At 43.6% G+C, this 57671-nt stretch carries 46 protein-coding genes and 2 tRNA genes (2 of these 48 cut by a window edge); 21 read left to right on the forward strand and 27 right to left on the reverse strand.

Translation table 11 applies throughout. The annotated features are described in order from the left end of the window. Positions 1-389 carry the 3' end of an L-serine ammonia-lyase gene (locus tag AACS00_RS15715; RefSeq protein ID WP_110167947.1) on the forward strand. 979 nt of this gene lie to the left of the window's left edge, so 389 of the gene's 1368 nt are visible here — the last part of the coding sequence; its start codon lies beyond the left edge, outside the window; its stop codon occupies positions 387-389. Positions 390-475: 86 nt separating this feature from the next. Here AACS00_RS15715 and AACS00_RS15720 read toward each other — a convergent pair whose 3' ends face one another. Then, positions 476-1243 carry a sugar transporter gene (locus AACS00_RS15720; protein ID WP_110167948.1) on the reverse strand — a complete coding sequence of 256 codons (768 nt, stop codon included), beginning with the start codon at positions 1241-1243 and terminating at the stop codon, positions 476-478. 269 nt (positions 1244-1512) lie between these two features. On the opposite strand from AACS00_RS15720, the gene AACS00_RS15725 reads away from it, so the two are divergent. From AACS00_RS15725 to AACS00_RS15735, 3 genes are all read left to right on the forward strand, one after another. Then, positions 1513-3045: a bifunctional GNAT family N-acetyltransferase/carbon-nitrogen hydrolase family protein gene (locus AACS00_RS15725; protein WP_110167949.1), complete on the forward strand. Its 1533-nt coding sequence runs from the start codon at positions 1513-1515 to the stop codon at positions 3043-3045. A 176-nt stretch (positions 3046-3221) separates the two neighbouring features. Beyond that, positions 3222-3653 (forward strand): acyl-CoA thioesterase, encoded by a 432-nt coding sequence (locus AACS00_RS15730; RefSeq protein WP_072668584.1) that lies wholly within the window; start codon positions 3222-3224, stop codon positions 3651-3653. Positions 3654-4064: 411 nt separating this feature from the next. Continuing rightward, entirely contained in the window at positions 4065-5330 is a 1266-nt protein-coding gene (locus AACS00_RS15735) for an SLC13 family permease (RefSeq protein ID WP_110167950.1), read from the forward strand. 110 nt (positions 5331-5440) lie between these two features. On the opposite strand, the gene AACS00_RS15740 is transcribed toward AACS00_RS15735, so the two are convergent. After that, positions 5441-6220, reverse strand: coding sequence for an EAL domain-containing protein (locus tag AACS00_RS15740; RefSeq protein WP_110167951.1), 780 nt, complete (start codon positions 6218-6220; stop codon positions 5441-5443). A 222-nt stretch (positions 6221-6442) separates the two neighbouring features. Here AACS00_RS15740 and AACS00_RS15745 point away from each other — a divergent pair, with 222 nt between their 5' ends. Then, positions 6443-7999: a methyl-accepting chemotaxis protein gene (locus AACS00_RS15745; protein WP_072668587.1), complete on the forward strand. Its 1557-nt coding sequence runs from the start codon at positions 6443-6445 to the stop codon at positions 7997-7999. A 43-nt stretch (positions 8000-8042) separates the two neighbouring features. Here AACS00_RS15745 and AACS00_RS15750 read toward each other — a convergent pair. After that, positions 8043-8119 (reverse strand) — tRNA-Arg (locus tag AACS00_RS15750). A gap of 333 nt (positions 8120-8452) precedes the next feature. Between AACS00_RS15750 and folD the strand changes: the two genes are divergently transcribed. Continuing rightward, positions 8453-9325, forward strand: coding sequence for a bifunctional methylenetetrahydrofolate dehydrogenase/methenyltetrahydrofolate cyclohydrolase FolD (folD, locus tag AACS00_RS15755; RefSeq protein ID WP_004395657.1), 873 nt, complete (start codon positions 8453-8455; stop codon positions 9323-9325). A gap of 91 nt (positions 9326-9416) precedes the next feature. Here the strand turns inward: folD and AACS00_RS15760 are convergent, their stop codons facing one another. The 5 genes from AACS00_RS15760 to uvrB all read right to left on the reverse strand — a co-directional run bounded on the left by AACS00_RS15760 (position 9417) and on the right by uvrB (position 15816). Beyond that, positions 9417-10619: a NupC/NupG family nucleoside CNT transporter gene (locus AACS00_RS15760; protein ID WP_110167952.1), complete on the reverse strand. Its 1203-nt coding sequence runs from the start codon at positions 10617-10619 to the stop codon at positions 9417-9419. 301 nt (positions 10620-10920) lie between these two features. After that, a complete protein-coding gene (locus AACS00_RS15765) occupies positions 10921-11874 on the reverse strand; it encodes a LysR family transcriptional regulator (RefSeq protein ID WP_110167953.1) in 954 nt (317 codons plus the stop codon). A gap of 51 nt (positions 11875-11925) precedes the next feature. Further along, positions 11926-12273 carry a quorum-sensing phosphorelay protein LuxU gene (luxU, locus tag AACS00_RS15770; RefSeq protein ID WP_110167954.1) on the reverse strand — a complete coding sequence of 116 codons (348 nt, stop codon included), beginning with the start codon at positions 12271-12273 and terminating at the stop codon, positions 11926-11928. 7 nt (positions 12274-12280) lie between these two features. After that, complete coding sequence (gene luxO / locus AACS00_RS15775; RefSeq protein WP_110167983.1) at positions 12281-13642, reverse strand: quorum-sensing sigma-54 dependent transcriptional regulator LuxO; 1362 nt, start codon at positions 13640-13642, stop codon at positions 12281-12283. Between the two features lie 143 nt (positions 13643-13785). Beyond that, positions 13786-15816 (reverse strand): excinuclease ABC subunit UvrB, encoded by a 2031-nt coding sequence (gene uvrB, locus AACS00_RS15780; RefSeq protein ID WP_110167955.1) that lies wholly within the window; start codon positions 15814-15816, stop codon positions 13786-13788. A 481-nt stretch (positions 15817-16297) separates the two neighbouring features. Between uvrB and AACS00_RS15785 the strand changes: the two genes are divergently transcribed. Then, positions 16298-16373 (forward strand) — tRNA-Asn (locus AACS00_RS15785). Between the two features lie 101 nt (positions 16374-16474). On the opposite strand, the gene AACS00_RS15790 is transcribed toward AACS00_RS15785, so the two are convergent. The 5 genes from AACS00_RS15790 to AACS00_RS15810 all read right to left on the reverse strand — a co-directional run bounded on the left by AACS00_RS15790 (position 16475) and on the right by AACS00_RS15810 (position 21864). Then, a complete protein-coding gene (locus tag AACS00_RS15790) occupies positions 16475-17713 on the reverse strand; it encodes a dicarboxylate/amino acid:cation symporter (RefSeq protein WP_110167956.1) in 1239 nt (412 codons plus the stop codon). Positions 17714-17966: 253 nt separating this feature from the next. Further along, positions 17967-18683, reverse strand: a complete 717-nt coding sequence (locus AACS00_RS15795) for a DsbA family protein (RefSeq protein WP_110167957.1) — start codon at positions 18681-18683, stop codon at positions 17967-17969. Between the two features lie 130 nt (positions 18684-18813). Next, entirely contained in the window at positions 18814-19332 is a 519-nt protein-coding gene (locus tag AACS00_RS15800; protein WP_110167958.1) for a protein disulfide oxidoreductase, read from the reverse strand. Then, positions 19329-21440 carry a protein-disulfide reductase DsbD family protein gene (locus AACS00_RS15805; RefSeq protein ID WP_110167959.1) on the reverse strand — a complete coding sequence of 704 codons (2112 nt, stop codon included), beginning with the start codon at positions 21438-21440 and terminating at the stop codon, positions 19329-19331. The genes AACS00_RS15800 and AACS00_RS15805 overlap by 4 nt, the downstream gene beginning before the upstream one ends. 61 nt (positions 21441-21501) lie before the next feature. Further along, positions 21502-21864: a hypothetical protein gene (locus AACS00_RS15810; RefSeq protein WP_110167960.1), complete on the reverse strand. Its 363-nt coding sequence runs from the start codon at positions 21862-21864 to the stop codon at positions 21502-21504. Positions 21865-22126: 262 nt separating this feature from the next. Between AACS00_RS15810 and rsxA the strand changes: the two genes are divergently transcribed. Genes rsxA through nth form a run of 7 tightly spaced genes read left to right on the forward strand, consistent with a single transcriptional unit; the run spans position 22127 to position 28809 of the window. Beyond that, the gene (gene rsxA / locus AACS00_RS15815; RefSeq protein WP_004395667.1) at positions 22127-22705 is read left to right on the forward strand and encodes an electron transport complex subunit RsxA; all 579 of its coding nucleotides are present in this window, start codon (positions 22127-22129) and stop codon (positions 22703-22705) included. After that, entirely contained in the window at positions 22705-23292 is a 588-nt protein-coding gene (rsxB, locus tag AACS00_RS15820; protein ID WP_110167961.1) for an electron transport complex subunit RsxB, read from the forward strand. The genes rsxA and rsxB overlap by 1 nt, the downstream gene beginning before the upstream one ends. Positions 23293-23300: 8 nt before the next feature. Then, positions 23301-25775, forward strand: a complete 2475-nt coding sequence (rsxC, locus tag AACS00_RS15825; RefSeq protein ID WP_110167962.1) for an electron transport complex subunit RsxC — start codon at positions 23301-23303, stop codon at positions 25773-25775. Then, positions 25775-26821, forward strand: coding sequence for an electron transport complex subunit RsxD (rsxD, locus tag AACS00_RS15830; RefSeq protein ID WP_072668598.1), 1047 nt, complete (start codon positions 25775-25777; stop codon positions 26819-26821). The genes rsxC and rsxD overlap by 1 nt, the downstream gene beginning before the upstream one ends. An 8-nt stretch (positions 26822-26829) precedes the next feature. Beyond that, on the forward strand, positions 26830-27459 hold the full coding sequence (gene rsxG / locus AACS00_RS15835; protein WP_072668599.1) for an electron transport complex subunit RsxG: 630 nt from the start codon (positions 26830-26832) through the stop codon (positions 27457-27459). Continuing rightward, positions 27460-28152: an electron transport complex subunit E gene (locus AACS00_RS15840; protein WP_072668600.1), complete on the forward strand. Its 693-nt coding sequence runs from the start codon at positions 27460-27462 to the stop codon at positions 28150-28152. It begins immediately after the preceding gene. Between the two features lie 24 nt (positions 28153-28176). Continuing rightward, complete coding sequence (nth, locus tag AACS00_RS15845) at positions 28177-28809, forward strand: endonuclease III (protein ID WP_110167963.1); 633 nt, start codon at positions 28177-28179, stop codon at positions 28807-28809. A gap of 248 nt (positions 28810-29057) precedes the next feature. Here the strand turns inward: nth and AACS00_RS15850 are convergent, their stop codons facing one another. Continuing rightward, positions 29058-30962 carry a putative bifunctional diguanylate cyclase/phosphodiesterase gene (locus tag AACS00_RS15850; protein ID WP_110167964.1) on the reverse strand — a complete coding sequence of 635 codons (1905 nt, stop codon included), beginning with the start codon at positions 30960-30962 and terminating at the stop codon, positions 29058-29060. A gap of 13 nt (positions 30963-30975) precedes the next feature. Continuing rightward, positions 30976-31455, reverse strand: coding sequence for an oxidoreductase (locus tag AACS00_RS15855; protein WP_110167965.1), 480 nt, complete (start codon positions 31453-31455; stop codon positions 30976-30978). 310 nt (positions 31456-31765) lie between these two features. Between AACS00_RS15855 and gloA the strand changes: the two genes are divergently transcribed. Continuing rightward, on the forward strand, positions 31766-32182 hold the full coding sequence (gloA, locus tag AACS00_RS15860; RefSeq protein WP_110167966.1) for a lactoylglutathione lyase: 417 nt from the start codon (positions 31766-31768) through the stop codon (positions 32180-32182). Between the two features lie 106 nt (positions 32183-32288). Here the strand turns inward: gloA and motY are convergent, their stop codons facing one another. After that, entirely contained in the window at positions 32289-33173 is an 885-nt protein-coding gene (gene motY / locus AACS00_RS15865; protein ID WP_072668602.1) for a flagellar protein MotY, read from the reverse strand. Positions 33174-33369: 196 nt separating this feature from the next. Between motY and rnt the strand changes: the two genes are divergently transcribed. Then, complete coding sequence (gene rnt, locus AACS00_RS15870; protein WP_072668603.1) at positions 33370-34026, forward strand: ribonuclease T; 657 nt, start codon at positions 33370-33372, stop codon at positions 34024-34026. An 11-nt stretch (positions 34027-34037) separates the two neighbouring features. Beyond that, positions 34038-35366, forward strand: coding sequence for a Na+/H+ antiporter family protein (locus AACS00_RS15875; RefSeq protein ID WP_072668604.1), 1329 nt, complete (start codon positions 34038-34040; stop codon positions 35364-35366). Between the two features lie 90 nt (positions 35367-35456). Here the strand turns inward: AACS00_RS15875 and purF are convergent, their stop codons facing one another. From purF to nagE, 9 genes are all read right to left on the reverse strand, one after another. Next, positions 35457-36971, reverse strand: coding sequence for an amidophosphoribosyltransferase (gene purF, locus AACS00_RS15880; RefSeq protein ID WP_072668605.1), 1515 nt, complete (start codon positions 36969-36971; stop codon positions 35457-35459). A gap of 34 nt (positions 36972-37005) precedes the next feature. Beyond that, entirely contained in the window at positions 37006-37497 is a 492-nt protein-coding gene (locus AACS00_RS15885; RefSeq protein WP_110167967.1) for a CvpA family protein, read from the reverse strand. 62 nt (positions 37498-37559) lie between these two features. Then, on the reverse strand, positions 37560-38105 hold the full coding sequence (locus AACS00_RS15890; protein WP_110167968.1) for an SPOR domain-containing protein: 546 nt from the start codon (positions 38103-38105) through the stop codon (positions 37560-37562). Continuing rightward, complete coding sequence (gene folC / locus AACS00_RS15895) at positions 38106-39371, reverse strand: bifunctional tetrahydrofolate synthase/dihydrofolate synthase (RefSeq protein ID WP_110167969.1); 1266 nt, start codon at positions 39369-39371, stop codon at positions 38106-38108. It lies immediately after the preceding gene. Between the two features lie 44 nt (positions 39372-39415). Beyond that, complete coding sequence (accD, locus tag AACS00_RS15900; RefSeq protein WP_072668609.1) at positions 39416-40342, reverse strand: acetyl-CoA carboxylase, carboxyltransferase subunit beta; 927 nt, start codon at positions 40340-40342, stop codon at positions 39416-39418. Between the two features lie 169 nt (positions 40343-40511). Continuing rightward, positions 40512-41306, reverse strand: coding sequence for a tRNA pseudouridine(38-40) synthase TruA (gene truA / locus AACS00_RS15905; RefSeq protein WP_072668610.1), 795 nt, complete (start codon positions 41304-41306; stop codon positions 40512-40514). An 88-nt stretch (positions 41307-41394) separates the two neighbouring features. After that, the gene (locus AACS00_RS15910) at positions 41395-45831 is read right to left on the reverse strand and encodes a FimV/HubP family polar landmark protein (RefSeq protein WP_110167970.1); all 4437 of its coding nucleotides are present in this window, start codon (positions 45829-45831) and stop codon (positions 41395-41397) included. 426 nt (positions 45832-46257) lie between these two features. Next, positions 46258-47928 (reverse strand): glutamine--tRNA ligase, encoded by a 1671-nt coding sequence (gene glnS, locus AACS00_RS15915; RefSeq protein WP_110167971.1) that lies wholly within the window; start codon positions 47926-47928, stop codon positions 46258-46260. Between the two features lie 321 nt (positions 47929-48249). Beyond that, positions 48250-49722 carry an N-acetylglucosamine-specific PTS transporter subunit IIBC gene (gene nagE / locus AACS00_RS15920; protein WP_072668613.1) on the reverse strand — a complete coding sequence of 491 codons (1473 nt, stop codon included), beginning with the start codon at positions 49720-49722 and terminating at the stop codon, positions 48250-48252. Positions 49723-50261: 539 nt separating this feature from the next. On the opposite strand from nagE, the gene nagA reads away from it, so the two are divergent. The 3 genes from nagA to asnB all read left to right on the forward strand — a co-directional run bounded on the left by nagA (position 50262) and on the right by asnB (position 54584). After that, entirely contained in the window at positions 50262-51398 is a 1137-nt protein-coding gene (nagA, locus tag AACS00_RS15925) for an N-acetylglucosamine-6-phosphate deacetylase (protein ID WP_110167972.1), read from the forward strand. A 2-nt stretch (positions 51399-51400) separates the two neighbouring features. Beyond that, positions 51401-52615 (forward strand): DNA-binding transcriptional regulator NagC, encoded by a 1215-nt coding sequence (gene nagC, locus AACS00_RS15930; RefSeq protein ID WP_072668615.1) that lies wholly within the window; start codon positions 51401-51403, stop codon positions 52613-52615. A gap of 304 nt (positions 52616-52919) precedes the next feature. Then, positions 52920-54584, forward strand: a complete 1665-nt coding sequence (gene asnB, locus AACS00_RS15935) for an asparagine synthase B (RefSeq protein ID WP_072668616.1) — start codon at positions 52920-52922, stop codon at positions 54582-54584. Between the two features lie 112 nt (positions 54585-54696). Here asnB and rfaH read toward each other — a convergent pair whose 3' ends face one another. Next, on the reverse strand, positions 54697-55188 hold the full coding sequence (rfaH, locus tag AACS00_RS15940; RefSeq protein ID WP_072668617.1) for a transcription/translation regulatory transformer protein RfaH: 492 nt from the start codon (positions 55186-55188) through the stop codon (positions 54697-54699). Positions 55189-55788: 600 nt separating this feature from the next. Between rfaH and dtpA the strand changes: the two genes are divergently transcribed. Next, positions 55789-57279 (forward strand): dipeptide/tripeptide permease DtpA, encoded by a 1491-nt coding sequence (dtpA, locus tag AACS00_RS15945; RefSeq protein WP_110167973.1) that lies wholly within the window; start codon positions 55789-55791, stop codon positions 57277-57279. A 168-nt stretch (positions 57280-57447) separates the two neighbouring features. Here dtpA and hemH read toward each other — a convergent pair whose 3' ends face one another. Next, positions 57448-57671 carry the end of a ferrochelatase gene (gene hemH, locus AACS00_RS15950; protein WP_110167984.1) on the reverse strand. Its footprint extends 739 nt past the window's final position, so the window shows 224 of its 963 coding nt (coding positions 740-963); its start codon lies beyond the right edge, outside the window — the gene reads right to left on this strand; it ends in the stop codon at positions 57448-57450.

Genomic DNA, 57671 nt, shown 5'->3' on the forward strand with positions numbered 1-57671 from the left:
ATGCCTCAATTTCAGGAGCCGAAGTCGGTTGCCAAGGAGAAATAGGCGTATCCTCTTCCATGGCAGCTGCAGGATTAACATCATTACGTGGCGGCAGTAATGAACAAATTTGTATGGCCGCAGAAATTGCTATGGAGCATTCTCTGGGCATGACATGCGACCCAATTGGTGGCTTAGTGCAAGTTCCTTGTATTGAACGTAATGCGATGGGGGCCGTTAAAGCAATTAATGCCTCTCGCATGGCACTGAAACGTACAAGTAAGTGCCTAATCTCTTTAGATAAAGTGATTGAGACCATGTTCCAGACAGGGAAAGACATGAATAAAAAATATCGTGAAACGGCGCTAGGAGGCTTAGCGTTAATTCACTTAGCTCCCCCTTGCGAATAATACTTACCTTGACACGCTAGATGTAGATGAGAACCAAGGAGGGCTCTTATCTATATGACGCTTCTAACCCATACCAACATTATTCTTTAATCCGTGAAGACGGGGTTATTTGACGAGGTATCAAGCATACTATCGATCTGTTTACGCTGTTTAATCCATCGATAACTGAGCGACAATAGACATAGCTCATAGATCCAAAATGCATAACCCAAAAGATTAACCAACAATGACAAACTGACACTTTGATGCCATTGGGCAAATTGATAAACCACTAGCCCACTCCCTAGAGGTAGCACACCGACGAGCAAAAACAGGGATATCTGATAAGGCTGAGACAAACGCCATGCGGTACTGAGCCCACGTGGTTCATCATCGATCGATGCCGCTGGAATAACTAACAGACAGCGAGAAAATAACCAAATAACCGGTACAGCCAACAGCAAAAACAGCAACGCTAAACCAAAGAAAGAGAGTTCAAATAAAGCCATGACTGAAAAAATCAATAGAAAAATAAGGACCAATAATCCCGAAAATAGTAGTAACCAATAACCGATGACTCTCAATTCTCTTAGCCCAGAAACGGGTTGTTGATGATTCATCTCGAATGGATGGTCGAGTAAAATCGCTCTATGCATTCTCACTGTAACCCAAGCCGTCACAACAATCATCACTACCCCTGTTAGGAACACCAGAGGCATTTGCTCAGAGAAAAACGAATTGGAAAGAAGCCATCCCCCTAACTGAGTGATCATTAGGTGTGGCCAAGAAAGCCATAAAAATTTCCGCCATTGACGTTTAATCAACAGTGCCGCGCTCACTAAAGTATATAAAAGCGGTAATGGGCAGGATTTCATGGACATGGCCTCATCGAATGGTTAACCAATAGATGCCATCTATTATCAGTTGGCTAAAATAGGCTAGTACTATGGACCATGGCGGCTATTTTTTCATCGGCAATCGCGTGATAAGCATTCAGATTGTGCAATAAGTTACTGACACTTCTGTTATAAAATTAATCATATCCATACCATCTAATACGATAACGAATCGTTAGCTCACCATCTTTCAACTTGAATCACGCCAATAAATTCGCCAGTATGGTTAAAAAAGGAGTTAATAAAGTATGAGTAATATCGCGCCACGCTTAACTCTGCGTGTGATTGAAAAGAACGATTATCCTGAGTTGGCAGCATTAATGGATCTCGTTTTCCATGATGTGGGAGGAGCTTGGCCACGAATGACGATCATGGATCTCATTCATCAATTTCCCGACGGGCAGATTTGTATCGAAGACGATGGTAAGATCATCGGTGCCGCTCTCACCATTAAAGTAGATTACAACCGATTCTCTCTACCGCATGTCTATACTGACATTATCAGTGAGCATAATGTTATTCAGCATAAAACCAGCGGTGATGCTCTCTATGGCTTAGATGTGTTTGTTCATCCTGATTATCGTGGTTTACGTTTAGGACGACGATTGTACGCGGCGAGGAAAGAGTTATGCCGCAGTAATAACCTTAAGGCAATTTTAGCGGGTGGACGTATACCAGGCTATGCTCAATACGCCGATCAAATGCCCGTTGCTAACTATATTGAGAAAGTAAAACGCCGTGAGTTGCACGATCCGATCCTCTCTTTTCAATTAGCGAACGATTTTGATGTTAAGCGTATCATGCGTCATTATCTCCCAGAAGACGATCAATCAAAAGGCTACGCAACATTATTAGAATGGGATAATTTTTTCTATGAAGAAGATATTCAATCGGTACACGACGTTGAAAAAACGCTAGTTCGTATTGGTATCATCCAGTGGCAAATGCGCGCCGTTGATGGCGTAGAGGATTTGCTCGATCAAGCTGAGTTTTTCATTGATTCATTAGCCAAATATCAAGCCGATTTTGCCCTGTTCCCAGAGTTTTTTAATGCACCACTGATGGGATTAAAACGTGAACAAAACAGCGTCGAAGCGATTCGTTTTCTTGCTTCTTTTAGTGAACAAATCAAACATCACTTATCAAAGTTAGCCGTCACTTATAACATCAATATTATTGCTGGCAGCATGCCAGTGTTAGAAGATGGTCAATTGTATAACGTAGCGTATTTGCTGCATCGTGATGGTTCTATCGACGAACAATATAAAATACACATTACTCCCCATGAAAAACGTGATTGGGTGATTGATGGAGGCAATCAAGTCCGCGTATTTGAAACCGATGCCGGACGAGTGGGGATTTTAATTTGTTATGATAGTGAATTTCCAGAACTAGGAAGGATGCTAGCAGAGCAAGATGTGCAAATTATTTTTGTACCATTTTGGACAGATACCAAAAATGGCTATCAACGTGTGCGGCTTTGCTCGCAAGCCAGAGCGATTGAAAATGAGTGTTATGTAGCTATCGGGGGAAGCGTCGGTAACCTACCACGGGTTGATAATGTCGATATTCAATATGCGCAATCGGCTGTATTTTCACCGTCCGATGTTTTTTTTCCACATGATGCAACAATCGCTGAAGCAAGCCCTAACACCGAAATGATCATTTTTGCCGATGTGGATCTCGATAAACTGAAGCAGCTCAATACTGAAGGCTCGGTGACTAATTTACGCCACCGTCGTATGGATCTGTACGGTGGATTTACTCACCCTAAACATTAACCGCCCCTTAATATATCCAAAGGCAACCCACTGTTAAAAATGAAATTATTCACCGTAGGTTGTCTTTAACTTTGCTACTCACCACTCAAAACGTTAATTTAATGTTAAAAATACAACCATCATCCATGTCGTTCACGCTAGAATAACCAGTCACACGAATACAGGAACTGACTTTTATGGAACATTTACTCGCTGATTTTCCGGTTATTACCGAAATTCCCGTAGCTTGGGGAGAAATGGATGCGCTACAGCATGTGAACAATGTTGTTTACTTTCGTTACTTTGAAACCGCGCGTATCGACTATTTCAAACAAGTCGCCCTAATGGAAGAAACGCAAAGTACAGGTATCGGACCAGTGCTAAGTGAAACCCAATGCCGTTACAAAATCCCGGTCACCTTTCCTGATACCTTACTGATTGGTTCACGCGTAGTTGATATTCAAAGCGATCGTTTTACTATGGAGTATCAAGCGGTCAGTAAAAAGATCGGCAAAGTGACCACGACCGGCTCGGCGACCGTAGTCATGTTTAACTTCACAAACGGACAAAAAGCTCACCTATCCGACAAACTGATCCACGCCATTAATACGATTGAAGCAACATCGTGATACCAACCACCTTCTACCTGATATCGCTTGAAGATGATTTTGAGAGCTATTAGACAAAACGGCCTTTCTTCGAGAAAGGCCGTCTCTTTTCGGCAACAACCATGATCATTGTCATCATTACCCCCCTTTAATTCGGTATAGTTTCCTCATCTTACAGACTGAAACACTAGGTAATTACTTTTTATAACACTTTATACTCATTATCTAACTCTGAAGTGGTGATATTCTCTGCTCAAAATGGTTCATCATCAACATCGTCGATGCCCAGACAACATGAGATAGCGAGTCGGTGGTCAGTAAATCCGTGGCCTTAAGATTGGTAACATTATGATTAAGTGTCATTGATACATTCAATACCTCGGCAACGGCAAGTGAGAAGGGATCGTCAATTACTAAATTAAGAGAGGTACTATGTTACTTATTGCACAACTAGTTATCGGGCTTACCCTGATATTAATGATCAGTGGTCGAACGCCACTGTATATGACCGCGATTATCGGCTCGACATTGGCCGCTTTACTGGCCGGTTTCCCCGTCACCGGCGGTGCGGATATTACTATTTTGAAGATGGTCAACGGCAGTTTACACCCCGTGATTGCTGATATGGCGGGTGTATTACTTTTTATTGGTGTGATGGAAAAAACTGGTTTCCTCAATGTGATTATTCAACGCATCATTTTGTTGGGTAGCCGCTTTGGGGGAGGCCCTGGCATTGCCAGTGCAGGTACCGTTGCTGCTGGCGTGATTGGCGGTCTGACTGGCTTTACTCAACCCGCAATTACTGCGGTAATTACGGGTCCAGCCGCGATTAAACTCGGTGTTAATCCAGATAAAGTCGCTGGGTTACAAGCCCATGCTGGTCATTTAGGTAACTTCGGTGGATTCACCCACCCAACCCTACTTGCTGTCATTGCGACTGCTGGTATTGGCTTTGGTATGATCAACGTCATTGGCGCAGTAACCGCTTTATCAATCATTGCGATCAGCTTTTGGCGTCTACGCGTTGAGCAAAAACGTAGTGGTATTACTTATACCCAAGAGCAAATCAACGCCATTTTGCAAGACATTAAAGATAAATATGAAGACAAAAGCTTTTTAATCGCCATTTTACCTTTCATTGCCTTGGTGATTGGTTTTACTATCGGTTATCCAGTGTTTTTAGTTGGTGTGTTCTCTGCTTTGTTAGTCGCCATTTTAGCCAAAACACCACTGGGACAAGCTGAGTCAATGATGCTTGAAGGCGTACAACGAGTTGCTATCCCGCTCATTGCGACTATCGGCTTCTTATTTATGTCAACTGTCATTCGTAATGTTGGTGTCGTAGACATAGTCGCCAACTGGTTTGATCCTGCGCTTAACTACGCACCGATCGTGGTGATGCTGTTAGTGTCAGCGATTGCTGGTTTGATCACTCAATCAAACGCAGCATCAGCAGCCATTGTATTACCATTTCTGACGATTGTACTGAAATACGATGTTTCTCCACTTGCTGCCGCCGCGGCCGCGGCTGGTGGTTGTGCGGTCATGCAATACTTCTTAACGGGGGGACCTGTTGCAGCTCTTTCCACCACCGTACCCGTTGTTCCTGGTTCAGAGCTTAAAGCAGCTAACCGCTTCCAACGCCCTTCCATTTTAGGAGGATTGTTGGTGCTATTGGCGATTGTTGTCATTATTTAAAACGAAGCCTAACAGAATCCCTTTAAACGGATATCTGAGATAAAATAACAAAAAACGCTAAGTAACTTTGTAACTTAGCGTTTTTATGCGATACGATTTCGTCTTCACCGCTATAGGCTATTCAATATATAATCTATATCCGGTTTAGGTAAGCGCTCAAAACCTGGTTCAGCAAAGACATAACCTTGAATCAGTGAAACACCAAGTGTCATTAAACAACTCAGCTCGCCGAGTGTTTCCACTCCCTCGGCTAATGGTGTGATATTCAACTCTTTAAACATAGTTAAACAGTTACGTACTATACTTTGTCGAGTCGGATCTGCATCAATACCACGAATCAATTGCATGTCTAATTTAACGATATTAGTTTGAAAGTCAGCCAAGAGACTCAAACCAGAATAGCCAGAACCAAAATCATCAATCGCGGTTAAAAAGCCCAACGATTTATAATATTCCACTACTCGTTTAACGTGTGTCGTATCTTCAAATTTTTCAACTTCAGTAAATTCAAATAAAATCCGTGAGATAGGAAAATCATAGCGTTGAGCAGCTTCTATCGTTGTTCGCAAGCAGCGTTCTGGTTGATAAATCGCATTCGGTAAAAAGTTGATACTCAACATCGAATCTAACCCTAGTTGGCTAGCGAGCTGAATCGCCTTCACTCGACAAGTTTGATCAAACAAATAACGGTTATGCTCATTAATTTGAGAAATTATTGAGTAAGCAGACTGCTCCTGCTCGCCTCTGACCAATGCTTCATAGCCAAAAATCATTCGATTTTTAACATCAATGATCGGTTGAAACGCCATCGTAAATGAAAAGTCCAATCCTTCATGAGATTGGCAATGAGCACAACTGACACGAGAAATGGGATCAGAGCAAGAGGTCATAACTACGAGCCTTATCAAAATAACGAACATGCCAGAAAATAGTAGCATAATAATCAAACAAAAAATGCGCCCCATTGAAAGTAAACCGAACCCATTTCAGTCTATATTTTTCAATAACGTCGTAGATTAACCTCCTTGCATCATAGCTGTTTATAAAATTTGTATTACTCTTATAAATAGAAAGGATTTGATTCACTGCATCCCCTTGCTTAGGATATCGTTATGCGTAATAACCAACCAACAACTAATAAAGAAAAAACCTTTGACCCCAAAACCAAATTGATCACGGTGACCGATACCCAAGGTATTATTTTGGAATGTAATGATGCCTTTCTCGACATCAGCGGTTTCAGCAAGAACGAACTGATTGGTCAACCGCATAATATCGTCCGCCATCCCGACATGCCAGCTGAAGCGTTTGAGGTAATGTGGCAATATCTAAAAGCAGGAAAACCTTGGATGGGATTGGTGAAAAATCGCTGTAAAAATGGCGATTTTTACTGGGTAGATGCCTACGTTACTCCTATTACTAAAAATGGAAAAGTCGTCGGTTATGAATCCGTCCGCTCCAGTCCAGAGAGACAAGCCGTTGCCAGAGCAGAAAAATTTTATCAACGCATTAAGTCTGGAAAATCGACAAAACCACTCACTTTTATCGCAAACCCTGAATATTTATTGTTAAGCATCGCTTTCTTGTTCGCTATCGTACTATGGCATTTTGGTTATCCCCAACTCTCTGAGCGATTTCTTCTGCTCAGTGTTGTTATTTTCTCAGGCTGGGTATCATACGCACGCAAGAAAATGTTTGCATCACTCAGTGAGCTACTAAAAAGCTCCTTTAGCCACCCGTTAGCGGTCAGCACTTATACCAGCGATCGCGGCGATCTAGGAGCGATTAAAGTCTCCCTCTACAGTCAAGCCGCTCACCTCAGTACCATTTTGGCACGAATTGAAAACGCGGCCAGTGACGTTTCATCAGGCATGAAGCGCGGACAAAGCTTAACTCAAAGCGCCCGTAAAGAAATCACGCGTCAACAGGCTGAAACCGAGACTGTCGCTGCGGCGATGAACCAAATGAGTACTTCAATCAACGATGTTTCAGAGCATGTGAATAATACGGCGGGGCAAGCATCAACAGCCAATACTCTGACCCAACATGGTGTCACAACGGCTCACATTACTCGAGATTCGATTGAAAAGCTTAAACAAACAGTGCAACAAATTGGCCACTCTGTTGAAAGTGTTTCTGAGCAGACCACTAAAATTGCTCAAGTTGCGCAAATCATTGAAAATATTGCTGAGCAAACGAATCTCTTAGCACTGAATGCGGCTATCGAAGCCGCGAGAGCCGGAGAACAAGGGCGAGGTTTCGCCGTCGTAGCTGATGAAGTTCGTGTATTAGCCACTCGAACTCAGCAATCAACTCAAGATATCCACAATATTATTTCTGAACTGACTGGTCGAGCTCAGCAAGCGGTAAAAGTGTCCAAAGTTGGCGTTGAAAATGCTGAAGAAGGATTAAGCTATGTACTCAAAAGTAGTGAAGTATTAGAAGGTATTTCACAAGCCGTTGAGCAAATTGCTGAAATGTCAGCACAAATTGCTACTGCGGTTGAGCAGCAAGCCCATGTCGCCGAAGACGTTAATCAGCAAATCGTCAATATTTCCAACTTAGCGGAATCCACCCAACGGAGCGCAAATCAGCTGAATGATTGTATTAATGATGTCGATAAGGTTTCAGACGATCTACACGAACTTGTCGTGCGCTTCAAACAATAGCGCCGATCAAAAAGCCCCAGTACAAGTACTGGGGCTTAAGATATGGCACGCCCTACAGGATTCGAACCTGTGACCACCTGCTTAGAAGGCAGGTGCTCTATCCAGCTGAGCTAAGGGCGCTTTATGGGAGAGGATTATACGAGTTCAACCGCGTAAATCAACGCTTTTGACCGTTATTTTCTATCAAGTGCCTAAATATAAAGCAAAAGTACTATTTTAAAACGGGTTAACGTGTACATAACTCACGATGTCGTCGTCAGCCAACCGCATAACGTCTTATTAAAATAGCATGACTCATCACTATTTAGCTGATCACCTTTACCGAATTTGAAACAGAAAAATCCGCATAAACATTAAAAATCAAAAAGCAAACGTTTGCTTATGGATATTTTGCTTGCCATCTGCCACAATGCGCGGAAAATTTTGTGCTTTGCAGTGTAAGTAAGGAATGTTATGACGGCTCAATATATTGATGGAAAGTTAATCTCGCAAACGGTGCGATCTGAAGTCGCAGCACGAGTAAAAGCCCGCACCGATTTGGGACTACGGGCTCCGGGACTTGCAGTTGTTCTTGTCGGCGAAGATCCGGCTTCGCAAGTCTATGTCGGCAGTAAACGCCGCGCCTGTGAAGAAGTCGGATTTGTCTCGAAATCTTATGATCTGCCGGCAACAACGGGCGAAGCTGAGCTCTTAGCGTTAATTGATACGTTGAATCAAGACGACACTATTGACGGTATTCTTGTTCAACTTCCTCTACCTGCTGGCATTGATACGACCCAAGTACTAGAACGTATTGTACCAGATAAAGATGTCGATGGATTTCATCCTTATAATCTCGGTCGCTTAGCTCAGCGTATCCCTAAACTGCGCTCTTGCACCCCTAAGGGGATCATTACCTTATTAGAACGTTACAATATCGAATTGCGGAGTAAGCATGCCGTTGTCGTCGGTGCATCGAATATTGTAGGGCGTCCAATGAGTCTGGAATTACTACTAGCAGGATGCACAACGACAACCTGCCATCGTTTCACTAAAGATCTCGAACACCATGTTCGTCAAGCCGACATTTTAGTCGTCGCGGTCGGTAAGCCTAATTTTATTCCCGGATCTTGGGTGAAAGAAGGGGCAGTAGTGATTGATGTCGGTATCAATCGTCTTGCTTCTGGACAGTTGATTGGTGATGTCGATTTTGAAGTCGCACGCACACGAGCCAGTTTTATAACTCCCGTTCCTGGTGGGGTTGGCCCGATGACGGTAGCAAGTTTAATTGAAAACACTATGATGGCGTGCGAACAGTTCCATACCCAAGATAAAACGCAACATTAACCACTCGCATTAATTATCTCTGATTAACAATGAGAAGTAACATGTGAGACAAAAACGGGGCGAGCAATAATCTCTCTCGCCCCTTTTATATTTATAGTGATAAGATAACACCCGCTAGCGCTGCGCTCATTAAATTAGCCAAAACGCCAGCCCCAATCGCTCTAAAACCATATTGAGAGATAAAACTGCGCCGCTCTGGTACTAAACTCCCCAAGCCACCAATCAAGACCGCCATCGTCGAAATATTAGCAAAACCACATAAAGCAAACGTTATGATCGCTTGCGAATGTTCACTCAATTGTGATTGTACGTTGATGAATTGAATAAAAGCGACAAATTCATTGATGACGATTTTATTACCAATCAGTGATCCGGCGGTAATCGCCTCGTGCCATGGAATACCTAGTAACCATGCAATAGGTGCAAATACATACCCCAGTATCAACTCAAAACTTAATGTGATACCGAACCAGCCCCCTAGCCAGCCTAATAAACCGTTCAGCAACGCAATCACACTGACAAAAGCAAGCAGTGTCGCGCCAACCGCAACGGCAATTCGTAACCCCGACATCGCGCCATCAGCCATCGCCTCAACGACATTGGTTGCCTTTGGGATATCAATATCGATTTCAGCCTTTTGTTGGTGAGTCTGTGTTTCTGGAAACAGCATTTTTGCCATTAGCAAACCAGCCGGTGCAGACATAAATGCGGCAGCAATTAGATAGTTCAAATTAACACCCAATGACGCATAACCGACTAAAGTACCTCCAGCAACCGACGCCAAACCACAAGTCATTACTGCAAAAAACTGTGAATCACTCATCTGCTTTAAATAAGGCTTAACGACAAGAGGAGCTTCAATCATACCAACAAAAATATTGGCGGTTGCTGACAGTGATTCTGCTCGACCTGTGCCCAATAATTTTTGTAGCGCTCCGCCAATCAAGTTAATCACTTTCGGCATTAAGCCAATATGATATAACCCAGAAATTAACGCAGAAAAAAAGATAATGATACCAAGGACATGAATGGCAAATACAAATCCTACTTTTTCACTGGCTAATCCACCAAAGATAAAGCTGATCCCTTCTTGGCCATAATCGATCAAATGAGCAACAGCGCCTGTTACCCCATTGAGTATATCTTTACCGGCTGGCACATAGAGCACCAACAGGGCAAAACCTACTTGCAACAAAAAAGCCAAGCCGACCGTTCTAAGTCGAATATTTTTTCTATCTGCAGAAAATAGCCAAGCCACACTTAAAATGGTGATTACACCGAGCAATGAGATCATATATCTAATCCGAAAAGTTACTAATAATGTAAGGCGAGGCATTCTATAGTGCAAAAGTAGATGCGCAAGCCACAAATGTTAACGGAGTAGATCAAAAAAATATCACGCAACAATCGATCATTTAAGCCATTGAATTTCAACAAAACAAACGTTTGCTTTTTCAAATTCTTTCCATATAGAAATAATGTTTCTAAACATGGAAAGAATCTCTTACCTAAAATGATCAAACGTATTCATAGACGACGAATGTTGCCAAACGAGTAAAACAGAAGGAGAGATTGAAAACATTAAGTAGGCGAACTTAGCATCCTGTCGATGCAAAGCGTACATAAGGCTCTAAGCGACTATCCCAATAACAAGGACTCGCTAATTTGTCTTTGATAAAATCGATCACCGCCGACGTTTTCTTAGGCATATGCTGACGGCTAGGATAAACCGCATAAAACGGCATATTTTGGTTAGCGTGCCAATCTGGTAGTAATTGAATCAATTGTCCGTGACGAAATTCATCTTTAAGCAGATACGTCGCTAGATACGCCACCCCCCATCCAGCGACTGCCGCATCACGCACGGCTTCAGCCAAATCAACCGAGTAGTTACCAGAAACTTGTACAGTCAATTTGTGATCCGATTTGGCAAAAGACCAACGGGTATAGTCACGATCCCAACTGCGATAAATCAAACAATTGTGCTCTAATAATGCTTCTGGAGTATGCGGCGTACCGTGTTGAAGTAAATAGTCCGGAGAAGCAACCACGACAAAACGACTGTCTGCTAGACGCTGAGCAATATATCCCTGTGGCAAATGCTCATTACTGGTTATCCACAAATCAAGCCCCTCTTGTAGCATGTCGACGCGATGATCAAACAGGTGCACCTCGACTTGTAGATCAGGATAACGTTGACGCAATGCTTCTAGCGCCGGCAAAATATGTAAAGTTCCAAAAGATTGCGATAAACCCAAACGAAGCAGCCCTGAGACTTCATTACGTTGACTCTCAACCTCAGCTTGCGCTTCATCAACCAAACGAAGTAACTGAGTGCAATACTGATAGAAACCTTGCCCCGCTTCGGTAATGGTGACACTCCGCGTTGTACGTTGTACCAACTTAATTCCCAAAGACGCTTCAAGCAAAGCCAACTGTTTACTGACATGAGAGACCGATACGCCCAATTGCTTGGCGGCAGCGGTAAAGCCTTTTTGCTGTACCAAAGTAGCAAAAATGACCATTTGCCCAGCTCGCTCTGCTAACACTGATTTTCCTTCTAGTATAATGTGCCTTGTAAGAAGATGGTCTTAATGCGGTTAATGCGCCGCACCTTGTAACTGAGCATAACATTCGGCGGTTTCGCTAAGTATCTCTAACATCTTTGCTGTTTCCGTTTCTTCATTCATCACGATCCCCTGCTTGGCGTTGCTATCGACCTGTGTTGCAAAAGCACACAACTTATCGGCACCAAAACTGGCGGCGCTGCTTTTTAGTGCATGGCTGATTTCAATTAAATAAGTCATGTTACCACCATCAGCACCTTGAGTGAGTTGCTGATGATAAAGGTGAAGTTCACCTAAAAAAATATCCATTAGAATAGGAATATTCTCTTTGCCAATCTCTTTAGCCAACGCATCAATTTTTTCGGTATTCATCCACTGCATAACGTCTCTAGCGCTCCTTTTCCTGCTCTTTTTCATTCCAGGTTTGCAGCTTGCGATAAATCGTTGAGGGACTGACATCCAAATAACTCGCCGCTCTTGGAATATTACCATCACACACTTCGATGGCTTTTTCTATCGCTTGTTTTTCCGTTAGCCATAACGGGAAGATATCATGTACCGACAATACCTTCTCATTAGGAGACAAAAAGGTAGGTTCTGCCATTCTTGGTGCATTGAGTGGTGGAGGCAACATTGATAAGGTAATTTCTTGTCCATCATTCAATACCACGACATTACGTAGGACGTTTTGTAACTGACGCACATTACCTGGCCATTCATAATGTTTGAAGCGCTCTGTCACTTCTGAAGAGAGACGAACAAATCCTTTACCTTCCTCTTTCGCCATATGACCTAATAGTGAATAAGCAATTTCAATCACATCATCGCCACGTTCTCGTAGTGGCGGTAAATGTAGTGGAATGACGTATAAACGGTAATATAAGTCTTCGCGAAAACGGCCTTGTTGAACTTCTTTCCAAGGATCACGGTTCGTGGCACAGACAAAGCGCACATCGACACTGTGTAGCTTAGAAGAGCCGACTTTTTGAAAAGTACCCGTTTGGATAAAACGTAATAATTTGGTTTGCAGGTCAAGATCCATCTCGCACAACTCATCCAAAAAGAGCGTCCCACCATCAGCTAACTCCGCGGCACCCTGTCTATCTGAGGCGGCTCCGGTAAAGGCACCTTTGACGTGGCCAAAAAGCTCACTTTCAATCAAGTCTTTTGGAATCGCAGCACAGTTGATGGCAATAAATGGTTTGTCGCCTCGCTTGCTGGCAGCATGAATCGCTTCAGCGCACACTTCTTTACCTGTACCACTCTCACCAGTAATAAAAATACTGGCTTTACTGCTCGCTGCGGAATCAATCGTGCGATATACCGCCTGCATCGTTTGGCTACTGCCAATAAAACCTTGATAGTTTTGATTATTTGGATCGTAATTTTCGTTTTTAAGCTTATTCGCTTTGCGCATCGCATTATTGACGGTAATACGTAGCCGGTCAGCCTCACACGGTTTAATCAGAAAGTCTTGTGCACCTTGACGCATCGCCTCGACCGCAGTATCGATCGAGCCGTGCGCGGTCATAAAGATGATCGGTACATCAGGAGATTGTTTTTTTACTGCAGCAAGCACATCCATTCCGGTCATATCAGGCAAACGCAAATCTAATAGGATTAAATCTGGTGTTCTCCGGTTAAGGCTCTCTATCGCATCGCGCCCAGTGCTGACAATATTAATATCAATCTCTAGCGGAGTTAGATAAGATCGATACAATGCTGCCACAGAAGCCGTATCCTCAACCATCAACAGATACTTAGTTTTAACGTTATTTTCGCTCAATTGCCTACCCAGCCATTTTATTTTTGCATTTTGCTTAATTGTTGCATCAGGAGTCGCATTTTGCAAACTCCTTATTACCATTATCCCGTATGCAACACTTATATACTCTAGCTATTCGCAATAAACTGCTGACGTAACTGCGTAATTTGATCGCGCTTTTGAGCCGCTAATTCAAATTCGAGATCTTGTGCGTGCTTGTACATTTCAGCTTCGAGCTTCATGATCTGCTTTTCTAACTGCTGGGGAGTGAGTAAGTCATAACTCGCACCGGGCTCGGCAACCTTAGCAAGAGGCACAACTTTGCTGGCTTTCTGTTGTTTCGGCTTTGTCGCATCGCCTAATTCCATAATGTCTTTGATGCTGCGTCTTAGTGCTTGAGGTTCTATTCCCCGCTTTTGGTTATACGCTTGCTGTTTCTCGCGGCGACGCTCGGTTTCATCAATCGCTTTACGCATTGATTTGGTAATATTGTCTCCGTACAAAATCGCCTTACCATGCAAATGGCGCGCAGCACGACCTATCGTTTGAATTAATGAGCGCTCTGAACGTAAAAAACCTTCTTTATCAGCATCTAAAATCGCGACTAAGGAGACTTCTGGCATATCCAGCCCTTCACGTAATAAGTTGATCCCAACTAAAACATCAAACACTCCTAGTCGCAAATCACGAATAATTTCCACCCGTTCCACGGTATCAATATCCGAGTGTAAATAGCGCACTTTTACCCCATGTTCATGCAAATACTCGGTCAAGTCTTCCGCCATGCGCTTAGTGAGTGTTGTCACAAGCACTCTTTCCTCTTTGGCGGCCCGACTGCGTATTTCTGATAATAGGTCATCGACTTGAGTGGCCACGGGACGCACTTCAATCTCAGGGTCGAGTAATCCGGTTGGCCGGACGACCTGCTCAACCACATCACCTGCGGATTTCTCTAATTCATAGGCACTCGGCGTTGCAGATACAAAAATTGTTTGTGGCGCAAGCGCTTCAAACTCTTCAAATTTTAAAGGTCGATTATCCAACGCTGAAGGCAAACGAAACCCAAATTCAACCAAGGTTTCTTTACGAGAACGGTCACCTTTATACATGGCGCCAATTTGCGGCACCGTCACGTGTGATTCATCAATCACCAATAAACCATCGTGAGGCAAGTAATCAAATAAGGTCGGTGGCGGTTCACCAGCGCTGCGGCCACTTAAATATCGAGAATAGTTTTCAATGCCTGAACAAAAACCCAGTTCATTCATCATTTCGATATCAAATTGTGTTCGTTGTGAGATGCGTTGCTCTTCCAGTAACTTGTTATTGTCTAATAAAGTTTGACGCCGAAGTTGTAACTCTTGTTTGATCTGTTCAATCGCATCAAGAATCCGCTCGCGAGGTGTTACATAGTGGGTTTTAGGGTAAACGGTAAAACGTGCCAAATCACGCTGACGAATCGCACCAGTTAAAGGGGCAAACAGGCTGATGCACTCAATTTCATCGTCAAACATTTCAACCCGAACCGCTTCTTGCTCTGATTCTGCTGGGAAAATATCAATCACTTCACCACGAACCCGAAACTGACCGCGCTCAAAAGCAATATCATTACGGCTGTATTGTAATTCGGCTAAGCGCCGTAACATGTCACGTTGGTTAAGCACATCACCACGTCTTAAATGCAACATCATTTTTAGGTAAGAATCGGGGTCACCCAAGCCATAAATTGCCGATACCGAAGCGACGATGATCGCGTCTTTACGCTCTAATAGCGCTTTGGTCGCCGATAAACGCATCTGTTCAATATGAGAGTTAACCGAGGCATCTTTTTCGATAAAAGTATCGGTAGTTGGAACATACGCTTCCGGCTGATAGTAATCATAGTATGAGACAAAATACTCGACCGCATTGTGAGGAAAAAAACTTTTCATCTCCCCATAAAGCTGGGCCGCTAATGTTTTATTCGGCGCTAACAAAATGGTCGGGCGTTGGGCTTGAGCAATCACATTCGCTAACGTGAAGGTTTTTCCCGATCCCGTTACTCCCAATAAGGTTTGGTGCGCCAATCCCGCATCAATGCCTGCCAATAATCGTTCAATTGCCTCCGGCTGGTCGCCAGAAGGTTGGTATTCAGAGACCAGTTCAAACGTTTTGCTCATTACCTATACTCTACTACATTCATTGGTTTGATTGAGTATTGTCCGGTCAGCGCAACGAACTCGCAAGTACTTTAGGTGTTAACACTAAAAACGTATAACGATCATCCCTTCCGTATAAAAAACATCCCATTACTTATCCACACAAACGCTCTCAACCTTATCTGTACATGATTACCACGAACAAGATAATCACACCTGAACAATCTGTGGGTAAAACAAAAAAAACCTATAAAGTCAAAATACTAGCCACAGAAAGCAATCGATTACACTATTAGAAAGAGGATAATGGTTAGAAACGTAGTTAATTTCACAAACTTCCTTATACACTTATCCACAAAATTGGTGGATAAGTAAATGCAACGCATGCCCGATAAGGAGTACAGAAAAGTAAAGTCTCTACCAGCAAAAATATCTATGATTTTTTAACGGGTAGATGTTGACAGAAAAAGGGGGGATAAGTACCATTCTTGCCGCAAACCATTCCCCCTTAGTTCAGTTGGTAGAACGGCGGACTGTTAATCCGTATGTCGCAGGTTCGAGTCCCGCAGGGGGAGCCAAATTCCAGAAGAAAGACGTCCTAGGACGTCTTTTTTGCTTGCAGTCGACTGATATTTCTCACAACTGAGAAGGCAACAACATCTCTCGATTAACCTAGCGGTTAAGCCACATTTTCTTCAAGCGGAGCTTCATTTCCCTCTTCACTTTTCGCCACGACACCAGCAGCAATCGCATTACCCAATACGTTAGTCGCTGAACGTCCCATATCTAGGAAGTGATCAATGCCGAGTAATAACAATATGCCAGCATCAGGAATGTGAAATTGATGGAGCGTGGCGGCGATCACCACTAATGACGCACGAGGCACTCCTGCCATACCTTTAGAAGTGACCATTAAAATGAGTAACATGGTCACTTGTTGTGCCATAGTTAACTCAATCCCATAAGCTTGAGCGATAAACATAACGGCAAAGGTGCAGTACATCATCGAACCATCAAGATTAAATGAGTAGCCCATCGGTAATACAAAACTAGAAATTCGCTTAGGAGTACCAAAAGCACTTAAACTTTCTAGCGTTTTGGGATAAGCAGATTCTGAACTTGCCGTTGAAAATGCTAATAGTATTGGCTCGCGTATCATGCGAAACAGGGTAAACACGCGTCGTCCGAGCACCAACGCGCCCATTAGTAGCAAAGCTCCCCACAAGACACTAAGCGAGAAATAAAATTGCCCCATGAAAGCACCATAGGTACTCAAAATCCCCATTCCTTCTTTAGCCACCATGGCACTGATTGCAGCAAAAACGGCAAATGGAGCAAAGTTCATCACATAAGCGGTTACCTTCAGCATGATCTCTGACACGCTTTTTAGCATATCAATCACTGGATAGGCCGGAGCACCAATGGCCGCGGCAGCTAAGCCAAAAAATAGAGAAAACACCACAATTTGCAGAATTTGATTACTGGCCATGGCTTCAATCACACTTCTTGGTACGGCATGAATGACAAAGTCACGGAAACTCAGTGCTTGTGCATCAACCCCACTGGCCAAAGATCTCGAAGGGATATCTAAATGTAGGCCAACACCTGGAGATAGAATGGTCACCATCACCAAGCCAAGAATTAATGACATCATTGACGCCATCATAAACCACAGTAAAGTTTTAATGCCTATACGACCAACCGTCGTCGTATCCCCCATTTTAGCGATACCAACCGTTAACGTAGTAAACACTAAAGGGGCAATAATCATGTTGATCAGCCGTAAAAACACATCCGTGATTAGGGTGATGTTACTGGCAAACTCTTCTGGCTGAACAGGGGCATACCAGCGAATAGCTTGTCCGGTAGCAATCCCCAGCAACATAGCAATAATAATAGCTCTCGTTAACCTATTCATCTCAATGATCACTCCATGTATACAGCTTCAATTAGCTGCGTGTCGTAGCAGATGTTATTCCTGCGGAAAGCGAGGTGAGCAGCAGATTAGCAGAGAGGTATTGACCTAAAGTCAATTTTTGTTCTGTCAACGTGAGCACAATGTTAAGGAAATGTCATTTTTACTTGCAAATTCTTACATAATAAAAACAAAAAATAGATCGACACCTATTGCATTTCCTCAACAAATAGAAAGCCACTTGAATAGTGAAAAATTATTTCGCAAGTTTTTCACGAATTAATAGCTCTAACTTATCTAACGGTAGATAACCGGGGATGATTTGCTGACCAATTAACAGCGCCGGCGTACCGTTTAGCCCTAACTCACTAAATAACTGATAGTTTTTCGCTAGTTGTTGTTGCGTTTTTTCCTGTGCATTCAACGCTTGACTAGTGCCCGTTTTTTGAGCCACTTGCCGTAACGACTGTGAATTATGCGCGCCCGGCTTTTTGACCAACAATTCATCCGCTTGAGTAAATTTTTGTTGATCCATCTGCCATAGGTTTAATGCATAACTGGCCGAATTAACTGGGCTATCGAGTTCTTTCAGCGGCACCAGCACACTCACCACTTTAATCATCGGGTAACGCTTGACCAATTCATGCAATACCGGATCGAGTTTTTTACACCAAGGGCAGCTGTAATCGGTGAAAAAAACCAGCGTTAATTCAGGGTCTTGAGCACCAAAACTGGGGTGATCAGGATTGTTGTATAAATAAGCTTGATTATCCTTTAATACCTGCTCAAACCGATTCACTTGTTGCTCGTACATACGTAACGTGCTGTGTAAATTCTCAATCACTTGCGGGTTACGTTGCAAAATTTGTTCTATATCCGCCAACTGTTTCGTTTGCTCTACCGTCAATGCAGCAGCACTGCTCAGTGAAAAGGTGGCTAATAAGCCGATCAGCACAATTCTGTAGATTTTCATGTTTTATCCTTTATTTAATAATGACTATACCCAAACCACTTGGAGTTACAGGTAGGCGACAAGTGAGTTCATGCCCATGAGCATAGACAGACTATGCGATTGGGCTGAACGAACATAGCCCCCTACAGCTTCAAGTAGAAAGGGGATAACTTGCTAGCCACAAACGAGCCAACAATCCCCATGGGGTTGTCAAACCGCTGGTAATAAATTCAATTTGCCCTTGATGCACTATCATGATTGTTGGCGTGTAACGTATATGCCAATCCTGTCCTATTTGACTGCGAGGATCGTTAAGCTGAGGAAATTCAATGTCATGATAAGCCAAATAACGTCGTATCTGCTCATCGCTTCCAGAAGAGAGCGCAATACCTAAGGTTGGGTAATATTGACTGAGCCAATTGACTGTTGGAGTGACAAAGCGACATATGTTGCACCAATTGGCCCAAAAATAGATCACCATTGGTTTCTCTGCACTCATGGCCTGAATATCGATTGACTGGCCTTGGAGATCCACCGCCTGTAAACTGAATTCATTACGCTCTGGCATCTGATGGCTACGCCATTGATCGACAGCCACAGAAACGACGATCAGTAGTAAACCAATCATCAACCACTCACGTCCTAGGCGTAATAAACGCTTTTTATTCATCGTGCCTCCCCTTTTGCTTCACGCAGCGCATCCATCACCGCACGATCGGTTAATAACACGGGTAGAGCAATGCCTCGCGGCGCTTGAGGACCATAAACGATATTAAACGGCACACCAAATCGGCCGTGGCTTTGTAAAAAACGAGTAACCGATTCACTGGGTAGCGTCCAATCGCCGCGAATCAGAACCACGTCTTCTTTCTGTAGAGCTTTATGCACCGGATTTTGTAATAACACGTTCATTTTATTGACCTTACAAGTAATGCACCAGTCAGCCGTGATATCAACCAACACCACTTTACCTTGCTCTACATGCTGAGCAATTTGCTCTGCTACCAGTGGCTGCCAGGGTAAATCGTCAGTAAGCTGAGTCAGTCCATTAGCAACACTGAATTTGGTCAGCCATAGACCCGCGCCAAAAGACAATACGGTAATGAGCACGAAGAGAACGATACGCTGAGCGCCATAGTGTCTCCATCCTTGCCAAATACACAGTGCTAGCGTAGATAACAGATAAAGTAGTATTGCCCACAGCGGCCAATGGGCAGCCAGTAAGGTTAATAACCACAATGAGGTAGCCAATAACATCAAGCCAAAGAGGATTTTTATACGGTTCATCCACGCGCCCGGTTTCGGCAGCCGAAGTGCAAGCTGAGGAAACAGTGCCACCAGTAACCAAGGTAGCGCCATACCTATACCCAAGCCGGTAAAAATAAACCATAGGGTGAGCGTGTCTGCGCCCAGTGCGAAAGCGACCGCCGTGCCTAAAAAAGGCGCTGAACAAGGTGTTGCTAATAAAGTTGCGAACATACCTTGTAAATAATGCCCCAAATAACGCTGATCGGAGCCGCGCGTTGCCATCCAGGTCGAAGCACTCACTGGCAAACGTAACTCGAATAAGCCGAGCATATTGGCGCCAAATAAGGTGGTGATCAGCAGCATTAGGACAATAAAGCTGGCACTTTGAAATTGAATACCCCAGCCGATTGCCTGACCACTCCATTTCAGAGCCCATAATCCTATCGCTATCAACCAAAAAGCACTGAGAATACCAGCGGCCGAAGTGAGAAACTGCAAGCGGACACTACGACGCTGCGGTTTATCCAAGGTCAACACTGACGTTAACTTGATACCTAATACCGGTAACACACACGGCATGATATTTAAAATCAACCCACCCAGTAAGGCACTAGCAAACATCAGTACCAGTCCCCAACCTGAGGTGGTGGATTGAATCAGACCAGACTCAATCGCAACGGTTTGTTCAACTAAGAGCGACTGATCCAAAAAAGTAACTTGCACAGATTCACCACTCAAATCCGCTTTACCGAGCCAACTAGAAACGGTAAATGTCGCCGTCAAGTTTTGCCCATCAACCTGAATACGAGGTTGAGTAAAGCTACTTTCTGCGACTTTATCACTTTGACCATCAAGTAAGAGATCCGGCTGCTGCCAACCTTGTGGGTTATAAGCGGTGATTTGTAAACGTTGCTGCGCCTCATCCCAGACAGCACCTAATGTTAATAATTGCTGCGTTTTTTGCGGTACTCGGCTCATCGCCTGTGCATATTGCGCCACTTCATCACTACTAGGCATCAACTGATCAGGAATAAAGCTCAGCTCAATAGGATAGTCTGTGATCACACAAACAGTCGAACAGGATGAGAGCCGTAAGCGCGCCTTAAACCGGACTGGCTGTTGCCAGTCTTGTATTTTAAGCGTGATTGGAAAAAGCGTGTCACCTTGATAACCGATCGTTTCAATACCGAGCAGCGAAAAGCGGCTAGGAAACGGCCAATGCCACTGAAAGTCACTCACATTTTCAGATGCAGACCAGTCAATTTCTGGGGCAACACCGCCCTCTCCGGGAGAGCGCCAATAGGTTTTCCATCCTCTATCTAATTTTACTTCCAGATAACCAGCAACCTCTCCACTTTGCGGATCGCTTTGGCCAGTTAACACCAAACGTACCGCAACAGGTGGATGATAAGCATCGGTCAACCAATCGGTAGCAACGGCTCCAGCATGCGCCAATAACGAGCTAAATAAGCTTAATAACAAACAGACACGCACTAAACGTGTTAAGAAGATTCTAAATACAGGGAGCATGGTTTTTCCTTATTAATAAACACCAACAGGTTTGTAGCTTTAATGCCAATACATGCTGGTTTTATTCATGGAAAACACACAGTTGAAGATGGGGTCGCCGCTTGGGAACTCTCGGCTCGTAAAAAATGGCAACAGGCAAGCGGCTGATCAGTCGTTGACTGACAATGATCGCAACCGTTAACCACAATAATGGACTAAATAACTCCACTACTTGCTGTAAATGATAACTCAGCAGTTTTTCTGTTAAATGACAAGGCTCGCTCAAGGTATCATTATCATCCGTCGACACCAGCTCAGCGAACACCGAGGACGCCTCAGGGCAAAAACTTAACACACCGCTATTTTTCGCCAGACACAGCGCCATCACCCAGCTGATCAACAGTAAGGCTAATAATCGGTAACGAGGGCGACGTAAATAATCCAATCAACAATCCTGAGTAAGGTAAATCGACAAACTAAAACCTATGGCGAGTATGACCAAGCCCAACCCATAAAGTTCAGCATAATCTTAGCTTAATAGTGCAAATTCCTCTTCGCATCAGTTTGCTAATCAAAGGATTTACTCTCTAACGGTAAATATTGCGTATACTTTTTAGTCAACACACTAAAACCTTTGTTTTACTCGGTTGTTATTGACTGCGCAAAGCAGGATAATGCCCAGCTCGGAATTTAAGACAACTATCATTATGACCGACTATTTTTTACTGTTAATCGGTACTGTTCTGGTTAACAACTTTGTACTAGTAAAATTCTTAGGCTTATGCCCTTTTATGGGCGTATCGAAAAAACTCGAAACTGCGATTGGTATGGGGTTAGCGACGACGTTCGTCCTTACTCTTGCCTCTGTATGTGCCTATCTTGTCGAAAGTTACATTCTAGCGCCACTTGGTATTGAGTATCTACGCACCATGAGTTTTATTCTGGTGATTGCGGTGGTGGTGCAATTTACGGAGATGGTCGTTCATAAAACCAGCCCGACTTTATACCGTTTATTGGGTATTTTCTTACCCTTGATCACCACCAACTGCGCAGTGCTTGGCGTAGCACTACTCAATATCAATGAAAATCATAACTTTATCCAATCGATTATTTATGGTTTTGGCGCGGCCGTTGGCTTTTCTTTGGTGTTAATTCTTTTTGCGGCGATGCGTGAACGCATTCAGGTCGCCGATGTTCCCGCACCATTTAAAGGTGCCTCAATCGCAATGATCACCGCAGGTTTAATGTCTTTAGCCTTTATGGGCTTTACCGGTTTGGTGAAATAATGAGTACATTACTGATCGCCATTCTTGCGCTGGCAGCACTGGCTGCCGTATTTGGGGCTATTTTGGGGTTCGCTTCTGTTCGCTTCAAAGTCGAAGGCGATCCGATAGTTGATCAAATAGATGCGATTTTACCGCAAACACAATGTGGCCAATGTGGTTATCCCGGCTGTCGACCTTATGCTGAAGCCATCGCTAATGGTGATACGATTAATAAATGTCCACCGGGTGGCCAAGCAACGATTGAAAAGTTAGCTGATTTAATGGGGGTTGAAGTTCAAGAATCCGCCCATGATTTAGATAATAAAGTCAAAACCGTTGCTTTTATTCACGAAGATATGTGTATTGGCTGCACTAAGTGCATCCAAGCTTGTCCTGTTGATGCCATTGTTGGTGGTACAAAAGTGGTACATACCGTAATAAAAGACGAGTGTACTGGCTGCGATTTATGCGTTGCTCCTTGTCCTACCGACTGTATTGAAATGATCCCGCTAGAGACCACACCAGAAACATGGAAATGGCAGATGAATGCTATCCCCGTCGTTAACATTGTTGAACCTGCGTCCGATGCGCAAAAAAATGCCCATTAAGGATAAGTATGTTGTCATTAATTGAACAAATCCAAGCTGGTCGTCTTTGGGATTTCCCCGGTGGCATTCATCCACCTGAAAATAAACAGCAATCCATGCAAACAGCCATTGCATCAGCGCCTTTAGCCAGCGAACTGGTTCTGCCTATTAAACAACACATAGGTAAAGCTGGTGATTTGTTAGTGGAAGTGGGTCAAACGGTACTTAAAGGGCAGCCTCTAACTCAATACAGCGCAACCTTTATGTTGCCAGTGCATGCCCCAACTTCCGGCATCATTACCGCTATTGAACCTCGCACTATCGCTCACCCATCCGGTTTACAAGAAATGTGTATTGTGATCCGTCCTGATGGTCATGAAACTTGGATTGAACGTGAATGCGTAACAGATTTTACTCAGCATTCCGCCGAGCAGTTAATTGAGATCATCCGCCAAGCCGGTGTATCAGGCATGGGCGGCGCTGGCTTTCCGACCGCAAAAAAAATCCAAACTGGGCTATCACGTACAGAAATCTTAATCATTAATGCTGCTGAGTGTGAGCCTTATATTACGGCTGATGATGCTTTAATGCGCTATCACGCCGATGAGATCATCCAAGGGATCAGTATCGTTGAGCATATTCTGCAGCCGAAGTTGACGATTATCGCCATTGAAGATAATAAACCTGAAGCTGTGCGAGCATTAGAAGCGGCAGCCAAAGAAAAAGATTTACTGATCCGAGTGATACCGACTAAATACCCTTCTGGCGGTGAAAAACAGCTGATCAAAATTTTAACCAACCTTGAAGTGCCCAATAATGGTATCCCGGCGGATATTGGCATCATGATGCAAAATATTGGCTCAGTACATGCGATTAAACGTGCGGTTATCGATGGTGAGCCACTGATCCAACGTATCGTGACCTTGACAGGCAATACTTTTAAGCAACCAACCAATGTCTGGACACTGCTTGGTACGCCAGTTGCGCATCTGCTAGAGAAATTTGCTTACCAAGCCGATAAAAAATTACCGCGTTTGATCATGGGGGGGCCAATGATGGGCTTTACTCTACCTCATGCACAAGTGCCCATTACTAAGACCAGTAACTGTATTTTAGCGCCGACTAGCAAAGAAATTCGGCCACCGCAAACAGAGATGGCCTGCATTCGCTGTAGTCTATGCGCCGATGCCTGCCCTGCTTCCTTGTTACCACAGCAGTTACAGTGGCACGCTAAAGCCGAAGAGTATGATAAATGTGAAGAGCTTAATCTAAAAGATTGCATTGAATGTGGCGCTTGCGCTTATGTATGCCCAAGCGAAATTCCTTTAGTCCAGTATTATCGTCAAGCGAAAGCAGAAATTCGCGCTCGTAAACGCGAGGCCGAAGCGGCTGAACGAGCGAAGCTGCGCTTTGAAGAGAAAAAAGCCCGCATGGAGCGTGATAAAGCCGAACGAGAGCAGCGCTTTAAACAAGCTGCCGAAGATCGCCGCAAAGAGATGCAAAATAGTGGCAGTGATGATGCGATCGCCGCAGCCATTGCGAGAGTCAAAGCGCAAAAGCAGCAAGAGGATAGTAATGAGAAAGCGGTGAAACCAGCGGTTGCTGCTGCCATTGCCCGCGCGAAAGCCAAACAAGCTGAAGCGAGACAATCCGTAGAATCGCCAGTCGAAGAAGACTCTTCACCCTCGACTCCAACGTCTGCGCCTGCGGCCTCTACGACCAATGATGATAAAAAAGATGCCGTCGCCGCAGCCATTGCTCGCGCTAAAACCCGCAAAGCCGCGCTGCAAGATGCCTCTGCTGATGACTCTTCTCCAGCAACCAGCCCTGCGCCTAAGCCGGCAGCCTCTGCGCCCAGTGATGACAAAAAAGACGCCGTCGCCGCAGCTATTGCCCGTGCTAAAGCACGTAAAGCCGCGCTGAAAGAGGTCTCCGCTGATGACTCGTCTCCAGCAACCAGCCCTGCGCCTAAGCCGGCAGCCTCTGCGCCCAGTGATGACAAAAAAGACGCCGTCGCCGCAGCCATTGCTCGCGCTAAAGCACGTAAAGCCGCGCTGCAAGAGGCCTCTGCTGATGACTCGTCTCCAGCAACCAGCCCTGCGCCTAAGCCGACAGCCTCTGCGCCCAGTGATGACAAAAAAGACGCCGTCGCTGCAGCAATTGCTCGCGCTAAAGCACGTAAAGCCGCGCTGAAAGAGGTCTCTGCTGATGACTTGTCTCCAGCAACCAGCCCTGCGCCTAAGCCGACAGCCTCTGCGCCCAATGATGACAAAAAAGATGCCGTCGCCGCAGCCATTGCTCGTGCTAAAGCACGTAAAGCCGCGCTGCAAGATGCCTCTGCTGATGACTCTTCTCCAGCAACCAGCCCTTCGCCTAAGCCGGCAGCCTCTGCGCCCAGTGATGACAAAAAAGACGCCGTCGCCGCAGCCATTGCTCGTGCTAAAGCACGTAAAGCTGCTCTGCAAACCAATCACCAAGCCAATAACGCTGAGGAGAAAAAATAGTGGCCTTTTTTATTGCTAGTTCGCCACACGCGCATAGCAAGCGCAGCACCGCTGAGTTGATGAAATGGGTCGCGATTTGTGCCCTGCCCGGATTGGTTGCCCAAAGCTATTTTTTTGGTTGGGGCACATTAATTCAACTCGGTTTCGCTATCATCCTTGCGTTAATTTTGGAAGCAGTCGTAATGAAGCTGAGGAAGCGTTCACCACGCTTAGCTCTCCGCGATTACAGTGCCCTAGTCAGTGCATGGTTATTGGCCGTTGCGATTCCCCCCTTATCACCATGGTGGGTAATCACCATAGGGATCATCTTTGCCATCATAGTCGCTAAACAGTTATATGGTGGCTTAGGACAAAACCCCTTTAATCCTGCTATGGTCGCTTATGTGGTGCTGCTGATTTCGTTTCCAGTGCAAATGACCAGTTGGCTTGCTCCTCATCAATTAGCCCCAGAATCCGTGTCGTTTGTTGATTCGCTATCGCTGATTTTTACTGGGTTTAATCAAGATGGGTTATCACTACAACAGATCCGCACAGGGATTGATGGCATGACCATGGCGACCCCATTGGACGCCTTAAAAACCGCTTTGCATGCTGGCAATAGCCTATCACAAGCGCTTTCTTTACCACCATTCGATGGATTGGCCGGAATAGGTTGGGATTGGGTGAATCTCGCTTATCTGGCTGGTGGTTTGTTACTGATTAAGTTACGGGTGATTAATTGGCATATTCCGGTTGCTTTTCTCTCTGGGATGATCGCCTCTAGTTTTCTGTTGATGCTGCTAGCTCCGGGAACGACCGCTTCGCCGATTATCCATTTGCTTTCTGGGGCGACGATGCTTGGGGCATTTTTTATTGCGACCGACCCCGTTACCGCTTCCACCACCAATAAAGGTCGGATTATCTATGGCCTATTTATTGGTAGCTTGGTAGTGATGATCCGTAGCTGGGGAGGCTTTCCTGACGGTGTCGCCTTTGCGGTATTACTCGCCAATATGTGTGTACCTTTGATCGATTACTACACTAAACCTCGTACTTACGGGCATTAAGGAGCACTATGTTTACTGCTATCCGTAAAAATGGGCTAATTTTGGCTATCTTTGCTTGCGCTGCTACTGGCATTGTCGCGTTAACCCAATATTTGACCGCCAGCCAAATCAAAGCACAAGAAACCGCACAATTATTATCGGTTTTAAATCAGGTTATCCCACCTGATTGGCATGATAATCAACTGTCAGCCTCATGCACACTGGTAAGCGATCCCTTACTCGGCAGCTCACAAGCCATGCCTGTTTATCTGGCTACTCTGAATGGAGAGCACACCGCATTGGCTATCGAAGCAATTGCGCCGGACGGTTATAGTGGCGCTATCAAAATCATTGTTGGTATTGATCAACAAGGAAATATACTCGGTACACGTGTTTTATCTCATCAAGAAACACCCGGCCTTGGGGATAAAATTGATTTACGGATCAGCGATTGGATACTCAGTTTTACTGGCCGTCAAGTCAGTGATGACAATCAAAAACAGTGGCAAGTACGCAAAGATGGTGGCCAATTTGATCAATTTACCGGAGCGACCATTACACCGAGAGCCGTCGTAAAAGCAGTAAAACAAACCGTCCAGTACGTCAATTCACACCGTGAACAGATCGTCAATCAACCTTTAAACTGTAGGGGGCAATAGATGAGTGACCACAAGACACTGATCAAAAACGGCTTATGGGATAACAACCCTGCTTTAGTACAGTTGCTAGGTCTGTGCCCGCTATTAGCCGTCTCATCCACTGTAACTAACGCGCTTGGTTTAGGTCTGGCGACCTTATTAGTATTGGTCGGCTCGAATGTGACCGTCTCCTTAGTCCGTGATTATGTTCCTAAAGAAGTACGGATCCCAATTTTTGTGATGATCATTGCCGCTTTGGTGACTTGTGTGCAATTACTGATGAAAGCCTATGCTTACGGACTTTACCTCTCTTTAGGCATCTTTATTCCCTTAATTGTCACCAATTGCATCATTATCGGTCGCGCCGAAGCATTCGCCTCAAAAAACCAAGTGCTTCCTGCCGCTCAAGATGGCTTCTGGATGGGATTAGGTATGACTGCTGTGCTGGTCGTTTTAGGTGCTCTGCGTGAAATCTTGGGTAACGGTACTTTATTCGACGGTGCAGATTTACTACTGGGAGATTGGGCATCAATGCTGCGTATCGATCTTCTGCATTTAGACAATAGTTTCCTACTTGCCCTGCTACCGCCAGGCGCTTTCATTGGTGTCGGTTTTCTGATTGCCGCCAAAAACGTGATTGATAAGCAACTCGCTCAGCGTCAACCTAAACCTGAAAAACAGGCCATTGAGCGTGCGCGCGTCACCAATGTATAACTCGATTGACTGGGTATTTTGATTATGAATAACGCGAAACGGTTAGCGATCCTTGAGCGGTTAAGAGCTAACAACCCTAATCCACAAACTGAACTCAACTGGAATACGCCATTTGAGCTGCTGATTGCGGTTTTACTATCGGCTCAAGCTACCGATGTGAGCGTCAATAAAGCCACTGATAAACTTTACGCCGTTGCCAATACTCCGCAAGCCATGTGGGATTTAGGTGTCGATGGCGTGAAGCAATACATAAAAACCATTGGATTATTCAATTCTAAAGCCGAGAATGTGATTAAGACCTGCCGAATTCTACTTGATCAGTACGGTGGTGAAATTCCCGAAGATCGAGCCGCTTTAGAGTCACTACCCGGTGTGGGTCGAAAAACGGCCAACGTAGTTCTCAATACCGCTTTTGGCTGGCCGACCATTGCCGTCGATACGCATATTTTCCGCGTCTCAAATCGGACTAAGTTTGCTATCGGTAAGAATGTCGATGAAGTCGAGCAAAAACTGCTTAAAGTCGTCCCAAAAGCATTCAAAGTCGATGTTCACCATTGGTTAATCCTTCATGGTCGTTATACTTGTATCGCACGCAAACCCCGTTGTGGGAGTTGCATTATTGAAGACTTGTGCGAATACAAAGAGAAAACCGACTAACCATACAACCTAAGTAACTAAGTAACTAAGTAACTAAGTAACTAAGTAACTAAGAAATACCCAAACTACTTGGAGTTATAGATAGAACAAATTTATTTGAAATAAACTTACACAGTCGGTAAACCAGCTTGTGCTGAGAGTCAAAAATGGATCGCATAATCTCTATCAGCATAGATAGACGATGAAAGGTAAATGAGCGTAACCAACAGCGCAGCAGCTTGCTGACACAAAGATAAAAGCGAATAAGTTTATGTAATGGTGATAGTCTGTTGTTGAGTAAAATATTGATGGCAATACTGTTCAAATTCATGACTTGGTAACGGTTTAGAGAAATAATAGCCCTGAAATTCATCGCATTCTAAGTCCAGCAATGTTTTATATTGATAGCGTTCCTCTATACCTTCAGCAACGACCTTAATGCCGAGCTGATGAGATAGGTCGATAATCGAACGAATGAATATCTCTTGCTTGTCGTGTAAATTGATTTTATCAGTGAATGACTTATCAATTTTTAATTTATCAAATGGTAAGTCATTTAATAGTTTCAATGATGCCCATCCTGTTCCAAAATCATCCATTGCAACCCTTACTCCGAGCTGCTGAATTTCTCGTATGATTTTATTACTTTGCATCATATCTTCCAAAGTCATTGTCTCGGTGATTTCAAGGATAATTGACTGCATATCAACATCATTGGCAAGAAATATAGACACTAATACATGGGTTAATCGCTCATCAAATAATGCATCAGATAAATTAATAGAAAACTCAATTTGACCACGATATACACTCAGCGAAAGGTATATATTGCACACAGATTTCAATATCCATAAACCAAGAGGCCGAGCTAAACCAGATTGCTCAGCAATAGTGATCAAATATTCAGGATTAATGTGGCCATAAACAGGATGATTCCAACGTAATAATGCTTCACAGCCTAATTTATTTTCCTGTTTTATTATAATTGGCTGATAACATAAAAATAGCTGTTTCTGATCTTCATCTTTAAGTAAATGTTCGAGATCATGAATTAAGCTTTTCCTTTGACGATACTGTTTCTCTAAATCCCCACTATAAAAAAAGATAGCAGAATTTGATTGAGATTTAGCAATATTTAGAGACAAATCAGCATTATTAAGAATACTTTTCCCTCTTTTTTGATAAGTATCTGACTCATAAGATATATCCCAACTACAAGCAACGCCAATACTTACCGTTAAATGTTTATAACCATGAACCGTTGCCAAAACCCGATTGACCTCTTTACGAACTCGATGAGCGAATTGAACATAATCTAGAGTTAAATCACCGATTAATACAGAAAACTCATCAGAAGCTAGACGAATGACCTTTACATCATGATGATTGGTAAGTGAAGACAGAAGATGAGCGACCATCTGGAGTATTTTATCGCCAATTTCATACCCTAGTGCATCATTGACTTCTTTAAAGTTATCTATGTCTAACAAAAAAACCACATAACGTCTTTTTTTGTGCTCTTTATGTTCAATTTGTCTGATCAGGTAGTTACGGTTATAAAGTCCAGTAAGACTATCTCGCCATGCTAAAAATTGTTGATTTTTGACATTCCTATATAAATGAAAGGCTAAAAAACCAACAAAAGCAAGGACTAAAAGTAAATTATAAGTAATAATATTTTTGTTTCTTTCTAGCTGCATTATATCCTGTAAAGAAGAAGCACCGGTGAATTTTTTAACCATAATGTCCCTAATCCTAATTTGATAAGGTAACAATTTCTGGTAAAACTCTGCCAGCTGGTCACGATCCTCAGAGAATACGGCTTGCTCATAACGTTTAATTAAATTAAAAGCATCCGTTACTACCTGATAAGCGTTATGTAACTGTCTAATTTCGGTAGTTTCTTGTGAATAGAGAAAGGTTTGATATCGACTCCATAAAATATCGTATCGTAAAATTAAATTATCCGAATCTAAACTTGGCTGAACAAGAAACATTTCTAATTGATGTTGAAACTGGTTAGTTTCAGTTTGCAACTGAGCAAGAGACCAAGCAGACAGTTTTGCTTGTCGCGCAATATAATTATAATCATCATTAACTCGCATTAATGTTGACAACGAGATAATAAAAAATATAAATATAAAACCAACAAAAATCACCAGTCTCTTGGTCATAAGCTGCGTCCGTCTAAGGTTGAAGTTCTATCGAAGCAACTTGCCAAACCATTCGACTATGTAATACCTCATTATTCAATTGATTATATTGAGTGAGAGGATAAATTACCCAGATAGGACCTTTATCTCTAATGCTCATTGTCTGTTTATTTTGCATAACCGCTAAAATAGGGTTGTATTTGACTATGTCTTCATAAGGAATGACAGCCCAATAATCGTTTAGCGCAGTTACCTTGATGTCAGCTTTAGGCTTATCCACTAACTCTAATATATAACGAGATGAAACCCCTCTAAAAGTCACTAATCCGTCGGTCCATGGTGTTTTAGTAATAACATTCATATCCGCTTTATCTATCATCTCTGACAACGTCCAGTGCTGAGTCTGTCCATTGTTTGTGAAAGCGAGAACGGCTCTATCACTGGCCAAAACACTCCCTGATATGATTAAAGTGATAAGGCATAACCAACGGCTGAATTTCGAAAATGTGTTCATAACGGTTCCTTAGTCATGATTAAAAACAGCTTTCATAAATTAAAGGTAGCTCTAGGTTGTTTTTAGTGCAAAGCACACTTTGCTATTCACTCATTAAGTAAGTTAAAATCATTCTTTGTATCCCAACTAATTGAAGTTGCCACGCCGCGCCAGCAGCGTTATTTAACGTCATCGCTAAGTACCCCCCCCTACTACCTCAAGTAGGGCCCTAGCTAATACTAGGTAGAGTATAGCTGATGAGCTAATAACCACGTGCACAGCAGCTTCTCATCCAATATGGGATCCTCATTCACTGCGCTAGGAGCACGTTATGTCAAATAATCGCATTCTTCACACTATGCTACGTGTTGGAGATTTAGATCGTTCTATCGAATTTTATACCCAAGTCATGGGCATGAAACTACTACGTAAAAATGAAAACACCGAATACAAATATACCCTTGCCTTTTTAGGTTATGGCGATGAATCTGAAGGTGCAGTCATCGAGCTCACCTATAACTGGGGTGTCGCTGACTACGAAATGGGCAATGCTTATGGACACATTGCGATTGGTGTCGATGATATCTATACCACTTGTGACACGATCAAAGCAGCAGGCGGTAATGTGACTCGTGAACCCGGTCCTGTTAAAGGTGGTAGTACACATATCGCCTTTATTAAAGATCCTGATGGTTATATGGTTGAACTGATTCAAAACAAACAAGCCAGTGCTGGGCTTGAAGGCTAATCAGCTTAACGTTTAAAGCGATATACAAAACCGCTCTAGTGAGCGGTTTTGTTGTCTCTGAGGGGGGATGAGATACGACGGTCTGAGTACTTCTATCCACGCTGCATCAAACCTGAGTTCGTCCTAACGAAATCACCACTCGACGGTTTTTATCCCGTCCAATCGGCGATGCATTATCAGCGATAGGGCGACGTTGCCCATAACCTTGAACTTGAATACGATCCTCTGGCAAGCCTAAAGTACGGAAATAACGCTGTAACGATTCTGCTCGACGCTCTGATAAACTTTGACTTTCATTGCGACCTTCACTGGTATCGGTATAAGTCGCGACTAACACCAAATCAATATCTTGATTATATCGAATATAATCCGCAATTTGTGCTAAACGCTTCTGTGATGCTTTATTAAGCTCGACGCTATTTCCTCGATCATAATGCAAAATAGTGAACGCAATATCTTCAAAGCTGTATGGTAAGAGATTAGCAACACAATCACTAAACACGTTGTACTGAGGCTGAAAAAGTACCGATGAGAGCATCACTTCAATGCGTTGATCACGGCTTTGCCAATCTTGATAACTAAAGGTTGGATAACGGCCTTGTTCTAATTCACTCAAGAGTGCCCAAGCCGTTTGACCACCAATATAACCATCAAACTGTTTAAAAAACTGGATATTAGAGATGCGATCAGCACGCTCGCCCGGACGCCACCTCGGCGGCATAGAGACTAAGCTTACGTTACGAGTCTCGCCCATCGGTCTACGCATTTTTAGTTCAAAATCGAGGTTAATTTGTTTGCTGGCATGAGAAGTGAAAACAGCATCACCGTAATTAGGAATTGGATGTACTAGTTTGCACTCCAATGGTGTATTGACCAGCATTTGCCAAGTGGACTGTTGTGGCGAAGCAACGTATTGCTTACCAGAAGCGAGGGCATTCACAGTGACAAAACAGCCTGCTACATAAATACCGGTCATTAGCCATTTATTCATAATTTGTCTCTTACCACTAATAAGGCGATAACTTGCCGCAACAAAGGCAAATCACACGATCTGCCTGAAATGACCTTTAAGCATGCAAAAAACTCGCCACAACAAAGAGCTTTTGATGATTTTATTACTGCGATTTGGTTTTTCTAAAGTGGATAATCTGTAATAATGTTGTCCTTGTCACTTAATTTAGGTTCACATGACTGTTATTAATGAAGCATTTGCGTTAAATAAACGCTTTAGAGGCTATTTCCCAGTAGTTATTGATGTTGAAACCGCTGGATTTAATCCACAAACCGATGCTCTACTTGAGATCTGTGCCATTACCTTACGCATGGATGAACAAGGAGATTTGCATCCTGCTTCAACTCTTCACTTTCATATTGAGCCATTTGAGGGAGCCAATATTGAAAAAGCTGCCTTAGAATTCAATGGCATTTACGATCCCTTTAGTGCCTTACGAGGCGCGGTCACCGAAGAATATGCCCTAAAAGAAATTTATAAACAGGTGCGTAAAGAACAAAAAGCGGCAGACTGTAGCCGAGCGATCATCGTTGCTCATAACGCATCATTTGATCACGGGTTTGTCATGGCAGCAAATGAACGTTGCAAATTAAAACGAGTCCCTTTTCACCCCTTCGCGACCTTCGATACTGCCGCGCTCAGTGGGTTAGCTTATGGACAAACTGTGTTAGCTAAGGCTTGCAAAGCCGCAGGGATGGAATTTGATAATCGTGAAGCTCATTCCGCACTTTACGATACTCAACAAACCGCAGAACTATTTTGCGGGATCATTAATAAATGGAAAGCACTGGGAGGCTGGCCGTTAGCTCCCCAAACAAACACAACTGATTAATTGAGATATTTATGAACCCTGTTGTTATATCTGTCTGCGTCATGCTGATTCTAGCTTTGATGCGCATAAATGTGGTCGTCGCTCTCACCTTCAGCGCGATGGTTGGTGGCCTTGTTGCCGGTATGAGTTTAAATGAATCTGTCGCTGCGTTTGAAAGTGGTTTAGGTGGCGGTGCGACGATTGCTCTGAGCTATGCCATGTTAGGCACTTTCGCGGTGGCAATTTCTCGTTCCGGTATTACCGATGTCCTCGCTCAAAGCGTGATCAAGCGTCTCCATGGTAAACAAAATCATGCGGCAACGACGGGATTAAAATACGCCGTGCTCGTAGCCTTGTTGCTGATGGCGATGTCGTCGCAAAACGTGATCCCGGTGCACATCGCCTTTATTCCGATCCTGATCCCGCCCTTATTGGCGGTATTTGCTCGTCTCAAGATCGACCGCCGAATGATAGCCTGTGTGCTAACTTTTGGTTTAATCACTCCATACATGATCCTACCAGTCGGTTTTGGGGGGATTTTCCTCAACAATATCTTACTCAAAAATCTGCATGATAATGGCCTACAAAACGTAACCGCCAGTCAAGTACCTATGGCAATGTTACTCCCCGGCCTTGGTATGCTAGTCGGTTTATTGATTGCGGTTTTTTTTACTTACCGTAAACCACGTGAGTACCAAGAAACCGAACTAACCACCATTCAGCACCAAGAAAGCAGTCATATCAATCGTAAACACTTACTTACTGCAACACTGGGTATTGTGGCGGCATTGGCGGTGCAACTCGCTACTGGGTCAATGATCATCGGGGCTTTAGCTGGCTTTATGATTTTTACCTTTGGTGGCGTAATTGCTTGGAAAGAAACCCATGATGTATTTACTAAAGGGGTTCATATGATGGCGATGATTGGCTTTATCATGATCTCTGCTGCTGGTTTTGCCGCTGTGATGAAAGCTACTGGTGGTGTCGAGTCATTGGTTACCGCCCTATCAACCAGTATTGGTGATAATAAACCACTCGCGGCTCTGTTGATGTTGGTCGTGGGTCTCCTTGTCACCATGGGCATTGGATCTTCTTTCTCTACTATTCCAATTATTGCTACGATTTATGTGCCACTCTGTTTGGCTTTTGGTTTTTCACCCATGGCGACTATCGCTTTAGTCGGTACAGCCGCAGCATTAGGTGATGCGGGCTCTCCAGCCTCAGATTCAACCTTAGGCCCAACCTCTGGTCTTAATGCCGATGGGCAACACGAGCATATTTGGGAGACGGTCGTGCCGACCTTTATTCACTATAACCTGCCCCTCATTGCCTTCGGTTGGTTAGCGGCGATGGTGCTCTAGTAATACGAGTTTTGCTTAGATAAAAAGAGCGCCCTAATTAAGGCGCTCTTCTTGTATTGTTGGTATCACATCCCTCAATGAAGGTGTTGTTTAAGCACCTTCGTTGTGCAGCTCTAAGTTTGCTAAATCTTGCTGAATTTCCGCTAACGTTTTTGCATCATCTCCGCGCATCGATTCCAGAAAATCAAGGTACTGCTGATCAATATCGCCCGTCACATATTCACCGTTAAATACTGACGTTTCAAACTTAGCAATATCAGGGTTGCCAAGACGTACCGCTTCAATCAAATCGGGGAGTGTTTGGAAAATTAAACCGTCAGCACCAATTTGTTTACAGATAGCTTCGTTATCGCGACCATGGGCAATCAGCTCATTGGCACTTGGCATATCAATGCCGTAAACATTAGGGAAACGAATTTCTGGTGCCGCCGACACTAGGTAAACTTTCTTAGCACCAGAGTCACGAGCCATTTCAATGATCTGTTCCGAAGTCGTACCGCGAACAATCGAATCATCAACCAATAATACATTTTTATCTTTAAATTCGGAGCGAATCGCGTTCAACTTACGGCGTACCGATTTCTTACGCTGCTGCTGGCCAGGCATAATGAAAGTTCGCCCTACATAGCGGTTTTTCACAAATCCTTGTCGATAGGGAATATCAATCGCTTGAGCAATTTGTAGTGCAATATCACAAGACGTTTCAGGGATAGGGATCACTACATCTATCTCCAAATCACTAAAACTTTCTTTGATTCGCTCACCTAATTTTTTCCCCATCTCGACTCGCGCACTGTAAACGGAGATTTTGTCGATAAAAGAGTCTGGACGAGCGAAATAAACGTATTCAAAAATACACGGATTAAGCACCGGATTTTGAGCGCACTGCTGAGTAAAAAGCTGACCATCAAAAGTCGCGTAAATCGCTTCACCAGGAGCAATATCACGCATAAAACTAAAGCCAACGGCGTCTAAAGCAACCGATTCAGAAGCGACCATATATTCTGTTCTATCACCCACGATACGTTTACCCAAACAAAGCGGACGAATTCCATTCGGGTCACGAAAAGCCACCATACCATGACCAATGATCATTGCAGCAACCGCATAGGCACCACGTATTGTAAGGTGAACATTGGCAACGGCACGAAAGACTTCTTCAGGTGTGACTTCACTTTCAACAGAGTCTATTTCATGGGCAAGGACATTCAGTAACACTTCTGAATCTGAGGTTGTGTTGATGTGGCGGCGATCTTTTTCAAACAGCTTTTGGCGCACCTCTGTCGCATTGGTCAAATTACCGTTATGGGCCAGCGTGATACCAAAAGGCGAATTGACATAAAAAGGCTGTGCTTCCGATGCACTCGAACTGCCTGCTGTTGGGTAACGCACATGGCCGATCCCAACCGTTCCTTGCAAGCGTTGCATATGTTTAGCTTCAAAGACATCTTTAACTAAACCGTTTGCCTTTCTCAAACGAAAACGATTGCTTTCTATGGTACAAATACCCGCGGCATCTTGGCCACGATGCTGTAATACCGTTAACGCGTCATAAATTGACTGGTTCACCAGCGTTGTACCCACGATTCCAACAATACCACACATGTCTTAACCCTCGACTTTCAACAATAACTGGCGCCTAGTGAGCGCCAGAAAGAAAACTGGATGTTGCTTGTAAGTGTTCAAAGAAAGGAGCAATCAGGCGACTGAATTCTGGCACCAGTTGCGAGCCCTTCCACCACTCTGCGTTTGGTGATGCGGTAAACGCATCCATAAAAAATAAAGTGGCTGCGACAATCAAAATACCTCGTAATGCACCAAAAACCACACCGAGAATCCTATCGGTTCCTGATAACCCTGTCTTATCAACTAACTGTGAAATCACGTAGTTAACAATCGCTCCAACAATCAAGGTGGCTATAAATAGCACCGCAATTGCCGAACCATTACGAAACATCTCATCTTTGATGTTACTAAAGTACACGGCTAACTTTGCGTAGTATTCTGACGCGATATAAAACGCGGCAAACCAAATAACCAATGACAACGCTTCTTTCGCAAAGCCACGAACTAAGCTGATCAGCGCAGACAGACCGATCACACTTAAAATGACAATATCTAACCAGTTCATGAGTTCTTACATTCTAAGTTGGCGCGCATTTTAACAGAAAAATGCGCAACGCAAACGTTTTCTTAAGGATTTAATGGCTTAAATTTGAGTAATTGGCCTTTAGCGCCAGTTATCTTCTCTAATTCCACTAACTGATTTTCTAACTTACTTTTTGAAACATCAGGGCCAATAATCACACGAGTAAAATCGTTCTCTTGTTTCGTGTGTGCCTGATAGCCTCGTCGTTGTAAGTCAGCGACGACATTTTTAGCATTTTCCGCATTTCTCAGTGCCATCAATTGAATGATCCAAGCACTGTCTTGATACTCATTTTTCTCAATCACGGGGCGCGTTGTCGTCGTTAGCGTTTGATTACCGGTGCCTGTCGAGACTCCAGTGGCTGATTCAGTAACGGTAACCGGAGAATCTGGCAAAGCCACTTGATCTTCAATGGGGTCAAGAATTTCAAACCGTTCAATATCACTATCGAGTTCCGGCCTTAGCGGAATACTAGCCACCTCTTCTTGATAGTGCATTTTTTTACCGTCCAACAGATCGGGCAATACAATAACGCCAATCGCAACCAAAATAATCGTACCAACTAAGCGGCTTTGAAATTTACTGGCCATCTATTCTCCTTTACCTTGCCAATGCTCAAGGACTTCACCCACAGTATGAAAAGATCCAGCAACGACAATGACATCATCATCATGCGCTCTTGTCAGCGCGGCTTCAAAAGCCTCCACTGGCGATGAATATTCACGTTGAGTCGGGGTGAGATAATGCACTAACTCTTGTGAACTCGCAGCGCGAGGACCAGAAAGAGAAGCTGGATACCAAGCCTTCACGACTGGAGTCAGTGCTTCGATAGTGGATTTAATGTCTTTGTCATGCAACATTCCGAGCACCATATGCACTTTTTGCTGTGGATAACGCTGCTCTAATTGCGAGACAAGATAGTGAGCCGAATGTGGGTTGTGGGCCACATCCAATAAAATCGTCGGTTGAGTCTGCAATACTTGCATACGTCCGGCCAAATTAGCTTTACGTAATCCTTCGCTCACATCAATATCACTCACCTCGAGACCAGAGCAGCCTAATGCCATCAAGGCTGTGGCGGCATTGGCAAGAGGTAATGTTGGAATTGGTAAATCACTCAGTTCAAATGAACCACTACGCCACCGCCATGATGCATTCGATAGCGTTTGGTAATGATACTGAATACCGACTTGATAGAATTTCGCACCGATATCATCAGCATGAGCCGCCACCGTTGCAGGAGGGAAAGGTTGTCCGCAAATGGCTGGCTTCTCTGAACGGAAAATACCCGCTTTTTCAAAACCGATCACATTGATGTCATCACCAAGCCAATCGACGTGATCAATGGCTAAGCTGGTTATTACTGAGACATCATGCTCGACCACATTGGTTGCATCTAATCGACCGCCTAATCCAACCTCAAGTAAAATCACCTCAACCTGCTCGGTTTGGAAAAGACGCAGCGCAGCTAACGTGCCAAACTCAAATAGACTCAATGAGGTATTACCTCGCTGAGTTTCTATATAAGCAAAAGCTTCGGTGTGTTTTGAATCCGGCAGTTCTTGACCGTTAATCCGTACACGCTCGTTGTAACGAATAAGATGAGGGGAACTGTATACACCAACCGAGTAGCCGGCTTGGAGAAGTATACTTTCCATTAAAGCGCATGTTGAGCCTTTACCGTTCGTGCCCGCTACCGTAATGACGGTAGCAGATGGCCTGGTGAGCTGCGCTTTCTCGGCAACCGTTTGGACACGTTCTAAGCCGAGATCAATGGCCGAGGTATGGATATGAGATAAATAGTCAAGCCACACCGTAAGTGGCGATGTGGCTTGAGGAATAGAGTATTGAGTCATCTAACGTAGAACCATAGTTATGCTTGGCTTTGTTAGTGGTTACTTTACCCTTTTTTATCCGCTTCTGGTACAGAATATGTTTCTTCGTTTGGCGCTGCGTTCACAGAAACCACCAGAGGAGAAGCATAATTGGTCATTTTAGCTAACAAGCCTGCCACACGTTGGCGCATTTCACGGCGATCAACGATCATATCTATTGCGCCATGTTCAAGCAAAAACTCACTGCGCTGGAAACCTTCAGGTAAATCTTCACGTACAGTTTGCTCGATTACGCGGCGCCCAGCAAAACCAATCAAGGCTTTTGGTTCACCAATATTAATATCACCTAACATCGCCAAGCTGGCAGATACACCACCCATCGTTGGATCAGTCATTACCGAAATATAAGGCAGACCTTTCTCGGTTAAGCGTTGCAGTGCCGCACTGGTCTTGGCCATCTGCATCAATGACATTAACGCCTCTTGCATACGCGCTCCGCCACTGGCGGAAAAGCAGACTAAGCCGCAATTATTTTCAATTGCCGCGTCCACGGCACGCACAAAACGAGCACCGACCACAGACCCCATAGAGCCGCCCATAAAAGAGAATTCAAATGCACAAGCAACAACAGGGACGCCGATCACCTGACCCTTCATCACGATGAGTGCGTCTTTCTCACCACTGCTTTTTTGCGCAGCCGCTAAACGTTCTTTATAACGCTTAGTATCTTTGAACTTAAGCTTATCTTGTGGCTCAAGCTCTTGAGCGATTTCCTCGCGGTTATCTTCGTCTAAAAAGGTCTCTAGACGACGACGCCCTTTCATGCGCATATGATGGTTACATTTAGGACAAACCTCTAAATTGCGCTCTAATTCAGCGTAGTACAGCACCTCTTCACAGGAAGTACATTTAGTCCAGACCCCTTCAGGTATAGACGCTCTACGTGAACTGACAATGTTGCTTTTCTCTAAAATCTTTTCAAGCCAACTCATGCAAGACCTTTTTACTTTCTCATCTCCCGCGCTAGTGCGAAAGATATAAATTAGACATAAACGCGTGGGATTAAAGCATACAAAACCGCAACTGTAGACAAAAAACTGGTTGTACCTATTTCTCTGCCCTATCAATATGCATCTGAGTATTGGAAGCTATTTAACCCAGTTAGTTCAAATTCTCTGCTAAAAATAGCGGCCCCAGTGGTGCTTTAGGTAGTTCAAAGCGCTCAGGATAATCAACAGCAACAAGATACAAGCCTTCGGCTTTAGCCGTTGCGGCAGCTAATTTGCGATCTTTGGCTGCCAATAACCACTCGATCCATTGTGGCTCTTGTTCCCCACGCCCAACTTCAATCAGACTACCAACAATATTACGCACCATATGATGAACAAAAGCGTTCGCTTTTATATCAACGACAACATAGCGCTCATGGCGAGAAACATTCAGGTGCATAATATTACGCCAAGGGCTGCGAGACTGGCAATGTACCGCACGAAAAGAAGTAAAATCATTTTCACCCAATAAATATTGGCCAGCGACCTGCATTCGCTGAACGTCTAATTCTGGATGATAATGACTTACCCCCGACGATAAAATCCCCGGACGATAAGCATGATTATAGATAACGTATCGATAACGACGCGCCGTTGCACTAAAGCGAGCATGAAAATCGTCGGCAACGACTTTAGCCCAACGTACAGCGATATCTTTCGGTAAGTTAGCATTAGCGCCCATCGTCCATGCAGCCATGTTACGTTCAGCTGTGGTATCAAAGTGAACAACCTGACCGGTACCATGAACTCCGGCATCGGTACGTCCAGCACATTGAACCTCTACCGGATGATTCGCGATAATCGACAGGGCTTGCTCAAGCTTTTCCTGTACGCTAATGACGTCTCGTTGCCGTTGCCAGCCAAAGTAATGAGTACCATCGTACTCAATACCTAGAGCAATTCTCATGTTCTGTTTCTCGTTGAAAATGGGGCGGGCAGTATATACCTATCACCAAACAACGTGAAGACACCTAAGTGACGAAAGTCATCCACCGTTAAAGCCGACCATTGATCTTATCAATCAGATGTTTGGCCTGACGACGAATTTCATCATCACCATCGACGATGGCCTCTTCTAGTAACTTAATTGCTCCTTTGCTGTCATTCATTTCCAAGTAAATTTTCGCTAAATCAAGTTTACCGGCCGCTTCGGCATTATTATCAACATCAAAATCGGTAATATCTCCAAGTACATCAGGAAATTCATCCAAACCGACATCCAGCTTAAGAGCTTCATCATCAGGATTGATTGCCCCTTGATCCCTTTCTACTTGAGCCATTAACTCATCAACAGTCATGAACTCTCGTTTTTCAGGTGAAAAATCAACTACATCTTCCTGATTCTCCCAATTCTCCACTTCAACTTCGGGTTGTTGGTTTTGAATTTCTTCTTGCCAAATCGCTTGATCTTCTTCCGGTATTTCATCAGGAATAACGGCTTTTTGATCTTCGGTTAAACTAAAGCCATTCCAATCTTCCCCCCCCATCTGCAGCATGGCATCAATGTCCATACCTGCACTGTCGATGGTTTTAGCGTCTAACGGCGAATTAAACAGATCCATTGGACGAGCCATTGGGTCATTCAACAAATCCGTAAATTGTTGTTCATTGTACGCTTTACTGGATAACGTGGTGAAATCAATCGGCTCATCATTTTTGAGCTCTGGCTCTGGCTCTGGCTCTGGCTCTGGCTCTGGCTCTGGCTCTGGCTCTGGCTCTGGCTCTGGCTCTGGCTCTGGCTCTGGCTCTGGCTCTGGCTCTGGCTCTGGCTCTGGCTCTGGCTCTGGCTCTGCAGAGATTGAAGCGGTGTCTTGCTGCTCCGTCAACTCTAAAGTACTGTCTATCCCGTCACTTTGTTCAGCAACCTGATGTGGCGTTTGTAACGCCTCTTGTTGTTCAAAGTTAGCCATGATGTCATCAAGTTCATCAGCGTCTTCATCACCATCAAAAATAACCTCTGATTCGGTTTCAAATTCCGTATCGGCTAGGGCATCTTGCTCGGTATATTCAGCAAGCTCGCTCTCATCAAAACTTAATGGGCCGTCTTCTTGATCTGAATATGGCTCAACGGCTGAGTCATCAGGTTCGTCAATAGCGTCATCGACATCACTGGATGGATCTTTACTGTCCGGCTGAGCAAGTTCAGGCGATTTGACGGATTCAGTTAACACTTCATCAACGTGGTCACGACTTTCTACCACCACATCCGCATCTAACGATGACACTTGCTCTTGTTGCGTGTCTGGTTGCTGTTCAAGCGTTTCTTGTTCAGCGACCTGATTGACAAGACTGCTTTCGAGCTCTGGTTCAGAGTCTAAATCATCACTCTCAGGCTCATCTTCATCGAGGGATAATAACTCTTCTTCGCTTGGCGTGGGCGGCTCTACTTGAACAGCCTCGTTACTCTCATCGGCACCTTGACTATCAGCATCAGTAGCAACCGTCGAGGGCTCTGTCACCGAGTCCGCATCGACTACCTCAACATCATCGTCTAAATCCGCCAAAGCGTCTTGCTCGGTATACTCGGCAAGCTCACTCTCATCGATACTTAATGGACCATCTTCTGACGGTTCAGCATGCTGAACATTCTCATCTATCGATTCAGGGTCTTCATCCTCAATGGTCTCTAGAGCGGCATCAAAGGCGATATCCTCACTATCAGAATCAGACTGCTGGGGTTCAAGCTGCTCAATATCACTCAGTCGATCATCGTCATCAACACTTTCTAACATCGAATCCAAATCAAATGACGGCGCTTGATCTTCTTGCGTGTCTGGTTGCGCTACCACTTGATTGACAAGACTGCTTTCAGGTTCTGGATCTGAGTCTAAATCATCATTCTCTAACTCATCGCTATCAACGGATAATGACTCTTCTTCACTTGGTACATGCTGTTCCGCTTGAACAGCATCATTCTCATCGGCGTCTTCAGAATCAGTAGTAACGCTCGATGACTCTGTTACCGAATCAGTATCGAGTTGCTCAACATCATCGTCTAAATCCGCCAAGGCGTCTTGCTCGGTATATTCGGCAAGCTCACTCTCATCAATGCTTAGCGGCCCTTCTGTTTCTGGTAAAACTGGCGCATCAGGCTCTTCATCGATTAAATGCTCAACATCGCTAACCTCGGTTTGCTGGGTTAACGGGTCATTCTCTGACTCAATAGGGTCACTTTGCGCAGCTTGTGGCTCACCATCGGTCGTAATAGAGGTTTGATCTTCACTTTCAAAGCTCGATTCAATATCTGTTTTCTCGCCTTCTTCAACCTCTAGTATTTCTTCAGGTGAATCGACTGTTGCTGAGGATTCGCTGACGTCGACGTCAACGTCTTCAGAATCCTCATCATCGATTAACCAATCCTCATCTTGTGGAACACCAAATTCATTCGCTATTGGTTCTGGTGTGCTGCTGGCACTTGCCGCCTCGCTCCCTTCAATTTGAGGGTCAAAATCAAAGTCATCTTCATCTATTGGCTGATCAGGCGTTGATTCATCCTTATCTTCAAGAAGAACGTCATCAAGAAGCGGATCTTGCGCTGGAGCATTACTAATCAGGTCATCGATAAAGTTATTACTATCGAACTCACTATCTTCAGCTTCGGCCTGCTGTTCAATTTCGAGTAGCTCATCGAGAAACTCCGTACCATCATCCAACGATACATCGTTCGGCTCTTCTGGAGCAGATTCGATCGACTCATTGACCTCTACTTTTGGTTCTTGCTCATCAATCCATTCATCCAACAATGTGGGGCTATCATGATCGAATAATAGCGCTTCATCAACGTCAGGTTCATCAAGCAGCTCATCAAGTAATTTATCAACGGCGGTATCTAAATCTTGTTCCGATAACTCATCACTCACCAATAATTCATCGAGTAATTCGGTACTATCATCGTCCAAGGAAAGATCCAGATCGTCCCCAACCAAACCATCTAATAAATCATCGAGCACTTCATCGCTGTGCTCAGGTTCCGCCTCTTGTGATTGAATACTGTCTAAAAGCGAGTCCAATTCTTCATCTGAGGTAATATTCGGCTCATTACCAATATCAATACTGTCTGCTTTAAGTTCATCAAGTTGACTGTCTAAATCAAGTTCTGCCTCATCGACCTCAGCTTCCATGAGTAACTCATCAAGTAACGCTTGATCAACTTCATTGCCTGATAAAAGCTCATCCTCGTCACCGGCTAATAAAGCATCCATCGCGTCTTGAGAAAGTGGATCTTCTTCGGCAAGATCAAAATCTTCTTCATCAAGTTCATCACTTGATGGCTGATTTTCCGCTAAATCGGCAAAATTAGTATCCAAATCACCATCGTCATCAATACCAGCGAAAGGATCGTCATCTTCATCAAGATTTAAATCTATATCGCCTTCATCAAGAGAAGCAAAAACATCCTCTTCGGCCATATCATCGCCATAAAGTATCTCGCTACTATCTGATTCACCGAAGAGATCGTCATCGAGCAAAAGGTCATCATCACCTAATTCCTCCTCTGGCATAACTGGAGCTACTGGTGGTGGGGCGACTTTCTCTTCTGTTGATAGTTGTACTGGCTCTGGTTGGTCGGCTTTCGAGCGGCGACTCAATAAAAGCATGACTATACCCGCGATCAATAAACCAGGTATCAGTGCTAATAGCCCAACAAACCAAGTACTGGATAATAATTGTTCCCACGTAGAAGGACCTTGCTGAATCTGTTGATTATTACGTCGGTCTTCATTTAATAAGCGTTCAACTTCAGCGCGGATTCTATTGTCATCACCCAATTCATGTTTTAATTCGCTTACCTCAGATTGCATTTGTGCTAGTAGAAGTCGTAACTGATGATTTTTTTCTTCTAAAGCAAGAAGTTCGGCTTGCGCAACGTCAGTGAGTGGCGCAGGTGCAGGGGTTGGATCAGGAGCAACGCTTGGCGTCGGTTGTTCAACGACGGCTGGTTCTGGTGATACGACAGGAGCGCGTACTGGCGTAGGCGTAGAAACGACCATCGGCTCTGGTGACCCGGTTAAACGCGCTTGATGAGCCGTCATAATCGTGATTGCTTCTTGCGTTGATGCACGACTAATCTGCTCAATTGATGGTATTCGTAGAGTGCTTCCGGGCAATAAACTATGAATATTTTGATTTTCAAACGCTTGAGGGTTTAAACGATAAATAGCTAATAAGGTTTGTTGAACCGACACGTTGGCTGATGGCCTTAATTGGGTAGCAATAGACCACAATGTATCTTGAGACGATGTGGGACCAAAGAAGCGTGAAGGCTCAGAATTATTGGTGTTATTTTGTCCAACATCACGACTAAAACGCGGAGCAGATTGCACTTCGCCGTTCGGACCAATGAGACGAATGACTTCCGCACTAACGATAGAAGTCTGAGTCACGGCGGCTATTGTTAATGGCAATAGCCATCGCTTAAAAAATTGACGCATAAAAGGCTCAGCTCTGTGCTTTAAAAATGAATATAACCTAAATAACTTAACAATGTAGGTAGACGGCAAGTGCGTGAATCTCCGTGAATATAAACCCAACTAAAACTGGCACAGCCTAACACCGCTGCAACGTTAAGTAAGATGGGCATACAACGATCTATTAAATATATCGGATTACCCCAGTAAAACTATAGGGACTAATACAAAAAATGTGCCTTACCTACAATAATCGCAGGAATCTCACATAAATATCACGCTGACCTGCGCTGTTCTCTACAGCAAACCTTATTCTAAGCTACTTGAAGATACGAGTAGGAGCAAGCAGACATCACGACTCACATTGTCATATGGCAAAGAAAACCAATAAAAAAGCCAACCTTACGTCGGTTGGCTTTAAGTGAATGCCAATGGGCAATCATAATCTGTTTATTCTTGGTCTATTTTTGCCCAAGTATCACGCAAACCAACCGTACGGTTAAAAACTAGCGAACCAGGTCGCGAGTCTTTGATATCTGCGCAGAAATATCCCATACGTTCAAACTGATAACCAAATTCAGGCAGAGCATCCTTCAAGCTTGGTTCGACAAAACCATGCATGGTGATCAATGAGTCAGGGTTAATTGTTGCCGCAAAGTTATCCGCAGCGGCAGGATTTGCCACCGTAAATAGACGATCGTATAAACGGAATTGAGCAGGCAATGCTTTATCTGCTGAAACCCAGTGAATCACCCCTTTGACTTTACGTCCATCGGCTGGATTTTTGCCTAGCGTGTCTGGATCATAAGTGCAGTAAATCGTCGTGATGTTACCTTGTTGATCTTTCTCAACACGCTCAGCTTTAATGATATAAGCACCACGTAGGCGCACTTCTTTGCCTAAGACCAAACGCTTATACTTTTTGTTGCCTTCTTCACGGAAATCTTCACGTTCAATCCAAATTTCACGCGTGAAAAGCACTTCTCGCTCACCCATCTCTGGTTTATTCGGATGGTTGGCGATCGTAAGCGGCTCAACACTATTTTCAGCAAAATTTTCAATGACAATTTTCACTGGATCAAGCACAGCCATAGCACGAGGTGCATTCTCATTGAGATCATCGCGGATACAAGACTCAAGAGAGCTAAACTCAATCATATTATCTTGTTTAGTGACCCCAATGCGCTTACAGAACTCGCGAATAGAAGCAGGAGTAAAACCACGGCGTCGTAAGCCAGAAATGGTCGGCATACGAGGGTCATCCCACCCTTCGACCAGTTTTTCAACTACCAGTTGATTGAGCTTACGTTTTGACATCACGGTGTATTCTAGATTTAGACGGCTGAATTCATACTGCCTTGGGTGACAATCAATGGTGATGTTGTCTAATACCCAATCGTATAAACGGCGGTTGTCTTGAAATTCCAGAGTACACAATGAGTGAGTAATGCCTTCGAGCGCATCAGAGATACAGTGCGTGAAATCATACATCGGATAAATGCACCATTTATCACCGGTTTGGTGATGCTCAGCAAAACGCACGCGGTATAACACTGGATCACGCATCACCATAAATGAAGACGCCATATCAATTTTTGCACGAAGACAAGCTTGGCCCTCTGCAAATTCACCAGCACGCATTTTTTCAAATAAAGCCAAGTTTTCTTCAATCGGACGATCACGATATGGGCTATTTTTACCTGCTTGGGTCAATGTGCCACGGTATTCACGAATTTGCTCAGGTGTTAGCTCTTCAACGTAAGCCAACCCTTTATTGATCAGTTCTACTGCGTACAAATACAGTTGGTCGAAGTAATCGGATGAATAACGAACATGACCAGACCACTCAAAGCCTAGCCAATTAACGTCTTTTTTAATGGATTCAACGTATTCAAGATCTTCTTTTTCTGGGTTGGTGTCATCAAAACGCAGATTACACTGGCCTTGATAGTCTTGGGCAATACCAAAATTCAGACAAATCGACTTCGCATGACCAATATGTAGATAACCGTTCGGTTCTGGCGGAAAACGAGTCTGTACGCTAGTGTGTTTACCATCCGCTAAATCTTTATCAATAATTTGGCGAATGAAATTCGATGGACGAGCCTCAGCTTCACTCATCTATAGCACCTCAAAAATTTATTAGTATTGTCAGAAATGATTTTCTACGTTATGAGTTGGCGATCTCCAACTCAACATAGGCATTACCACCAATCATCCACAATTCCGCCCTATTTCACAATAAAAACTGCGGTTTTCAGACGAATATTTACCACAACTGGTGGTATAAGTGACCTAATCTATCGTTTTATACCCTAATGATGCCAATCAGGATCTTTTCGCAAGCAAAACAAAAGCCTTCACTAATGTGAAGGCTTGAGAATAATCACCAGCTATCGAGGCCGCTCGCCGTAGTGTTCAGCTCGCTTCGCGATTGAGAGATTATTGTTGTGATTTGGAATCTATTGATTTCATTTCACCAGCAATGATTTCCGCTAAAGGACCAAGAATGACTTGTAAATTATTGGTACCTAATTTAACCACACCCATTGCACCTAATGCTTTTAACTGTTTCTCATCGATGATTGACATGTCTTTTACGGTTAAACGTAAACGAGTAATACAAGCATCAATATTCGATAAGTTTTCATGGCCACCAAGTACTTCTAAGTACTGTTTTGCTAATTCAGAAGACTCTTGTGAACCTTTAACCGAGCTCACGGCTTCGTCATCATCTTCACGACCTGGCGTTTTTAAACCAAACTTCAAAATTACAGTACGGAAAACCACATAGTAGATAACAAAGAATACTAAACCTTGAACAATCAGCATGTACCACTGTACCGCCAATGGGTTACGTGAAGACAGCACCATATCGACCAAACCAGCGGAGAAGCCAAAACCCGCTATCCACTGCATTGAAGCGGCGATAAAGACCGAAATACCCGTAAGCACAGCATGTAAAAGGTATAATAGCGGTGCAAGGAACATGAACGAGAATTCTAGCGGCTCTGTCACCCCGGTAAAGAAGGAAGCAAAACCTGCGGCAATCATGATGCCCGCCACTTTTTCTTTATTTTTCGCAGTAGAGGTATGATAAATAGCCAACGCTGCACCGGGTAAACCGAACATCATGATCGGGAAGAAACCCGCTTGGTACATACCTGTTACGCCAGGAATAGCGACACCTTCAGCGATCGATTTTGCACCACCAAGGAAATTCGGAATATCATTAATACCTGCAACATCAAACCAAAACACAGAGTTAAGTGCATGGTGTAAACCCACAGGGATCAATAGACGGTTGAAAAATGCGTAGATACCAGCACCCGTTGCCCCCAAACCTTGGATAGATTCGCCAAAAGAAACCAAACCACCGTAAACGGCAGGCCAAACGTACATTAGTACGAAGGCGATAAGGATACCAGCGAATGAGGTCAGTATCGGAACTAAACGCTTACCAGAGAAAAAGGCGAGCGCTTTATGTAACTCAACCGTTGAATAACGATTATAGATTTCCGCTGAAATAATACCGACCAGAATGCCGACAAATTGGTTATTGATTTTACCAAAAGCCGCTGGAACATCAGCAAGATCAATACCCTGAATCTGTGCTACTGACCCTGGTGAGAGTAGAGTTGTTACCACTAAGAAGCCCACAAAACCAGCCAATGCCGCTGAGCCATCTTTATCTTTTGACATCCCAAATGCGACACCAATTGCAAACAGTACCGACATGTTATCAATAATGGCTGCGCCCGCTTTAATTAGGAATGCCGCGACGGCGGAGTTTGCACCCCAGCCCGTTGGGTCAATCCAGTAGCCAACACCCATCAAAATGGCTGCCGCAGGTAACGTTGCGACAGGCACCATCAGGGCCTTACCTACTTTTTGAAAATATCCAAGAATATTCACCTTAAGTTCCCCCTATAGGATTTTTGTATATGTTGAGCTACTTATTTTGATCGCCCAATTTAGTCACTGTCAGTGTATGCCATTAATTTTGCTCCGCAAATTAAAACCTTATCAATTGTGATCATAATCACCAGAAATAAGCGAAATAAAGTAATTTTGCTAGCAGGATCATAAAACTTATTTTACAATATAAAAAAACAAAACTTTGTCGCTATCCTTAACCTGAAAGATAGCTTATAAAGGATAGGTAATGAGCGAACTCAGCAACCAATCCAGTAATGATTCCTTTGTATAACAAGGTTTTTAAAAACTTATTTTTGTTTACGATATTTATAAGTACACGATGGATAGATATTTCGCGAACTAATTGAAGTTGAGATACTCGACCGACTATAGGAAGAGACTAGCCAGAAAAACGCTTCATCTATTGGCTGGCCTAACATTAGTTGTCATCGCTCTGAGTAACAGTACACTGGCTTCAAATCGTAAGAGTATCAACACCATGAATACTCCCCCGATAGATTAAGGATTAACTGATTATGTATGCGCTCACAAACTGCAAAATCTACACTGGTAGTGATAAGTTAACTGATCATGCCGTTATCGTGGATAACGATCTTATTCAAGCTATTTGCCCAACAAGTCAACTTCCTTCATCGATACGTCATATAGATCTTCATGGTGCCAATCTCTGCCCTGGGTTTATTGATTTACAACTGAATGGTTGTGGTGGTGTGATGTTTAATGACCAAATCACGGCGGATACTATCCAAATAATGCATCAAGCGAACCTAAAGTCGGGTTGTACTAGTTTTCTCCCAACACTCATCACCTCGTCAGATAACGATATTCAACAAGCCATCCGCGCACAACGTGAGTACCAAAATAAATACCTACACCAATCTCTTGGTCTGCATTTAGAAGGTCCTTATTTGAATGTGATGAAAAAAGGCATTCATAGCGTTGACTTCATTCGTCAGTCAGATCAAGCGATGATCGACGTCATTTGTCAAAATAGCGATGTCGTGACTAAGGTCACTTTAGCACCAGAAAATAATGACTTGAAGCATGTTGAGCAACTTGTTGACGCCGGCATTATCGTATCTATCGGTCACAGCAATGCCACTTATGCAGAAGCGCGTAAAAGCTTCGCTGCTGGTATCTCCTTCGCAACTCATCTTTTTAATGCCATGACACCGATGGCTGGTCGAGAACCGGGTGTAGTGGGCGCCATTTATGACACTCCTGAGGTTTACACAGGAGTTATCGCTGATGGTTTTCATGTTGACTACGCTAACATCCGAATTGCTCACAAAATAAAAGGCGATAAGCTCGTATTAGTGACCGATGCCACAGCTCCTGCAGGCGCTGAAATGGATTACTTTATTTTTGTCGGTAAGAAAGTATATTACCGAGACGGCAAGTGTGTCGATGAACACGGTACACTTGGCGGCTCAGCCCTAACGATAATTGAAGCAGTCCAGAATACGGTTGAGCATGTCGGTATCGCTTTAGATGAAGCATTGCGGATGGCCAGCTTATACCCAGCTAAAGCCATCGGTGTTGATAATAAGTTAGGTCGTATTAAACCCGGCTATATTGCCAACCTGACCATTTTCGACCGCGACTTCAATGTAAAAGCGACAGTAGTGAATGGACAATACGAGCAAAAATAATCATGAATGGCGGACAAATAGGTAATGTAGATCTCGTTAAACAGCTCAATAGCGCAGCTGTTTATCGCTTAATCGACCAACAGGGGCCAATTTCGCGCATCCAAGTTGCCGATGTCAGTCAACTTGCACCAGCAAGCGTGACAAAAATAACCCGCCAACTCCTTGAAAGAGGATTAATTAAAGAAGTCGCACAACAGGCCTCTACTGGTGGACGTCGTGCGATCTCTTTGACCACAGAAGTCGAACCATTCCATTCTATCGCCGTCAGATTAGGTCGCGATTATATTCAGTTGGGTCTATACAATTTGGGTGGGCAGGAACTGGCTTGCTCTTCCTATGAGTTCCATTATGCTCATCAACCTCAGCTAATCGAAGGCTTAATTCATCATTTAAAAGCCTTTCTTGCTCAACAACAAAGTAATATTAAACAATTAATTGCGATTGGTATTGCTTTACCCGGTCTCGTCAATCCTGAGCTCGGGGTTGTTGAATATATGCCCAATATTGATATTGATGCTCTTGGGCTTGGGGATATTATTCGAGATCACTTTCATGTTGAGTGCTTTGTCGGTAATGATGTGCGTGGCATGGCGCTGGCTGAACACTACTTTGGCGCGAGCCAAGATTGTCAGGATTCGATTCTAGTCAGCGTGCATCGCGGAACAGGAGCTGGCATCATTGTTAATGGGCAGGTTTTTCTAGGGACCAACCGTAACGTTGGCGAAATCGGTCATATCCAAATTGATCCCCTTGGTGAACAGTGTCAATGCGGTAATTTCGGTTGTTTAGAAACCGTCGCCAGTAATCCAGCCATCGTCGCTCGTGTCAAGAAACGGCTTGCTCAAGGTTATAAATCAAGTTTATCTGATCTGCCTAAAGTAACCATTGACGATATCTGTCAACACGCTTTGCAAGATGATGAGCTAGCGAAGCAAGCCCTAGTGCAAGTCGGTAATCAACTTGGCAAAGCCATCGCCATGACGATTAACTTATTTAACCCTCAAAAAGTCATCATTGCAGGTGATATTACTGCGGCACAAGAGGTTATTTTTCCGGCTATTCTACGTAATGTTGAAAATCAGTCGTTACAGGCTTTTCATCGTCAATTACCTATTGTGGCGTCAACGATTGACAAGCGACCTACGATTGGGGCTTTTGCTATGATAAAACGAGCCATGCTCAATGGTGTTTTACTCCAGAAATTACTGGAAGACTAAACATCGTTTTAGCCTCCAACTCATCAAGTAACACCTATAAAATCAATGATTCACCTTATTTTCCCCATGAACGTTATCATTAGCGCTATTGGGGAGTTCCCCTTTCCAGTTAGCCTCTCCATCATCTAAACTGCTGTTTTATTCGACACAAATTAGACCTCATTCACCTAAAAGCCATTTAAATTAGATAAAATTCACCTTAAGAACCAATAATTAAATTTTTAAACAAAGAAGTATTGCCTTTTTTAACCAAAATGGCAGATTGAAGTCATCTGATTAAACATCATCTAATTAAGGAAGCGGTATGTGTTCTATCTTTGGTATCTTAGACATTAAAAGTGACGCCAGTGCATTACGGACAATTGCCTTAGAAATGTCTAAAAAGCTACGTCACCGTGGCCCCGATTGGTCTGGTATTTACACTTCTGAACGCGCTATTCTTGCTCATGAGCGCTTGGCGATTGTTGGTCTCAATAGTGGTGCTCAGCCACTGTATAGCCCTGATAAAAAACTTATTCTTGCTGTTAATGGGGAAATTTATAACCACAAAGAGATTCGTGCCCGTTATCAAGACAAATACGACTTTCAAACCGATTCCGATTGTGAAGTCATTTTGGCTCTCTACCAAGACAAAGGTGCTGAATTGCTCGAAGAGCTCAATGGTATTTTTGCTTTTGCTCTTTATGACCAAGAAAAGGATCAATTCCTAATTGGCCGCGACCATATTGGGATCATCCCGCTCTATCAAGGTCACGATGAGCATGGCAACTACTATGTCGCCTCAGAAATGAAAGCATTGGTGCCAGTTTGTAAATCGATCAGTGAATTCCCTCCAGGCAGCTACTTTAGCTCAACCGATCCGGAGCCTCATCGTTATTACTTACGTGACTGGACTGAGTACCATGCTGTAAAAGATAACTTATCGAGTAAAGAAGAACTCACCGAAGCATTAGAAGCGGCGGTCAAACGCCAGTTAATGACCGATGTACCTTATGGCGTGTTATTATCTGGGGGATTAGATTCTTCTATTACTTCGGCAATCGCCAAACGTTACGCCGCAATGCGTATTGAAGATGATGAACAATCAGCCGCGTGGTGGCCTCAACTACACTCGTTTGCCATTGGTCTAGAAGGCGCACCTGATTTAAAAGCCGCTCGTGAAGTAGCTGAAAAAATCGGCACAATACATCATGAAATGACCTATACCATTCAAGAAGGACTGGATGCCATTCGTGATGTGATTTATCACATTGAAACTTACGACGTGACAACCATTCGCGCTTCAACACCGATGTTTTTACTCGGACGAAAAATTAAAGCGATGGGTATAAAAATGGTGCTATCGGGTGAAGGCGCTGACGAAATATTTGGTGGGTATCTTTACTTTCATAAAGCGCCGAATGCGCAAGAGTTTCATGAAGAAACCGTCCGTAAGCTACTCGCATTAAACCTGTTTGATTGTGCTCGAGCGAATAAATCACTCGCGGCGTGGGGGGTTGAAGGGCGTGTACCGTTCTTGGATAAAGAGTTTATTGATGTCGCCATGCGTCTCAACCCAGCCGACAAAATGTGTGGTAATGGTAAGATGGAAAAACACATCTTACGCGAATGCTTTCAAGACTATTTACCAGATTCGATTGCTTGGCGTCAAAAAGAGCAATTTTCCGATGGCGTCGGCTATAACTGGATAGACACCTTGAAATCAACCGCAGAAGCGAAAGTTAGCGATCAACAGATGGCAACGGCTAAATTCCGTTTCCCGTACAATACACCAACAACCAAAGAAGGTTATGTGTATCGAGAAATCTTTGAAGAGCTGTTCCCATTAGAGTCTGCAGCACGCTGTGTACCTGGTGGTCCATCCGTCGCCTGCTCCTCTGCCAAGGCCGTAGAATGGGATGAGTCTTTCAAAAACTGTATTGACCCTTCAGGTCGAGCAGTAAAAGCCGTACACAATGAAGCTTATTAATTAAATAGCCCATTAGCTATCAAGGCGCATTAATCGCGCCTTGATGGTTTATTTCATCCTATAAAATCATCGTAGAGAAATAAACTTAGATGCTTATTTCTCTCTGTAGCATTTACAAATCCAAATCTTTATTATCAATACTAATGACTACTGGTTGATTAATCATCTGCACTAACATCATTGAGCGTGCCTCACCGTCCGGCTCTTGATATAAAGCACGAATACCACAAAACTGACCACCTTTGACTTCAATTTCCTGCCCGACTTCTGGTAATCCAAGTTGCTCACGATGTGGCAAATAATCCAATTTTTTTAGCTCTGCTACTAACGCTTCTGATAACTCTTTGGGCTCTGGACCAAAACGTACAAAATCAACGACACCACGTGTTGAACGAACCGTCGTAAAAGTCGGCCCTTGCTTATAATCAAAACATACAAAAATATAAGAAGGGAAAACAGGCTCTTGTACTTTTTTTCTTTTACCGCGGAGAATCTTCTCAACTTCCATTTGCGGGTAAAAACACTCAACCCCTTGATTCTCAAGATGGCATTTCGCCCTTGCTTGTTCGCCTCGCTTACAATAAAGCAGATACCAACCTTTCATAACCTTAGCCAGCCTTCTAATTATTCTTTATTTGCGCCACTTATGTATTGGGCATGAGAGAAAGTATACCTAAACAGCTGGAAGTGGGAAGCAAAGAAATACGCCGCTCGACAAGTGGTGCCCGATATTAACATTAATCATACATTATCCAGTTGTTTGATAAGGAGAATCATTGATCAAGCGATCCTGAACAACAAGTGACAACAATAGTTAAAGCAATCACTCATCGATCTTGAAAATGAAACCAAATATGAAAACTTAGTTTTCACCTAACATCGACATCAAGAAAAGTTAAAAATATTTTATTTTTCAAAATATTACATTTTTAGTGGTTTCTTAGTTTTCATTTACTGTATTGCAGCACTATACACTTAGCGGTATACGTATCTCACAATGAAACAAATTATTACTAAGTTTATAACCCACACGACTTGATGTTTTTCGTCAATCAGTAGCTACCTCTGTTGATACCAACGTCAAGCGTGATTCGGGAATAATAACAACTAGATTAATAATCTCTGCACTACCGACATTTCGAATACGATTAACGAATCGTCATGGCGGTAAGATAAACAGAGATACACTTACAGGAAGAGCAGTATGTCTGACTTGAATATATTCAAGCAACCGAAGTCATTTTATTTGATTTTTTCCATTGAGTTTTGGGAGCGTTTTGGCTTCTACGGTATGCAAGCGATTTTGACAGTATATATGGTCAAAATCTTAGGCATGAGTGAGTCAGCTTCCTTTGTTTTATTTGGTGCATTCTCCGCTTTGGTTTACGGATTTGTGGCCGCTGGCGGTTGGATTGGCGATAAGGTCATTGGCACAAAACGCGCTATCACTCTTGGTGCAATTATTTTAATGGTCGGTTATCTATTATTAGGTTTATCGACAACAGATGGTCACTGGGGAGGGCCTACACTGATTTATATCGCGATGGGATTTATCACTGTCGGTAATGGCTTATTTAAAGCTAACCCATCCAGCTTACTCTCTAAGGTTTATGCCGATAACGATCCTCGACTCGATGGTGCCTTTACGATGTACTATATGGCCATCAACCTTGGATCATTCTTTTCGATGATCATCACTCCAATAGTCGCTGAACGTGCAGGATATGGCATGGCTTTTGGTGTGAGTGCGATTGGTCTAGCGATCACAGTCGTTAACTTTATGATGTGCTTAAAAATGCTCAAAAAAGTTGGCTCGCCTGCGGATCTCAACCCCGTCAATCGTCGTTCATTGCTGGTGGTTATTCTAGGCTCTGTAGTCGCAAGCTTTATCTCTAGTTATCTATTACAAAATCTGTTCTTAGCCCATATGATTTTAGTTATAGCTGGCTTAACCATCTTAGGTTGTTATTTTAAAGAAACCTTTTCCATGACCGGATTAGAGCGTAAAAAAATGCTTGTCGCCTTTGCTCTCATGCTACAAGGAGTGGTCTTTTTTGTGCTCTACTTCCAAATGCCGACATCATTAAACTTTTTCGCCATTCATAACGTTAATCCAACGCTACTTGGCTTTAACGTTGAACCAGAACAGTTCCAAGCGCTTAATCCATTTTGGATCATGTTAGCAAGTCCGTTATTAGCCATGTTATACGGTAAATTGGGTGAGCGTTTAGCCATGCCATTTAAATTCGCCATTGGTATGGGGCTATGCGCACTTTCTTTCTTGGTCCTTTCCTGGTCGACATATTTTGCGAATACTCAAGGGATCATCAGTTCAAACTGGTTAGTGATCAGCTATCTATTCCAATCGATCGGTGAGTTATTAGTATCAGGGCTTGGCTTGGCAATGGTGGCTCAATTGGTCCCACAACGTATGATGGGATTTGCAATGGGGATGTGGTTTTTAACCTCAGCTACCGCTGCGGTTGCTGCTGGATGGGTAGCAAGCTTAACATCCGTCCCTCAACACATTACCACAGCGCAAGAATCACTGGCTATTTATGGTAATGTATTTGGAAAAATTGGTTATGTGACGGCAGGTATTACCGTCTTAACTTTCTTGATCGCACCAATGCTGAGCAAAATTTGTCAAAGTAGTAGCGAAGAAGTTGAAGCGCTGACTCCCGTTGAAGCATAAACAGGTTGATCTCTACAGCTTCTCTTTACTGTAGCGGTCACCTTGATCCAAAAAGCCAAACGTCGCCGTTTGGCTTTTTGGATCATTTCCCCAGTGTGAGCATTTTTTGAATCAAACAGCCACACTGCTTTAGTTATATTGCTGACCAACAACAGAAACACTCTCCCATTAATAACGGATCTGGATTAAGTCAACCATCATCTCAATATGTCGATCAGAGTCATTAAGACAAGCAATATAATTAAATGCTTCCCCTCCAGCCTCAAGAAAAAGATGTTTATTCTCTTCGCTAATTTCTTCCAAGGTTTCCAGACAATCAACTGCAAAAGCTGGGCAAAGAATATCGATTTTTTTTACCCCTTGTGAAGGTAAAGCCTGCATAGTTTTGTCGG

This window comes from Vibrio sp. 11986-1-5, assembly GCF_963878025.1.
GTDB lineage: Bacteria > Pseudomonadota > Gammaproteobacteria > Enterobacterales > Vibrionaceae > Vibrio > Vibrio injensis.

Bases quoted from the DNA above. Each gene is read 5' to 3' on its own strand.
- rsxG (WP_072668599.1), top strand. From the start codon at position 26,830: ATGTTTACTGCTATCCGTAAAAATGGGCTAATTTTGGCTATCTTTGCT.
- folC (WP_110167969.1), bottom strand. From the start codon at position 39,371: ATGACTCAATACTCTATTCCTCAAGCCACATCGCCACTTACGGTGTGG.
- gloA (WP_110167966.1), top strand. From the start codon at position 31,766: ATGTCAAATAATCGCATTCTTCACACTATGCTACGTGTTGGAGATTTA.
- folD (WP_004395657.1), top strand. From the start codon at position 8,453: ATGACGGCTCAATATATTGATGGAAAGTTAATCTCGCAAACGGTGCGA.
- AACS00_RS15760 (WP_110167952.1), bottom strand. From the start codon at position 10,619: ATGATCTCATTGCTCGGTGTAATCACCATTTTAAGTGTGGCTTGGCTA.
- AACS00_RS15730 (WP_072668584.1), top strand. From the start codon at position 3,222: ATGGAACATTTACTCGCTGATTTTCCGGTTATTACCGAAATTCCCGTA.
- AACS00_RS15875 (WP_072668604.1), top strand. From the start codon at position 34,038: ATGAACCCTGTTGTTATATCTGTCTGCGTCATGCTGATTCTAGCTTTG.
- accD (WP_072668609.1), bottom strand. From the start codon at position 40,342: ATGAGTTGGCTTGAAAAGATTTTAGAGAAAAGCAACATTGTCAGTTCA.
- nagA (WP_110167972.1), top strand. From the start codon at position 50,262: ATGTATGCGCTCACAAACTGCAAAATCTACACTGGTAGTGATAAGTTA.
- glnS (WP_110167971.1), bottom strand. From the start codon at position 47,928: ATGAGTGAAGCTGAGGCTCGTCCATCGAATTTCATTCGCCAAATTATT.
- AACS00_RS15740 (WP_110167951.1), bottom strand. From the start codon at position 6,220: ATGACCTCTTGCTCTGATCCCATTTCTCGTGTCAGTTGTGCTCATTGC.
- AACS00_RS15800 (WP_110167958.1), bottom strand. From the start codon at position 19,332: ATGAATAAAAAGCGTTTATTACGCCTAGGACGTGAGTGGTTGATGATT.
- rsxB (WP_110167961.1), top strand. From the start codon at position 22,705: ATGAGTACATTACTGATCGCCATTCTTGCGCTGGCAGCACTGGCTGCC.
- luxO (WP_110167983.1), bottom strand. From the start codon at position 13,642: ATGGTTGAGGATACGGCTTCTGTGGCAGCATTGTATCGATCTTATCTA.
- rsxC (WP_110167962.1), top strand. From the start codon at position 23,301: ATGTTGTCATTAATTGAACAAATCCAAGCTGGTCGTCTTTGGGATTTC.
- AACS00_RS15745 (WP_072668587.1), top strand. From the start codon at position 6,443: ATGCGTAATAACCAACCAACAACTAATAAAGAAAAAACCTTTGACCCC.
- rnt (WP_072668603.1), top strand. From the start codon at position 33,370: ATGACTGTTATTAATGAAGCATTTGCGTTAAATAAACGCTTTAGAGGC.
- AACS00_RS15840 (WP_072668600.1), top strand. From the start codon at position 27,460: ATGAGTGACCACAAGACACTGATCAAAAACGGCTTATGGGATAACAAC.
- rfaH (WP_072668617.1), bottom strand. From the start codon at position 55,188: ATGAAAGGTTGGTATCTGCTTTATTGTAAGCGAGGCGAACAAGCAAGG.
- AACS00_RS15885 (WP_110167967.1), bottom strand. From the start codon at position 37,497: ATGAACTGGTTAGATATTGTCATTTTAAGTGTGATCGGTCTGTCTGCG.
- rsxA (WP_004395667.1), top strand. From the start codon at position 22,127: ATGACCGACTATTTTTTACTGTTAATCGGTACTGTTCTGGTTAACAAC.
- AACS00_RS15805 (WP_110167959.1), bottom strand. From the start codon at position 21,440: ATGCTCCCTGTATTTAGAATCTTCTTAACACGTTTAGTGCGTGTCTGT.
- AACS00_RS15850 (WP_110167964.1), bottom strand. From the start codon at position 30,962: ATGACCAAGAGACTGGTGATTTTTGTTGGTTTTATATTTATATTTTTT.
- dtpA (WP_110167973.1), top strand. From the start codon at position 55,789: ATGTCTGACTTGAATATATTCAAGCAACCGAAGTCATTTTATTTGATT.
- uvrB (WP_110167955.1), bottom strand. From the start codon at position 15,816: ATGAGCAAAACGTTTGAACTGGTCTCTGAATACCAACCTTCTGGCGAC.
- luxU (WP_110167954.1), bottom strand. From the start codon at position 12,273: ATGCAGTGGATGAATACCGAAAAAATTGATGCGTTGGCTAAAGAGATT.
- AACS00_RS15855 (WP_110167965.1), bottom strand. From the start codon at position 31,455: ATGAACACATTTTCGAAATTCAGCCGTTGGTTATGCCTTATCACTTTA.
- AACS00_RS15890 (WP_110167968.1), bottom strand. From the start codon at position 38,105: ATGGCCAGTAAATTTCAAAGCCGCTTAGTTGGTACGATTATTTTGGTT.
- AACS00_RS15725 (WP_110167949.1), top strand. From the start codon at position 1,513: ATGAGTAATATCGCGCCACGCTTAACTCTGCGTGTGATTGAAAAGAAC.
- asnB (WP_072668616.1), top strand. From the start codon at position 52,920: ATGTGTTCTATCTTTGGTATCTTAGACATTAAAAGTGACGCCAGTGCA.
- AACS00_RS15910 (WP_110167970.1), bottom strand. From the start codon at position 45,831: ATGCGTCAATTTTTTAAGCGATGGCTATTGCCATTAACAATAGCCGCC.
- AACS00_RS15790 (WP_110167956.1), bottom strand. From the start codon at position 17,713: ATGAATAGGTTAACGAGAGCTATTATTATTGCTATGTTGCTGGGGATT.
- nth (WP_110167963.1), top strand. From the start codon at position 28,177: ATGAATAACGCGAAACGGTTAGCGATCCTTGAGCGGTTAAGAGCTAAC.
- purF (WP_072668605.1), bottom strand. From the start codon at position 36,971: ATGTGTGGTATTGTTGGAATCGTGGGTACAACGCTGGTGAACCAGTCA.
- AACS00_RS15795 (WP_110167957.1), bottom strand. From the start codon at position 18,683: ATGAAAATCTACAGAATTGTGCTGATCGGCTTATTAGCCACCTTTTCA.
- truA (WP_072668610.1), bottom strand. From the start codon at position 41,306: ATGAGAATTGCTCTAGGTATTGAGTACGATGGTACTCATTACTTTGGC.
- nagC (WP_072668615.1), top strand. From the start codon at position 51,401: ATGAATGGCGGACAAATAGGTAATGTAGATCTCGTTAAACAGCTCAAT.
- AACS00_RS15720 (WP_110167948.1), bottom strand. From the start codon at position 1,243: ATGAAATCCTGCCCATTACCGCTTTTATATACTTTAGTGAGCGCGGCA.
- AACS00_RS15735 (WP_110167950.1), top strand. From the start codon at position 4,065: ATGTTACTTATTGCACAACTAGTTATCGGGCTTACCCTGATATTAATG.
- motY (WP_072668602.1), bottom strand. From the start codon at position 33,173: ATGAATAAATGGCTAATGACCGGTATTTATGTAGCAGGCTGTTTTGTC.